At 62.1% G+C, this 56,929-nt stretch carries 51 protein-coding genes, 2 tRNA genes and 1 pseudogene (2 of these 54 running past the window's edge); 35 read left to right on the plus strand and 19 right to left on the minus strand.

Going from position 1 to position 56,929, the window contains the following annotated elements; all coding sequences use genetic code 11:
* On the minus strand, positions 1-993 hold the 5' portion of the coding sequence (locus DAES_RS06955) for an iron-containing alcohol dehydrogenase (protein ID WP_013514325.1). It extends 204 nt beyond the left edge of the window; 993 of the gene's 1,197 nt are visible here — the first part of the coding sequence; its start codon is at positions 991-993; the stop codon falls past the left edge of the window.
* Between the two features lie 26 nt (positions 994-1,019).
* Entirely contained in the window at positions 1,020-2,909 is a 1,890-nt protein-coding gene (locus DAES_RS06960; protein WP_013514326.1) for a cytochrome c biogenesis protein CcdA, read from the minus strand.
* Between the two features lie 98 nt (positions 2,910-3,007).
* On the opposite strand from DAES_RS06960, the gene DAES_RS06965 reads away from it, so the two are divergent.
* Positions 3,008-3,083: transfer RNA gene (locus tag DAES_RS06965), tRNA-Lys, on the plus strand.
* Between the two features lie 258 nt (positions 3,084-3,341).
* Here DAES_RS06965 and DAES_RS06970 read toward each other — a convergent pair.
* On the minus strand, positions 3,342-3,704 hold the full coding sequence (locus DAES_RS06970; RefSeq protein WP_013514327.1) for a hypothetical protein: 363 nt from the start codon (positions 3,702-3,704) through the stop codon (positions 3,342-3,344).
* Between the two features lie 189 nt (positions 3,705-3,893).
* Positions 3,894-7,400, minus strand: coding sequence for a pyruvate:ferredoxin (flavodoxin) oxidoreductase (gene nifJ / locus DAES_RS06975; protein WP_013514328.1), 3,507 nt, complete (start codon positions 7,398-7,400; stop codon positions 3,894-3,896).
* 302 nt (positions 7,401-7,702) lie between these two features.
* Here nifJ and DAES_RS06980 point away from each other — a divergent pair, with 302 nt between their 5' ends.
* The 4 genes and pseudogenes from DAES_RS06980 (at position 7,703) to DAES_RS17570 (ending at position 11,673) form a co-directional block, all read left to right on the plus strand.
* The gene (locus DAES_RS06980) at positions 7,703-9,895 is read left to right on the plus strand and encodes an MFS transporter (protein ID WP_236608479.1); all 2,193 of its coding nucleotides are present in this window, start codon (positions 7,703-7,705) and stop codon (positions 9,893-9,895) included.
* 69 nt (positions 9,896-9,964) lie between these two features.
* A pseudogene (locus DAES_RS06985) lies at positions 9,965-10,386 on the plus strand (RHS repeat domain-containing protein); the annotation flags it as partial.
* Between the two features lie 61 nt (positions 10,387-10,447).
* Positions 10,448-10,777 (plus strand): DUF5684 domain-containing protein, encoded by a 330-nt coding sequence (locus DAES_RS17565; protein WP_157864820.1) that lies wholly within the window; start codon positions 10,448-10,450, stop codon positions 10,775-10,777.
* 146 nt (positions 10,778-10,923) lie between these two features.
* Positions 10,924-11,673, plus strand: a complete 750-nt coding sequence (locus tag DAES_RS17570; protein WP_013514331.1) for a hypothetical protein — start codon at positions 10,924-10,926, stop codon at positions 11,671-11,673.
* Between the two features lie 143 nt (positions 11,674-11,816).
* Here DAES_RS17570 and DAES_RS06990 read toward each other — a convergent pair whose 3' ends face one another.
* From DAES_RS06990 to DAES_RS07025, 9 genes are all read right to left on the minus strand, one after another.
* A complete protein-coding gene (locus DAES_RS06990) occupies positions 11,817-13,199 on the minus strand; it encodes an MBL fold metallo-hydrolase (RefSeq protein ID WP_013514332.1) in 1,383 nt (460 codons plus the stop codon).
* 92 nt (positions 13,200-13,291) lie between these two features.
* Positions 13,292-14,332, minus strand: coding sequence for a hypothetical protein (locus DAES_RS06995; protein ID WP_013514333.1), 1,041 nt, complete (start codon positions 14,330-14,332; stop codon positions 13,292-13,294).
* Positions 14,333-14,364: 32 nt separating this feature from the next.
* Positions 14,365-16,020 (minus strand): Na/Pi cotransporter family protein, encoded by a 1,656-nt coding sequence (locus DAES_RS07000; RefSeq protein WP_013514334.1) that lies wholly within the window; start codon positions 16,018-16,020, stop codon positions 14,365-14,367.
* Between the two features lie 88 nt (positions 16,021-16,108).
* Complete coding sequence (locus tag DAES_RS07005) at positions 16,109-17,242, minus strand: ABC transporter permease (protein WP_013514335.1); 1,134 nt, start codon at positions 17,240-17,242, stop codon at positions 16,109-16,111.
* The gene (locus DAES_RS07010; RefSeq protein WP_013514336.1) at positions 17,239-18,183 is read right to left on the minus strand and encodes an ABC transporter ATP-binding protein; all 945 of its coding nucleotides are present in this window, start codon (positions 18,181-18,183) and stop codon (positions 17,239-17,241) included. Before DAES_RS07010 ends, DAES_RS07005 begins: the two co-directional genes overlap by 4 nt.
* A gap of 10 nt (positions 18,184-18,193) precedes the next feature.
* Positions 18,194-19,228 carry an HlyD family secretion protein gene (locus DAES_RS07015; protein WP_236608480.1) on the minus strand — a complete coding sequence of 345 codons (1,035 nt, stop codon included), beginning with the start codon at positions 19,226-19,228 and terminating at the stop codon, positions 18,194-18,196.
* A 72-nt stretch (positions 19,229-19,300) separates the two neighbouring features.
* A complete protein-coding gene (locus tag DAES_RS17575) occupies positions 19,301-19,450 on the minus strand; it encodes a hypothetical protein (protein ID WP_157864821.1) in 150 nt (49 codons plus the stop codon).
* 113 nt (positions 19,451-19,563) lie between these two features.
* Positions 19,564-20,904: a dihydrolipoyl dehydrogenase family protein gene (locus DAES_RS07020; protein ID WP_013514339.1), complete on the minus strand. Its 1,341-nt coding sequence runs from the start codon at positions 20,902-20,904 to the stop codon at positions 19,564-19,566.
* A gap of 286 nt (positions 20,905-21,190) precedes the next feature.
* Positions 21,191-21,266, minus strand: a tRNA-Asn gene (locus DAES_RS07025).
* A gap of 274 nt (positions 21,267-21,540) precedes the next feature.
* On the opposite strand from DAES_RS07025, the gene lysS reads away from it, so the two are divergent.
* From lysS to DAES_RS07085, 12 genes are all read left to right on the plus strand, one after another.
* Positions 21,541-23,049, plus strand: coding sequence for a lysine--tRNA ligase (gene lysS / locus DAES_RS07030; protein ID WP_013514340.1), 1,509 nt, complete (start codon positions 21,541-21,543; stop codon positions 23,047-23,049).
* A 32-nt stretch (positions 23,050-23,081) separates the two neighbouring features.
* Positions 23,082-24,311 (plus strand): lipoprotein-releasing ABC transporter permease subunit, encoded by a 1,230-nt coding sequence (locus DAES_RS07035; protein WP_013514341.1) that lies wholly within the window; start codon positions 23,082-23,084, stop codon positions 24,309-24,311.
* Positions 24,304-24,987: an ABC transporter ATP-binding protein gene (locus tag DAES_RS07040; RefSeq protein ID WP_013514342.1), complete on the plus strand. Its 684-nt coding sequence runs from the start codon at positions 24,304-24,306 to the stop codon at positions 24,985-24,987. Before DAES_RS07035 ends, DAES_RS07040 begins: the two co-directional genes overlap by 8 nt.
* Complete coding sequence (bamA, locus tag DAES_RS07045; protein ID WP_013514343.1) at positions 24,977-27,691, plus strand: outer membrane protein assembly factor BamA; 2,715 nt, start codon at positions 24,977-24,979, stop codon at positions 27,689-27,691. Before DAES_RS07040 ends, bamA begins: the two co-directional genes overlap by 11 nt.
* A 29-nt stretch (positions 27,692-27,720) precedes the next feature.
* Positions 27,721-28,242, plus strand: a complete 522-nt coding sequence (locus tag DAES_RS07050; RefSeq protein ID WP_013514344.1) for an OmpH family outer membrane protein — start codon at positions 27,721-27,723, stop codon at positions 28,240-28,242.
* 5 nt (positions 28,243-28,247) lie between these two features.
* Positions 28,248-29,294: a UDP-3-O-(3-hydroxymyristoyl)glucosamine N-acyltransferase gene (gene lpxD / locus DAES_RS07055; protein ID WP_013514345.1), complete on the plus strand. Its 1,047-nt coding sequence runs from the start codon at positions 28,248-28,250 to the stop codon at positions 29,292-29,294.
* Positions 29,287-29,745, plus strand: coding sequence for a 3-hydroxyacyl-ACP dehydratase FabZ (gene fabZ, locus DAES_RS07060; protein WP_013514346.1), 459 nt, complete (start codon positions 29,287-29,289; stop codon positions 29,743-29,745). The genes lpxD and fabZ overlap by 8 nt, the downstream gene beginning before the upstream one ends.
* Entirely contained in the window at positions 29,745-30,557 is an 813-nt protein-coding gene (gene lpxA / locus DAES_RS07065) for an acyl-ACP--UDP-N-acetylglucosamine O-acyltransferase (protein WP_013514347.1), read from the plus strand. Before fabZ ends, lpxA begins: the two co-directional genes overlap by 1 nt.
* Positions 30,558-30,567: 10 nt before the next feature.
* The gene (locus DAES_RS07070; RefSeq protein WP_013514348.1) at positions 30,568-31,401 is read left to right on the plus strand and encodes an LpxI family protein; all 834 of its coding nucleotides are present in this window, start codon (positions 30,568-30,570) and stop codon (positions 31,399-31,401) included.
* Between the two features lie 162 nt (positions 31,402-31,563).
* Entirely contained in the window at positions 31,564-32,466 is a 903-nt protein-coding gene (locus DAES_RS07075; protein ID WP_013514349.1) for a damage-control phosphatase ARMT1 family protein, read from the plus strand.
* On the plus strand, positions 32,463-35,618 hold the full coding sequence (locus DAES_RS07080; protein ID WP_013514350.1) for an AsmA family protein: 3,156 nt from the start codon (positions 32,463-32,465) through the stop codon (positions 35,616-35,618). Before DAES_RS07075 ends, DAES_RS07080 begins: the two co-directional genes overlap by 4 nt.
* Positions 35,619-35,696: 78 nt before the next feature.
* Complete coding sequence (locus DAES_RS07085) at positions 35,697-37,121, plus strand: YhjD/YihY/BrkB family envelope integrity protein (protein ID WP_013514351.1); 1,425 nt, start codon at positions 35,697-35,699, stop codon at positions 37,119-37,121.
* Here DAES_RS07085 and DAES_RS07090 read toward each other — a convergent pair.
* Genes DAES_RS07090 through nth form a run of 3 tightly spaced genes read right to left on the minus strand, consistent with a single transcriptional unit; the run spans position 37,118 to position 39,536 of the window.
* Entirely contained in the window at positions 37,118-37,774 is a 657-nt protein-coding gene (locus DAES_RS07090) for a YdcF family protein (protein WP_013514352.1), read from the minus strand. The two genes, DAES_RS07085 and DAES_RS07090, sit on opposite strands and share 4 nt — an antisense overlap.
* A 3-nt stretch (positions 37,775-37,777) precedes the next feature.
* Positions 37,778-38,896: a tRNA guanosine(34) transglycosylase Tgt gene (gene tgt, locus DAES_RS07095; RefSeq protein ID WP_013514353.1), complete on the minus strand. Its 1,119-nt coding sequence runs from the start codon at positions 38,894-38,896 to the stop codon at positions 37,778-37,780.
* 1 nt (position 38,897) lies between these two features.
* Complete coding sequence (gene nth, locus DAES_RS07100; RefSeq protein ID WP_013514354.1) at positions 38,898-39,536, minus strand: endonuclease III; 639 nt, start codon at positions 39,534-39,536, stop codon at positions 38,898-38,900.
* Between the two features lie 173 nt (positions 39,537-39,709).
* Between nth and cutA the strand changes: the two genes are divergently transcribed.
* The 12 genes from cutA to pal all read left to right on the plus strand — a co-directional run bounded on the left by cutA (position 39,710) and on the right by pal (position 49,615).
* On the plus strand, positions 39,710-40,033 hold the full coding sequence (cutA, locus tag DAES_RS07105) for a divalent-cation tolerance protein CutA (RefSeq protein WP_013514355.1): 324 nt from the start codon (positions 39,710-39,712) through the stop codon (positions 40,031-40,033).
* Between the two features lie 88 nt (positions 40,034-40,121).
* A complete protein-coding gene (locus DAES_RS07110; protein WP_013514356.1) occupies positions 40,122-41,057 on the plus strand; it encodes a carbohydrate kinase family protein in 936 nt (311 codons plus the stop codon).
* Between the two features lie 83 nt (positions 41,058-41,140).
* A complete protein-coding gene (locus tag DAES_RS07115) occupies positions 41,141-42,223 on the plus strand; it encodes an aminoglycoside phosphotransferase family protein (protein ID WP_013514357.1) in 1,083 nt (360 codons plus the stop codon).
* 5 nt (positions 42,224-42,228) lie between these two features.
* The gene (locus tag DAES_RS07120) at positions 42,229-42,813 is read left to right on the plus strand and encodes an adenylyl-sulfate kinase (RefSeq protein WP_013514358.1); all 585 of its coding nucleotides are present in this window, start codon (positions 42,229-42,231) and stop codon (positions 42,811-42,813) included.
* Positions 42,814-42,883: 70 nt separating this feature from the next.
* The gene (miaB, locus tag DAES_RS07125) at positions 42,884-44,242 is read left to right on the plus strand and encodes a tRNA (N6-isopentenyl adenosine(37)-C2)-methylthiotransferase MiaB (protein WP_013514359.1); all 1,359 of its coding nucleotides are present in this window, start codon (positions 42,884-42,886) and stop codon (positions 44,240-44,242) included.
* Positions 44,236-44,730: a bifunctional nuclease family protein gene (locus tag DAES_RS07130; RefSeq protein ID WP_013514360.1), complete on the plus strand. Its 495-nt coding sequence runs from the start codon at positions 44,236-44,238 to the stop codon at positions 44,728-44,730. The genes miaB and DAES_RS07130 overlap by 7 nt, the downstream gene beginning before the upstream one ends.
* Before the next feature lie 6 nt (positions 44,731-44,736).
* A complete protein-coding gene (locus tag DAES_RS07135; RefSeq protein WP_013514361.1) occupies positions 44,737-45,399 on the plus strand; it encodes a histidinol phosphate phosphatase domain-containing protein in 663 nt (220 codons plus the stop codon).
* A gap of 98 nt (positions 45,400-45,497) precedes the next feature.
* Positions 45,498-46,202 (plus strand): MotA/TolQ/ExbB proton channel family protein, encoded by a 705-nt coding sequence (locus DAES_RS07140; RefSeq protein WP_013514362.1) that lies wholly within the window; start codon positions 45,498-45,500, stop codon positions 46,200-46,202.
* 9 nt (positions 46,203-46,211) lie between these two features.
* Entirely contained in the window at positions 46,212-46,640 is a 429-nt protein-coding gene (gene tolR, locus DAES_RS07145) for a protein TolR (protein ID WP_013514363.1), read from the plus strand.
* 119 nt (positions 46,641-46,759) lie between these two features.
* Positions 46,760-47,614: a TonB family protein gene (locus tag DAES_RS07150; RefSeq protein ID WP_236608482.1), complete on the plus strand. Its 855-nt coding sequence runs from the start codon at positions 46,760-46,762 to the stop codon at positions 47,612-47,614.
* A 6-nt stretch (positions 47,615-47,620) separates the two neighbouring features.
* Entirely contained in the window at positions 47,621-48,943 is a 1,323-nt protein-coding gene (locus DAES_RS07155) for a PD40 domain-containing protein (RefSeq protein ID WP_013514365.1), read from the plus strand.
* A 120-nt stretch (positions 48,944-49,063) separates the two neighbouring features.
* On the plus strand, positions 49,064-49,615 hold the full coding sequence (gene pal, locus DAES_RS07160) for a peptidoglycan-associated lipoprotein Pal (RefSeq protein WP_013514366.1): 552 nt from the start codon (positions 49,064-49,066) through the stop codon (positions 49,613-49,615).
* 98 nt (positions 49,616-49,713) lie between these two features.
* On the opposite strand, the gene DAES_RS07165 is transcribed toward pal, so the two are convergent.
* The 3 genes from DAES_RS07165 to DAES_RS07175 all read right to left on the minus strand — a co-directional run bounded on the left by DAES_RS07165 (position 49,714) and on the right by DAES_RS07175 (position 51,428).
* Entirely contained in the window at positions 49,714-50,187 is a 474-nt protein-coding gene (locus DAES_RS07165; RefSeq protein ID WP_013514367.1) for a phosphatidylglycerophosphatase A family protein, read from the minus strand.
* Complete coding sequence (locus DAES_RS07170) at positions 50,184-50,735, minus strand: GNAT family N-acetyltransferase (protein WP_013514368.1); 552 nt, start codon at positions 50,733-50,735, stop codon at positions 50,184-50,186. The genes DAES_RS07165 and DAES_RS07170 overlap by 4 nt, the downstream gene beginning before the upstream one ends.
* A gap of 66 nt (positions 50,736-50,801) precedes the next feature.
* The gene (locus tag DAES_RS07175; protein WP_013514369.1) at positions 50,802-51,428 is read right to left on the minus strand and encodes a Maf family protein; all 627 of its coding nucleotides are present in this window, start codon (positions 51,426-51,428) and stop codon (positions 50,802-50,804) included.
* Between the two features lie 201 nt (positions 51,429-51,629).
* Between DAES_RS07175 and DAES_RS07180 the strand changes: the two genes are divergently transcribed.
* The 6 genes from DAES_RS07180 to DAES_RS07205 form a co-directional block, all read left to right on the plus strand.
* Entirely contained in the window at positions 51,630-52,364 is a 735-nt protein-coding gene (locus DAES_RS07180) for an OmpA/MotB family protein (RefSeq protein WP_013514370.1), read from the plus strand.
* A gap of 17 nt (positions 52,365-52,381) precedes the next feature.
* Positions 52,382-53,254 carry a motility protein A gene (locus DAES_RS07185; RefSeq protein WP_013514371.1) on the plus strand — a complete coding sequence of 291 codons (873 nt, stop codon included), beginning with the start codon at positions 52,382-52,384 and terminating at the stop codon, positions 53,252-53,254.
* Positions 53,255-53,514: 260 nt separating this feature from the next.
* Positions 53,515-54,465: a glucokinase gene (locus DAES_RS07190; protein ID WP_013514372.1), complete on the plus strand. Its 951-nt coding sequence runs from the start codon at positions 53,515-53,517 to the stop codon at positions 54,463-54,465.
* A 205-nt stretch (positions 54,466-54,670) separates the two neighbouring features.
* Positions 54,671-55,153, plus strand: coding sequence for a xanthine phosphoribosyltransferase (gpt, locus tag DAES_RS07195; protein WP_013514373.1), 483 nt, complete (start codon positions 54,671-54,673; stop codon positions 55,151-55,153).
* A 126-nt stretch (positions 55,154-55,279) separates the two neighbouring features.
* Positions 55,280-56,461 (plus strand): BMP family ABC transporter substrate-binding protein, encoded by a 1,182-nt coding sequence (locus DAES_RS07200; protein WP_013514374.1) that lies wholly within the window; start codon positions 55,280-55,282, stop codon positions 56,459-56,461.
* A 12-nt stretch (positions 56,462-56,473) separates the two neighbouring features.
* A protein-coding gene (locus DAES_RS07205) for an ABC transporter permease (protein ID WP_013514375.1) crosses the window boundary here: on the plus strand, positions 56,474-56,929 show its 5' portion. 615 nt of this gene lie beyond the right edge of the window; 456 of the gene's 1,071 nt are visible here — the first part of the coding sequence; its start codon is at positions 56,474-56,476; its stop codon lies beyond the right edge, outside the window.

Here is a 56,929-nt window from a genome sequence, read left to right on the forward strand (position 1 = left end):
GCCCGGCACGTCCTCGTCCAGATCCTCTTGCAGGGTGTCGCCCATGGCCAGGGCCAGATCACCCAGCCGGTCCTCGCCCGCAGCGGCCAGGAAGCCGAAATACGCCTTGGAGATCATGACCAGCCCGGCCCCGTGGGGCATGTCCGGGTGCAGGGCCGACAGGGCGTGCTCCAGCGAGTGCTGCGAGATGCAGCTGGAGTAGGATTCGCAGAGCCCGGCGGCGGAGCTGGCCCAGGCCATGACCGTGCGCGCCTCCAGGTTGTCGCCGTCGGCCACGGCCTCGGGCAGGGTGTGGGCGATGAGGTGGACGGCCTCCAGGGCCAGCATGTCGCTGGCAGGCTGGCGGCAGGTGGCCAGATACGCCTCGCAGGCGTGGAAAAAGGCGTCCATGCCCGTGTACGCGGTCTGTTTGGGCGGCAGGGAGACCATCAGCGCGGGGTCCACGATGGACAGGTGCGGAAAGGTGGAGTCGTTGCCCCAGCCGATCTTTTCGCCGGTGGCCGAGCCGGACTTGCTGACCACAAGCCACGGGTCCGCCTCGGTGCCGGTGCCTGCCGTGGTCGGGATGGCGACGATGGGCAGGGCCGGATGCTCCGGCGTCTGACCACCGCCCGTGCCTGACTGCATGTAGTCCCAAAGCTTGCCGGGGTTGCGGGCCATCAGCGCGATGGCCTTGGCTGCGTCGATGGACGATCCGCCGCCCAGTCCGACCACGAAATCAATGTCCTTTTCGCGGCAGATGGCCGCTGCCTCGTCCACGGCGTCGGATTCCGGATTGGGCCGGATTTTGTCGTAGATGATGGTCTGCACCCCCTGTTTGGAGAGCATCCCCTGGACGCGCGCGAGATAGCCGAGGCGGAGCATGACGCCTGACTCGCCGATGACCACCATGGCCTTTGTGCCGCGCGGCAGGTGGGCAGTGTCCGAGAGCTGGTCAAGGGTGCCCGGGCCGAAGATGAGGCGGGTGGGCATATAGTATTGGAAATTGAGCATGCAATTCTCCTGTTGGTTGCGTTCCGCTACTTCTCCCACGATCTCAATATGTTTTCAAGCTGAGATCGGGTGTAGAGGTCGCGCAGCACCAGTGGGGAGGTGTTTTCCTCGCCCGGCGTGAACAGGGCCGCCGTCGGGATGCTCATGCTGCCCAGGGCCTGGAGCAGGGCCTCGCCCTCCATGTTGCGTTCGGTCAGGTCCACCTTGATGAACGTGATGTTGTACGCCTCTTTCCACGCAGCCACGTTCTCCGGCGTCAGGACCGTGGCTTCGAGCACCTTGCAGGTGGGGCACCAGTCGGCGGTGAAGTTGACAAAAAGCCGCTCCTGGCCGATGCGGCTGGCGAGCTGCACCGGGTCAAAGGGTTCCCAGGCCGTGTCCGTCACCTGGGCCGGGGTGGTCCAGACGACCATGGCCACCAGCAGGGCGAGACAGCCTGTGCGCACGGTCCACCGCATGGCCGGGGCAGAGGGCCGGGTCTTGATCCAGAGCCAGCCGCCAAGGCCCAACGCCCAGAGCGGGGCCAGGATGCGCAGGACTCCGCTGCCAAGGGCGATGCCCACGAGGTAGAAGGCGGTGCCGATAAGAAAGAAGGCGATGGATTTCTCCACATAGGCGATCCAGGGACCGGAGCGCGGCAGGAAGCGCGAGAGGCGCGGATTCAGGGCCATGAGCAGGTAGGGCGAGGCCATGCCCAGCCCGATGGAGGCAAAGACCGTGGCGATGACCGCTGGCCCCTGCACCAGCGACCAGCTGAGCACGCCGCCCAGGAATGGCCCGCTGCACGGCGTGGCCAGCAGGGTGGTCAGGTTGCCGGTGAAGAACGCCTGCACGCGTGGGCTGGCGCTCTTGACCCCGAATTTCAGATCTATGATCGGCAGATGGAACAGGCCGAACAGGCTCAAGGACAGGACAAGGATGACCCCGGCCACGGCCAGCACCAGCCATTGATTCTGGAAGAGCGCGCCCCAAGCCTGGCCCGTGACGCCCAGCACTGCGGCCAGGAGCATGAAAAAGGCGATCACCCCCAGGGCGAAGAAGGCGTTGTGCTCCCGGAAGGCGCTGATCCTCTCGCTCTCTTTGTCGATGGACGAGGAATTGAGCAGGGCCGAGAGCTTGAGGCTGACCACGGGCAGGACGCACGGCATGATGTTGAGGATCAGCCCGGCCACAAGCCCCATCAGGATGGCCGAGACCAGGCCCGCCACCTCCAGGCCGGGTTGCAGGTAGACCGGGGTGAAGCTCCACTGGACAAGCTCCGTCGCATCGGCCCCGGCCTGCGGCGCGGGGGACAGGCCGACCGTGCCCGTGCCAGTATCTGGCGAGGGCGAGGCCATTTCAGTCGGGGGCGTGGCCGCCAGGGCCACGAGGGAGGGCCACCAGGGCTGCTCGTCGGCGCGCGGCAGGGCGGCGGTGTCCAGTCCTGGGTCGCCAAAGGCGAGGTTGCGCCGGAAGGGCACGCATTTGGTCGGGTGGCACAGGAGCAGGTCGAGCTGCATGACCGCCGGGAACGGCTCGCGGCTGGCTGTGGGAACACCGGCGAAGAGGCGGATGCCGCTGGGGTAGGCATTGACCATGACAGAAGGGTCAAAGGAATCGGGCTTGGCAACCCCTGCCGGGTAGATGGGGACGATGGGCAGGGTGTCTGCCGTGGCCCCGGACAGGCTGGTGGGCTTGCCCATGCCGCCAGGGTCATCGGCATAGGTGTACCAGTCAGGGTCCATGTCCAGGGTGATGGTCAGGACGTATTGCCAGTCCAGCCCGGCCTGCGCCCTGGCTGCGTCGGTCAGCGAATACGCCTCGACGGTGGTCCGGGCAGGGGGCTGGGACGGTGCTGCCTGGGCCGGGCAGACACATCCGGAGAGGAGCAGCGGGAGGACCAGAAACAAGGTGAGAAATGGCCTGGTTAGATGCATTTTCGTCCTGCTGGAAAAAATTGAGAATTAGTTGTTGACAAATCCTGGCCCGGCTTATAGTTATTCACTCCGTTGCGCGGGAACGCGCAGCCCGAAGTGGGTCACTAGCTCAACTGGCAGAGCAGCGGACTCTTAATCCGGAGGTTCAAGGTTCGATTCCTTGGTGACCCACCACTTCGATCACAAGGCCCGGCGCAAGCCGGGCTTTTTTTGTTTTCGCAGTTTGGGTTTTGTCTGCCGTGGTTTGGGAATTCAATGTGTTTCACCGTGTCAATATACCTGCCGGGGTACCTAGTGGCAAGGGCTTGCTTTGGATTTCGGCTCGACAGGCATGTGTCTGGATTCCATGCGAAAGGGCCGGAACGATCGCTCCGGCCCTGATGCGGCGCTTTCCCTGACCGGGCGCGCCATCGGCTGGGTTGCTTTTGTCTGCTAGCCGCCGAACCAGCCGGGGCTGATGACCTCAAGGGCCTTGGTGTAGTGGACCCGCATGTTTTCCAGCTTGCTGCCGATCATTTTCTCCTGCGCGCTGAGGCTTGTGGGGCAGGTCTGCTGCATTTGCTCGGCCACGGCCTCAAGCTCCCGCATGGTGGATTTGAGCAGATTGACCGTATCGGTCAAGTCGCCGCTCGGCTCGGCGGCCAGGATGTCGTAGAGCCGGGCCTTCCAGCTGTTGATTTCCATTTCGAGCCCCTTGCAGTAGTGGGCGACCGCCGCTTCCTTGCCAGCCTCGTCATAGCAGCCGTCTATCCCCATGCAGCTTGGGCACGGTCCAGGGTAATCCATGTTTGGCATCGGTTCCTCCAGGTTCGGGTTGTACTTTCCTCCACCCTATCCCATCCCGAAGGGAGGGGCAGTATAATCCGTCATGATCAGGTCGGCGCATCACACATTATAATGCCGGACGCGTTTTGCGCCCGGCGCGGAAACAAAAGGCGCCCGCAGTTTCCTGCGGACGCCTCGATTGTCTGTTTGGGCCGTGTGCTACTTTTCTTCGCAGCCGCCGTCAGCCATGAGCTTGAGGGCTTCGTAGCGTCTGGAGTAGTCTTTTTCGATCTCCGCCCTGAACTGCTTGGAGAATTCCGGGTAGAACCGCTCCAGCATGGCGTAGCGGTTCTCGCCGGAGAGGAACTCCTGGAGGGTGCCGTCCGGGGCCTTGGATTCGAGCAGGAAGGGGTTCTTGCCCTCGTCGGCCAGGAGCGGGTTGAAGCGGTAGAGCGGCCAGTAGCCGGAGTCAACAGCCAGCTTCTGCTCGAACTGGGTCTTGCCCATGCCCTTCTTGATGCCCTGGTTGATGCACGGGGCGTAGGCGATGATGAGCGACGGTCCCTTGTAGGCCTCGGCTTCCTTGACGGCCTTGAGGAACTGCTGCTTGTTGGCGCCCATGGCCACCGAGGCCACGTAGACGTAGCCGTAGGTCATGGCCATGCGCCCCAGGTCCTTCTTGCCCGTGGTCTTGCCCGAGGCCGCGAACTTGGCGATGGAGCCCAGCGGCGTGGCCTTGGACGACTGGCCGCCGGTGTTGGAGTACACCTCGGTATCCATGACCAGGATGTTGATGTCCTTGCCGGACGCGATGACGTGGTCGAGTCCGCCGTAGCCGATGTCGTAGGCCCAGCCATCGCCGCCAAAGACCCAGACCGACTTCTTGGTGAACAGGTCGGCCATTGAGGCGATCTCCTTGAGGAGCTGTTTCCTGGCACCCTTGAGGGCTTTCTTCAGCGCGTCGCCCGCCTCGCGCGACTGGTCGGGATCGTCGCGGCCTTCGAGCCACTGGTTCAGGGCGGTTTTGACCGCGCCGGTTTCGCTTTCCGCGGCCTGCTTGGCCAGTTCGATCAGGTGGGAGCGTCGCTGGTCGATGGCCATCTCGATGCCGAAGCCGAACTCGGCGGCGTCCTCGAACAGGGAGTTGCCCCAGGCCGGGCCGTAGCCGTCGCGGTTGACGCAGTACGGCGTGGTCGGCGCGCTCGCGCCCCAGATGGACGAGCAGCCCGTTGCGTTGGCAATGACCATGCGCTCGCCGAAGAGCTGGGTGATGACCTTGACGTAGGGCGTTTCGCCGCAGCCAGCGCACGCGCCGGAGAACTCCATGAGCGACTGGCGGAACTGGCTGCCCTTGACCGTGTCGCGGCCAAAGGCGTCCTTGTAGGCAATGGTCTGCGAGAAGTCGAAGTTGGGTGTCTGGACCGGAGTCTGGCTGACGATGGGCTGCATGACCAGCGCCTTTTCCTTGGCCGGGCAGACGTCGGCGCAGTTGCCGCAGCCCATGCAGTCGAGGGTGTTGATCTGGATGCGGAACTTCTGGCCCTTGACATCCTTGCCCACGGCGTCGAGCACTTCAAAGGTCTTGGGGGCCTTCTTCAGCTCGGCGGGGTCGGCCAGCACGGCGCGGATGGCCGAATGGGGGCAGACGAACGCGCACTGGTTGCACTGGATGCAGTTGTCCTTGAGCCATTCGGGCACGCTGATGGCCACGCCGCGCTTTTCGAACCGGCTGGTGGCCGAGGGCATGGTGCCGTCGTGCGAAAAGGCCGAGACAGGCACGGTGTCGCCTTTTTGGCCCAGCACCGGGCGCATGACACTGGTCACGTATTCCGGCTCGTCGCGTCTGGCCGGGGCGTCGTCCTTGAGCTTCTTCCACGAGGCGGGGACGGGTATCTCGACGATGGCGTCCACCGCGCTGTCCACGGCGGCATAGTTCATGTTGACGATCTTGTCGCCTTTTTTGCCGTATTCCTTCTTGATGCCGTCCTTGAGCAGAGCCACGGCCTTGGCAAAGGGTATCACATCCGCCAGTTTGAAGAAGGCGGTCTGCATGATCATGTTGATGCGCCCGCCGAGGCCCACCTTTTGCGCGATCTTGACCGCGTCCACGGTGTAGAATTTCAGCCCCTTCTGGGCGATGGTCCGGCGCATGGCAACGGGCAGGTGGTCGTCCATCTCCTTGGCCGTCCAGGGACAGTTGAGGACAAAGGTGCCGCCGTCCTTGATCCCTTCGAGGATGTCGTAGACGTTGACGTAGCTCGGGTTGTGGCAGGCGATGTAATCGGCGTCGGTGATCAGGTAGGTGGACTGGATGGGCTTCTTGCCAAAGCGCAGATGCGAGATGGTGATGCCGCCCGACTTCTTGGAATCATAGGCGAAATAGCCCTGGGCATAGAGTTTGGTGTTGTCGCCGATGATCTTGATGGCCTGCTTGTTGGCGCCCACCGTGCCGTCTGCGCCAAGGCCCCAGAACTTGCACTGCACCGTGCCCGCAGGCGTGGTGTCGATGACCTCGGCCACGGGCAGGGAGGTGTTGGTGACATCGTCGGTGATGCCCACGGTGAAGCCGTGCCTGGGCTTTGACAGGCTGTCGAAGACTGCCTTGACCATGGCCGGGGTGAGTTCCTTGGAGCCGAGGCCGTAGCGGCCACCGACGATCTTGGGCGCTTCCTTGCGGCCTGCGTAGGCGGCGCAAATGTCGAGGTAGAGCGGGTCGCCCAGCGCGCCGGGTTCCTTGGTCCGGTCGAGGACAGCGATCTTTTTGACGGTCTTGGGGATGACCGCGAGCATGTGCCTGACGGAAAAGGGCCGGAACAGCCGGACCTTGACCAGCCCGACCTTCCTGCCGCCGGCATTGAGGGAGTTGACCACTTCCTCAATGGCCTCGCAGCCGGAGCCCATGGCGATGATGATGCGGTCCGCCTTGGGGTGGCCCACATAGTCGAAGAGCTTGTACTTGCGTCCGGTCAGCTTGCCGACTTTCTTCATGGTCGCCTCGACGATGGCCGGGATGGCGTCGTGATAGGCGTTGGCCGCCTCGCGGCCCTGGAAATAGATGTCCGGGTTCTGGGCCGTGCCCCGGATGTTCGGGTGCTCCGGGTTCATGGACCGGGCGCGGAAGGCGGCCAGCTTGTCCTGGTTCAGCAACGGTTTCATGTCCTCGTAGTCGATGACCTCGATCTTCTGGATCTCGTGCGAGGTGCGGAAGCCGTCGAACACGCTCATGACCGGGAGCGACGCCTCGACAGCGGCCACGTGGGCCACCAGGGCGAGGTCCATGACCTCCTGGACCGAGTTGGAAAAGAGCATGGCGAATCCGGTCTGGCGGCAGGCCATGACGTCCTGGTGGTCGCCGAAGATGGACAGGGCGTGTGCGGCCACGGCCCGGGCCGAGACATGAAAGACGCCGGGCAGGAGCTCGCCGGAAATCTTGTACATGTTGGGGATCATGAGCAGCAGGCCCTGGGACGCGGTGAAGGTGCAGGTCAGCGCGCCGCCCGCGAGCGAGCCATGCACCGCGCCCGCCGCGCCCGCTTCGGATTGCATCTGCCGGATCTGCACCTTCTGGTCGAAGATGTTCTTGCGCCCCTGTGCGGCCCATTCATCGGCGATCTCGCCCATGGGCGTGGATGGCGTGATGGGGTAGATGGCCGCCGTCTCGGTCATGGCGTAGGCCACGTGCGCAGCGGCGGTGTTGCCGTCCATTGTCTTCATTTTCTTGGGCATGTTCTCTCTCCGAAGTTTTGTGTTGGACCGGTACCGGCACGGTGCGGGTTCATTGGGCGCAGGCCGGTGTCGCGACCGTCGGAACGGGAACCCGAAGCATATTTTTTCGCCTTTTCCGATGTGAGGGTCAAGCCCTTTCCATGCCGTTGCCCGGCCAAACATGACCGTTCACCAATTGGCAGCGGGAAATCGCGGTGAACGTCCGTCTCGGCCCCCTGGACGCCGTGACTGTTTCATTCCTTGCCAACAGGCCGTATTTGCGATCAAACTGCACCATCCTTTCCGCAAAGACGACGATGCCCATGGCCGAAAGCACGCATACCCGGCGCAGCAGCCCCCTGACCGCAGTTCTGGCGAGCGGATTTCTCGCCGCGCTCGGCGTCGGGCTGTTCTCCTTCACCCTGCCCCTGGTCAGCCTGGACGAGCGGGTGGGTGGGGCGTGGCTGGGCAGCGGGTTTGCCGGGTTCTTTCTTGTCCGGCTGCTGATCGCGCCCCTGGCCGGGTGGTGGGCCGACCGGGTCGGCGCGCGCCTGCCCCTGCTGCTCGCCTCGGCCCTTGGGGCGTGCGCCCCGCTGGCCCATTTCATCCATCCCGGCCTTGGCACCCTCTACGGTGTCCAGTTCATCCTCGGCATGGTTTCCGGGCTCTTCAGGCCCGTGGGCATGGCCGCCCTTGGCGGCACCGTGAACCGTGAGCGGCTCTCCCATTGGTTCGCCGTGCACGCGCTGCTGTTCAACGTGGCCATGTTCATTGGCCCGCTGGCCGGGGGCGCGCTCTACCTGGGCAGGCGCATGGAGCCTGTCCTGCTCGGCCTTGGCGCCTGTATGCTCCTGGCCTTTCTCGTCGTGCTCCTGTTCCTGCCGGGCAAGGCCGGGGCGGGGACCGTGGCCGAGGCGGCGGCCAGCCCCGGTCCGCGACCCAGTCTGCGCCCGAGTCTGGCCGACTGGCTGGGCGTACTCCTGGCCGTGGCTGGCAGGACGCTCGGCGTCGGTCTGGTTGCGACCTTCTATCCCATCTATCTTTCCGCGATTCTGGGGCGCAACGGTCTGGCGGTGGGCCTGCTCTTTTCCATCCCCAGCCTGGCCGTCTGCCTGGGACTGCCCGTGGCCGTCCGGGTCTTTCGCGATGTTCCCCATGGCGTGCTCACGGTCTGGGGCATGTCGGTCAGCGCGGCAGCCCTGTTCGCCATCGGGGCCAGTTCCGAACCGTGGCAGCTGGCGGTGTTTGGCGCGGCCATGGGGCTTGGCACTGCCGTGTCCGTGCCCGCGTCCATGTCCCTGGCATCGAGCCTGTCCCCCAGGCAGGGGCAGGTGTTTGGCGCGGCCCACGTGGCTTCGGGCGTGGGGTTTGTGCTCGGCCCGCTGCTCGGCGGGGTGGTGGTGCAGCAGACCCATCAGGTGGGGATGGTCTTTCAGATGGCGGCGGTCATCGGCGGGCTGTGCTGCACGCCGCTGCTGGCCCGCATGCTCATGGAAAGACTGCATTACGGGCGTGCGGTGGCTCTGTCGGTTGCCGGGCTGTGCGCCCTACTGCTGGCAGGCGCTGGCGGGGTGATGGTCGATGCGCAGATGCGGGCTGCCGGCCCGTCGCAATCGGGCCTCTACCGGCACACGGATGTGGCCATGGGCACGGTGGTCAACCTGACGCTGGCCACGGACAGTCGCAAGGCGGCGGACGATGCCGCCCGGCGGTGCATCGGCCTGATGCGCGAGTTGCAGGCGGACTATGACCATCGCAACCCGACGGGCTCGGTGGGCCGGATCAACCGGGCGGCGGGCAAGGGGTGGGTCGAGCCAACCCCGCGTGCCCATGCCCTCATCCGCCGGGCCGTGGAGCATGGCCGGGTCAGCAACGGGGTGTTTGATCCCACCATCGGAGCGCTGACCACCTCGCCCATGTACTATATGATGGACGAGTCCCTGGCCCGGTCCATGAAAGGGCTGGTGGACTATCGGCTCGTGAATTTCGAGGAGGGGACAGGTCGGGTCCGGCTGGAGCGCCAGGGCATGGCCCTTGACCTGGGCGGCATTGCCAAGGGGACGATCATCGATGCCGCTGTCAGGCTGCTGCGCACACTGGGCGTCGAGGCGGGCATTGTCGAGGCGGGCGGCGATTTCTACGCCTTTGGCGACCGCGACTGGAGCGTGGGCATCCGCCATCCCCGCGCGGACACGGTCCACCGGACGGTCACGGTGCGCGAAAGGGCGGTCTGCGGCTCCGGCGACTATCAGCAGTTCGTCATGCTGGAGCGCGATGGCCGGACCACGCTCAAGCACCACATCATCGACCCGGCGGACATGGAGCCAGCCCAATCCTCCACCGGGGTGACGGTCATCGCCCTGAGCGCGGAGCTGGCCGACGCCCTGGCCACCACCCTGTTCATCATGGGGCCGGACCAGGGCGCGCGCTTCGTGCGTGCGCAGTATCCCGGCGCGTCGGCCCTGTGGTTCGGCCCGGACCTCACAGTGACCGAGATGGCGGGATTCCCCGAATAACCAAGCGCCTCGGTTTGGACTATCTTCATCCCCTGTCAACCTTCCCTTTTGCCCTTGCAAGACCCCTTTTTCGCCTACCGCAACGGCCAACGCACGCCCCATGCCATGCAACGCGACGACGGGCAAGGCTTCACCCTGCACTGTGACCAGATCGGCTCCCTGCGCGCTGTTGCCGACCAGGGCGGCAACGTGATACAGGAAACCCGGTACGATCCCTTTGGTGGCATCATCGAGTCCACCAACCGGGCCCTGCGCATCCCCCTCGGCTTCGCAGGCGGCCTGCACGACCGGGATCTCGGCTTCGTCCGTTTCGGCTGGCGGGCCAAATCCGTAGGTTCGCGGATTTGGGCGTTGCGGTCTTCCGCAACGCCCCGAAAGGGTGAGGGCCAGGGACGGCCCGAATCACTGGTCGCTGGACCGCCCCGACCCTTTGGGCGATGCGGACTGGTATTGGTGTTGCCTTAAATGACCCCGTGAACGGGGTTGTCCCGCTGAGTTTTTGGTCGGATAATTGGTGTTTTTTCCGGTTTAGGCATAACTTGTGGAGCAGGTATGGATGTACTTGAAAGCCTAGTCCCTTGGGGAGTAATGATTGTTTTCCTCATGTTTCTTTTTGGTCTTTGTAAGACGTATGAAAAAGCTGGCTATGAAGCATATGATATGTTTTTACCATTTAGATACATGGATTTATCTGGATTGCCAAAGATTGCATTTTTGGTATTGTTGTTGCCATTCATAAATATTATTTTTTTTATTTATGTGTCGTATAAAGTTGGTATTCGCTTCGGCATGAGTAATAGAATGTCAGCTCTTCTGTCTATGCTTCCATTCATTCTATTCTTAATAACTGGTTTTTCAAAAAAATACCAATATATGGCGTAAGAGAAGAGTATGATGCTTTTTAAATATGATAAGTCTACAGAGGCTGATAGGCGCAGGAATCGTTTTCGTACCTGTTTTCGCTTAGTATGGTGTTATCACTGGTGCGGTGGTTTTGGAATTTGTTGAGTGGGTAGGGGAGGGGAGAAGTGAAAGTTGTAAGGCAAAAGAATTTACTTATGGACCAATCCAGGGGTTTCTTGAAAGTATTTTCTGTATCAATTTTTTTGGTAGCGTTTTGCAGCGTTTCAATTGCTCGCAGTGATATAGATGTTAATCTTTTTTTGAACGACGCATTTAAGTATAGCCGCATAGTCTCAAAATGGGAAACCGGAATAAGGTATGGGGTGATTGGTTTGAATGATTCTGAGCTAAGGATTTTTGGTGAAGTTTGTTCTGATTTTGCCAAGGCTGCCGATGTCTCAATTGGCAAAGAAGAGATTGATGTAAATGCACTTTTTGTATTTTCGTCAGATATTAAGAAGGATTTGGCCAGAAACAACATTTACTTACTATTTCGACAAGATAATGAACTCTACGAAAGCTATCTTGATAGAATCGGCAGTCATTTGTCAAATGATATCATCGCAAAAGCGGTAATTGAGAAAAGCTCAATAATCAATTTTTCCGTAGTTGTTGATAAAAATCTTATTCCAGAAAATATTTACGGGCACTACTCAAAACTTGTTATGATGATGCTATTCGGTGTATTAAACCAAAGTGGTGTCGTATCAAGCTCTGCATTGAATTATGATGTTACAAATTATTCCAGTGTTTCTGATTTTGATAAAAAATTTGTTGGTATTTATTATGGCAGTGACATTAAGCATGGGATGAGTGTTCAAAATGCGATTGAAGTAATTCGTAAGAACTTTTCTCAAAGCGGAAATGTGAGATAAAAACAAAGACAGTTGGTCCACGCATTCTATGTTCTATCCTGTTCGTTGCATTGGCTACTCAATTGACGATGGTGCCAAGGAAATTCCGTGTGCCGGTTTGCGCATTGTTTGTGCGTGTCGCCACTTGTCTTCGAGCCACCCACCTACTTCTCCACAGCGTACCCGGCGCGGTCCCAGGCGGTGAAGCCGCCGGCCAGGGCTCGGACGTCCCAGAAGCCGTGGCGCTGGAGGTAGGAGGCCGCGATGTTGGAGCGGTAGCCCGAGGCGCAGTAGAGGATGTGGTGCTCGTCCTCGTTCAGGTCGAAACGCCCCGCAAGGATGTCGCTTAAGGGAACGTGCCGCGCGCCGGGGATCCGGCCCTGGGCCAGTTCGCCGGGGGTGCGCACGTCCACGAGGCTCAGGGGTTTGCCCTGCTCCAGTTGGCTCTGGACCTCCTGGGCCGAGTCGATGGACAGCCTGTCCACCGGGCGGCCACTGTAGACCCATGCTGAAATCCCGCCCTTGAGGTAGCCGTGGATGGTGTCGTAGCCTATGCGGTGCAGCTCGGTGCGCATCCGCTCGTAGTCGTCGCTCGAATCCACCACCAGCAGCAGGTCCGCCTCGGGCTCGACCACCATGCCCACCCAGTTGGCCAGGGATGGCTCGAACCCGATGTTGAGCGAGCCGGGGATGTGGTATCCGGCAAAGGAGGCGGTGTTGCGCACGTCGATGACCACGGCCCCGGCGAGCATCTTCTGCTCGAAGCGGTCCGGCTCCATGGCCAGATCGATGGGGCAGCGCTCCAGCAGGGTGGCCCCGGCGGCGTTGGTGGCGATGATGTGGCTGAAGCTCTTGGGTCGCGCAGGAAAGCTCTGGCTCATGGCCAGGCGGAAGGACTCGAAGTTGTCAAAGGTGAGCATGGGGTTGTGCCGCCGCTCAAAGCCGAGGGTGGAGTTGGGCTTGGAACTCATGCCGCGCCCGCACAGGGAGCCAGCCCCGTGGGCCGGGAAGACCTCCAGGTGGTCCGGATACTTGGCCAGCTTGACGTAGAGCGAGTTGTAGAGGTTGGAGACCTGCTCGTCGAGCCTGGCCCCGCCCACAAGGTCGGGCCTGCCGATGTCGCCCACAAACAGGACATCGCCGGTGAGGATGAGCCACGGCTCCTCGCCCCGGCTGAAATCGGTCACCAGCAGGGACAGGGCGTCGGGCGTGTGGCCCGGCGTGTGCAGCACCTCAAGCCCTGCGTTGCCGATCGTGAGCTTGCGGCCTTCCTTGAGGGGGGTGAATTTGAACCTGACCGGCGAGGTCTCGAACATCATGATCTCGCAGCCGGTGAGCGATTTCAGCTCATGGGCGCCGGAAACATGATCCGCATGGACATGGGTGTCGATGACACCGGTGATGCGCATGCCCTCCTCGCGGGAGATGTCCAGGTAGTCCTGCACATCCCGTTTGGGGTCCACCACGACCATCTCTCGCGCTGCCGGGCAACCGATGACATAGGAGAAGCACCCAAGGCCAGGGGTGAGTATCTGTTTGAAATACATGGTGGCTCCTTGTGGTAGAAATAACTACTTTCACAAATAGTGTAGGCACAAAGAGTGGGTTGCGCAACTCCTTGGCGCAAAAAAAGTTTGAGCTATTCGAGTTGCGCCGACCGGTCGCGCATCCGTTTGGCCAGATCGTCCAGGGCATCGGCAGCCTCGGCAAAGGCGGCGGTCCGCTTGTCCGGGTCGGTGAGTACGCGGCGGTACGACCACTGGGCCAGATAGAAGAGGTCGGAGTCGGGGCAGCCAGGGCAGGCGTCGCGCATGCGGGTGATGATGGACTCCCTGACCTGTTCGCGCTGGAGGATGGCCTGCTTGAGGCGCTGGCCGGTCTCGGCTGTGTCGCGGCCCGTGTCGATGGACTGCTGCAATTGCAGATTGGCCCGCTCCACGGCCTTGGCCGCGCCGAGATATTTGCCCGCCAGTTCGGTGATGGCCGGGTCGGTGTTGACGGCTCTGAGCGCGCTGGCCGTCTGCTCCGTCCGCTGGGCCACGAGGCGCAGCATGATAGCTGTCTCGGCCTTGGTCAGGGTGCGTTCCTCGATCGTATCGCCCACCGTATAGGTGCGTTCGTCCAGGGTGGCAGAGTCCACGAGGTGGGCCATGAGGACCGGCGCGTACAGCTCGTGCAGCATCCTGATCATGCCCGGCGTGAACACGTAGTCGAGGACAGCCCGGCGCGATGCGCCCAGGTCGTCGCCGGACACGGAAAAGCCCGACAGCTCCTGGCCGAAGAGGAGGTTGAGGGATTTGATGGTGATGGTCGTGGCCGGTGCGCCCCGGCTGCCCACGGGCTGGAATCCGGCCAGCAGGGAGTCGGTCAGGGTCTCGACAAAGGTCAGGGTGACGGTCCCGTCCTCGCGGATTTCAATGGCCTGTCTGGGCATGTCCGGTGCCGGTTCCTCCGCAGGAGTGGCGTTGCGCGCCATGGCGTCTATGGCCGAATAGTCGGGTGTCGGGCTTTGGCCCGTGTTGACCCAGGCCGGGGCAGTGGCGTTTTTGTCCGAAGGGGTCGCGACCTCCTGGCGGACAGCCGGTCCCTCGGATGCGGACCGGGACAGGATGAGATAGGCTCCGGCGGCCAAGGCCACGGCGCAGCCGAACAATATGGCGGCTTTCTGGCGTTGATGCAATGTGGGCCTCCTTTTGCTGCCAGGCTAGCAGCTTACTCGTGCGTTTTCCAGGTGTAATCGTTGGCTTCGTTGGCATCGGCGCAGGTGATTACGCTCTCGCGCAGGGCTGCCCAGGTCAGGGTGCCCTTGCCCGCCTGCTCGCACATGCTGCGCATGCCGGAATAGTAGTCGAGCAGTTGCACCATCCGGTTGAGTTCCAGCCGTCCTTGCGCCCCAAGGCGCAGGAGTTCGTCCTTGAGTTCGTGGTAGGTGTCCTGAAGGTGGTCCAGCGATCGTTTCAGCCCGGCAAATTCCGGCGCGCAGGGCGTGTGGGCCACGTTGAGGATATCGCGCACCTCGCGGCGCATGACCCGTGCGGCGCGGAGCCCGCTGCCCGGAATCTGGTGATCGAGCAGGATGTGATCGTGAGAAATTTTCTCCATGATCTTCGAAGTTTTGTCGAAGTATTGGACAACCCTGAGCACCTTGGGCAACCGGGCGCTCACGGCCAGGGGCAGGTCGGCGTTGCCCAGTTTTTCGCAAAACCGTCTGATGGCCTCAATGAGAGAATCCAGGGTGGTCTTGTCCCGGATGAAATCCTTGTGGCGGAACTTGGAGGCCAGCCCCTTCTGGGCCATGAGCCGGGTCATTTCGCCCAGGCGTCCAAGCTCCATGAACAGTGCCTCTATGGCCATGGTCGGGGCCTTGAGCACATTGTCGTCCAGGTAGACGGGTCGTCCCTGCTCGCTGTCGTCGTGTCCGATGCGCCTGTCCAGAAAGGCCACCAGCCGGGGCGTCAGCGGCAGGAAGATGAGCACGCCCAGCAGATTGAACCCGGTGTGGAACAGGGCGAGGATGGTGGCGGTCCAGGCGATGGGGTCGGCGGACAGGGCCCTGACCCCCATGATCAGGAGCGGGATGAGGAATACGGCCACGAACCCTGTGCCCAGGTTGAAGAGGATGTGGGCGGCGGCGACCTTTTTGGCGTTGCTGGTGGCCCCGATGGCAGAGAACATGGCCGTGGAGGTGGTGCCGATGTTGGTGCCCACCACTCCGGCAGCCGCGCTTTCGAGCGGGATCAGGCCCGACATGGCAGCGGTGATGATCAGTGCCATGGCCGCGCTCGAACTCTGCATGAGCAGGGTGAGCGTGGCTCCCACGGCCACGAAGATCAGAATGTCCGCAGTGGAGCCGAGGTGCAGGGAGGACAGGTCCAAGTCCCTGCCCACGCTCAGAAAAGACGACTGCAACACCTCGATGCCGAGAAAAAAGATGCCGAAACCGGTCAGGGCGTCGCCCAGGTGCTTGCGCCGTGTTTTCCTGTTGGTCAGTCCCATGAACGCGCCGATGCCGATCATGGGCAGGGCCAGGGCCTTGACCTCGACGCTCACGCCCACGGCGGCCACGATCCAGCCTGTGACCGTGGTGCCGATGTTGGTGCCGAAGATGACACCCACGGACTGGCCCAGGGTCATGAGCCCCGCGTTGACAAAGCCGATGACCGCCACGGTGACCGCGCTCGACGACTGGACCAGGGCGGTGATCATGAAGCCGGAGAAGAGGCCGTGCAGCGGAGTCCGGGTCCATGTGCCGAGGATGGTGCGCAGGGCGGGGCCGGCGGCGTTGCGCAGCCCCTTGGTCATCAGTCCCATGCCGATCAGGAACAGGCCGATGCCGCCGATCAGGCCGGCCAGCAGCGAGAGGGTCATGGAGCTGGCTGCCCCCTGTGAAGTTTCATCATGACCTGAAGATTAACAAGTTGAAATGATGAAGTAAACAACATTCGCTTGTGCGGGGTCAGTCCAGGGTCCGGCGGTACCGCTTGAGGCCCAGGGCCACGACCACCAGCCAGAAGAGCAGGATGGGCCAGACCGCGTGCAGTGACTCGGCCAGCCCGTTGCCCTTGAGCAGGATGCCCCTGATCAGGCGCAGGTAGTGGGTCAGCGGCAGGATCGAGCCCACGGCCTGTGCCCACTGCGGCATGCCCCGGAAGGGAAACATGAACCCGGACAGGAGCAGGGACGGCAGGAAGAAGAATATGGACATCTGCACGGCCTGGAGCTGATTGCGGGCCACGGTGGAGATGGTCACGCCCACGGACAGGTTGGCTCCGATGAAGACGATGGACAGGGCAAAGACCAGGGGCACGCTGCCATGCATGGGCACGCCGAACAGGAAGCGGGCGGCCACGGTGATGAGTGCCATCTGGATGTAGCCCACCAGGATGTAGGGAACGATCTTGCCGAGCATCACCTCAAGGGGTTTGATGGGCGTGGAGAGCAGGTGCTCCATGGTCCCCCGCTCAGCCTCGCGGGTGATGGCCAGGGAGGTGATCATGACCAGGGTCAGGGTCAGGATGACCCCCATCAGGCCCGGCACGATGTTGTACTGGGTTTCGGCCTCGGGGTTGTAGTCGTTGTGGATGCGGATATCGACCGGGGATTCCCCTTGATTGAGCCGGGCGTTCGGCCCGGTCAGCTCCTTGGCCAGGGCGCGCCGGACGATCTCCGGAAAGGCAGAGGCCGCGTTGCCCGTGGCTGTCGGGTCGGTGGCGTCCGCTTCGAGCAGCAGCACCGGCCTGTCGCCGCGCAGGAGGTCGCGTCCGAAGTTCTCCGGGATGGTCAGGCAGAACTGGACCCGTCCCTCGCGCAGCAGCCTGACGGCGTCATCGCGCGAGGCCGGGTGCTCGGTCACCTCGAAGAAGGTGCTTGTCTGCATGCCTGCGGTCACGGCCCGCGAGAAGCGGCTGTTGTCGCCGGAGAGGACTGCCGTGGGCAGATGGCGCGGGTCGGAGTTGATTGCGTAGCCAAAAAGGATGAGCTGAATGATGGGAATGCCGATCATCATGGCGAAGGTCAGTCTGTCCCTGCGCATCTGCACGAACTCCTTGCCGACCATGGCCGCGAACCGATTGAAGGAAAAGCGGCTCATGTCCGACCCTGCCCGCTGCGCTGCATGAGGTCTATGAAGACCTCCTCCAGGCTGGTCCCGATGTGCGACCAGTGGTAGGGGGCGGTCTGGAACGGCATCATGGACCGCTGCGCCAGTTCGGGCGTGCGGGTGCTGACGTGCAGGGTGTTGCCGAAGGCCACCACCTGGTCGACCCCCTCCAGAGGTTTGAGCCGCTGCGAGAGGGCGTGCAGGTCGGCTTCCCGGCCTGCGGCGGGATCGGCTGCCACACTCCAGGTGGTCAGCCCGGAGTCGGCCACCAGTTCGCCGACAGTGCCTGAGGCGAGCAGGTCGCCGTAGGCGATGTAGGCGAGGCGGTGGCACCGTTCGGCCTCGTCCATGTAGTGGGTGCTGATGAGGGCGGTGATGCCCTGGGCCGCGAGGATGTGGACCTGGTCCCAGAAGTCGCGCCGCGCGCCGGGGTCCACCCCCGCCGTGGGCTCGTCGAGCAGCAGCAGCCTGGGCGAGTGCAGGGTGCTCACGCCCAGGGAGAGGCGCTGCTTCCAGCCGCCGGACAGGTTTCCGGCCAGATGGTGCTCGAACCGGCCAAGTGCCATCCGGTCAATACACTCCGAGACCACGCGCGCCGGGGCTTCGAGGTCGAAGACCCTGGCCGCGAAATCAAGGTTCTCGCGCACGGTCAGGTCCTCGTAGAGGCTGAACCGCTGGGTCATGTAGCCCACGTGGGGCTTGATCCGGTCGGCCTGGGTCAGGATGTCGTGGCCCAGGCAGGTGCCGCTGCCCGAATCCGGGCGCAGCAGCCCGCAGAGCATGCGGATGGACGTGGTCTTGCCCGAGCCGTTGGGGCCGAGGAACCCGTATATCTCGCCCCGGCCTATCTCCATGTCCAGCCCGTTGACAACGACCTTCCCGGCAAAGGACTTGGTCAGCCCCCGGACCTGTATGACGGTTTCATGGGTCATGGCGGGGTCGCTAGCGGGGCAGGGCCGGGATGGTCACGTCCACGGGCTGGCCCGGATGCAGGGACGGCGCATCGGCCAGGGCCGGTCTGGCCCGGATCATGAACACCAGTTTGGCGCGGCTCTGGCTCGAATAGATCACGGGCGGGGTGTATTCCGCGCTGGGGGAGATGAAGGTGATGGTGGCGGCCACCGGCTGGGGCGCGCCGTCAAAGGTGACCTGGACCTCCTGGGCCGGCGCAAGCGAGCCGACTACGGCCTCGGGCACGAAGAACCGGATTTCGATGTTTTCCGGTGGGAGCAGGGAGACCAAGGGCTGTCCGGTAGCCACCCATTCGCCCACCCGGAAGAAGGTGTCGAAGATCAGCCCGTCAGCGGGCGCGACCCGTGTCTTCTGCCCCAGGTTCCACAGGGCCTGATCGAGCGCGGCCTGAGCCTGGCGCACCTCGGCCTCGGCCACCAGCACCTGACCGCTGCGTGCGCCCAGCCGCGCCGTTTCCAGCTCGGCGTTGATCTCGCGGACCCGGTGGGTGGTCTGGTCAAAGTCGTTTTTGGCCTGGTCCAGCTCCTCCTGGGATATGGTCTGTTCGCGGATGAGCTTGACCCGGCGGTCGTATTCGATCCTGGCCAGGGTGGCCGCGGCCCTGGCCTGTCTGAGCCGGGCCTTGATGGCTGCGATCTCGGACGGGCGCTGTCCGGTTTCCTGGTCGGCTAGGCTGTCCTGGGCGCGTTGCAGTCCGTGCCGGGCATCGTCCACGCTCGCCTGCTCGTACTCGTGTTCCAGGACAAAGAGGGGGTCGCCCTGGCGCACCTGCTGGCCGCGGACCACGGAGAGCGCGTCGAGGGTTCCGCCAAGCGGGGAGGCAATGTTGACGAATTCCCCTTCCACATAGCCCTGGAATCTGTTGGCCGGATTCTCGGAACAGGCGGCCAGGATCATGGCCAGGCCAAGGGTCAGGAGAATGGTCTGGACCATCGGGATGATCGCGGGTGCGAGTCTTGGCGCGAGTGTTGCGCCGGGAGGTGTCTGGCGTCCGGTATTGGTCATCTGTGACCAATAATACGCCAGCATAAGGCAAAAGACAACGGACGGGAGAGGGGCGGCGTAGCCCGGGCGGGATCAGCTGAAGTAGCGGTTCTTGTCCTCGCGTTCCTTGGCCGTGTCAAAGTCGATGTTGATGATCGGGCGATCGGCGGCCCTGGTTTTGAGCCGGCGCGAGATCAGGATGAAGGCAATGAGTCCGCTGCCGCAGAGAATGAGGGTGGTCATGGCAAATGTATTCATAGGGGGGAACGTTTATCCGAATCCTCAGGGTGTATCAAGGGAATTCGCTTCTCGCGGCCCGTCGTGCAGACAGCCCCACCGGCGGACACTTTGGAGAGTCATAACATATATTTCAACTCATAGCCGCAGGTGGGATAGGCCCAGACTGTCTCCTTGACCCTGGACAGGGGAATCTCCTGCCGGATGACGAGGGCGAAGAGATTGATTATCTCCTCGGCATTGTGTCCGAGGATGTGCGCGCCGAGGATGCGGTCGCCCGGCTCGTCGATGAGGATCCGGGCCTTGCCGAATCTCTCGTTGAGCCGTTTCCACGAGAAGGAACCGGCCAGATCGGTTTCCCGGACCGTGAAGTCCAGGCCCAGCTGTTTGGCGTCGGATTCCAGCAGTCCGGCCCCTGCCAGGGGCGGCAGGGTGAAGCAGACGCCGGGAATGCCCGTGTAATCGACCTGGGCAGAATTGGGATGCAGGATGTTGGCCGCTGCCACCTGTCCCTGGATGGTGGCCACCGGGGTCAGGGCCGGACCTTGGTCGGCAACGTCGCCTACGGCGTAGATGTCGGGATTGGACACGCTCTGCATCCGGCTGTTGACCGCGATGCCGTCCTGACCGTATTCAACGCCTGCCGCGTCGAGGCCGAGCCCGTCGATGGCTGCCGTGCGTCCGGTGCAATTGAAGGCCATGTCGGCTTTAAGGGCTGTCTCGCCACGTTCGCCGCAGATAATGCGGTATCCGGAGGCTGTCTGCTCGACTCCCTGGACAGGGGCGTTCAGCCGGACATCGATCCCGGCGGCCCGCGAGGCTTCGACCAGTTCCTGGGTCAGCACGGGGTCGAATTGACGCAGGACGCGGTCGCTGCGGTTGAGGAGCGTCACCTCGGCCCCGGCCTGACGGGCGATATGCGCGAATTCAAAGGCGATGAATCCGCCCCCGATGAAGATGATCCGGCGCGGCAACGTCTTGAGGGAGAGAAAATCGTCGCTGACCGGCATCCCTTCGCCGCCGGGGACCGGCAGGGGGCTCGGCTTTTGGCCCACGCACAGGCAGATGTGCGGTGCGCTGAATGATTCGCCGTCAACAGCCACCTCGTGAGGGCCGACGAGTCTGGCCGAACCTATCCGGGTGTCGATGCCCTTGTCCCCATAGGCCTTGCGCGCCTTGGCCGGGACCGGGTCCACAAAGGATTGTTTGAAGCGCATCAGGTCCGCCCAGTCCACCGAGACGCGACCGGAAAGGCCGCTGCCGAGCATGGCCGAGGCCGCGCGGACTGCCTCCGCGCCGCTCATGAGCGCTTTCTTGGGGTTGCAGCCGCTCAACGGGCAGACGCCGCCAAAGGCTCTGGCCTCGATCAGCATCACCCGCCTGCCCGCTTCGGCAAGAGGCGCGGCCACCGCGCCGCCCGCCGGACCGCCTCCCACCACTATCACGTCGTATTTCTTCATGCTTCCCTCGTGTGTCTGATTGGTCTACTATTAAGCATACATGAAATAAGCCGGGAAATCACGGCCAACCGAAAATTGTCGGCAGATAGTTGCGGGACCGCAAGGTCGCATTGGAGCCAGATCGGAGGATTGAAGTGCATGGATCGGACGACGGAAATGGCGCAAACCGGCCCGGACAATGCCCGACTGAGCACTGGTCGCGACCAGGACTCTCGCACCGATGCGGGCCGGGCCGCAAAAGGAAAAAGCTGATACGGAGGTTATCCATATCAGCTCTTGATTTCCTTGGCTCCCCAGCACGGACTTGAACCGCGAACCTAGTGATTAACAGTCACCCGCTCTGCCAATTGAGCTACTGGGGAACATTTAGCCTTGAAGCGAAAGAGTGTTTAAACAAATCACATGGCACGGTCAAGGGAAAAAAAGTGTTTCCCAGAAATTTCCGGCCATGATTAAGTTGGGGTTAACAGGTTCATTTTCTTGACGGGAAGCGATATTTGGCTTACGCATTCAACGTCTCTTGTTTTTTTCTAGACTTTGCAGGGGACAGGGAAAGTAAAATTGGCACACGATAAGCAAATCAATAAGAAAATCAAGCTGGCAACCAAGTCCGTCCATGCCGACAGGTTTTTGCCGATGCTTTTGGCCCTTGATTCAAGGGATGAATTGAACTCGGTCATCAAGACTCGCGTCGAAAAGGCGTGTCAGCTTCTGGACGAGAAAGTCCACCTCTATCCCAACGATTTCAAGCGCGACACGGATGTCGAAGCACTCCTGGCCGCGTACTCCGAGGAGGACGGCGAGACACTTGAGGCGGCGGATCACGATTTTGCCCTGGCGGGTCGGGTTGTCTCGTACCGTTCTTTTGGCAAGGTCACTTTCTTCCACCTTCAGGGCCGCGGCGGCAGAATCCAGGTCTACGCCGCCAGGGACGACCTCGGGAGCGAGGACTACCAGCTGTTCAAGAAGACCGATATCGGCGACATCGTGGGCATTCGCGGTTCGCTCTTTCGGACCAAGACCGGCGAGTTGACCGTCAAGACCAGGGGATTCAAGCTGATCACCAAGTCCCTGCGTCCCCTGCCCGAGAAGTATCACGGCCTCAAGGACGTGGAGACCCGCTACCGGCAGCGCTACGTGGACCTCATAGTCACGCCGAGGACCAGGGAGATATTCACCATCCGCACGGCTGTGGTGCGCGAACTGCGCAACTTTCTCGACGAGAAGGGATTCATGGAGGTGGAAACCCCCATGATGCAGGCCATTCCCGGCGGGGCCACGGCCAAGCCCTTTGAGACGCACCACAACGCCTTGGACATGAAGCTCTATATGCGCATCGCGCCCGAGCTGTATCTCAAGCGGCTCCTGGTCGGCGGGTTCGACCGGGTCTACGAGATCAACCGGAATTTTCGCAACGAGGGCATCTCCACCCAGCACAACCCGGAATTCACCATGCTGGAATTCTACTGGGCCTACGCCAACTTTACCGATCTTATGGACCTGACCGAGGAGATGTTCTCCCGCGTGGCCGAAAAGGTCACCGGGTCTTCGGTGGTGCCCTACCAGGGCGAGATGATCGACCTTTCGGTGGGCGCGTGGACGCGGCTGCCGTTCCACGAATCCCTTGAGAAGATCGGCGGCATTCCCCGAGAGGTCTACAGCGATTACGAGCAGTGCAAGGCGCTGGTCAGGGGGCGTGGCGAGAAGGTCGTCGAGGGCGACAAGCTGGGCAAGCTCCAGGCCAAGCTCTTTGACATCCTGGTGGAGCCGAAGCTGATTCAGCCTCATTTCATCTATCATTATCCCACGGACATTTCGCCTTTGTCCCGGCGCAACGAGGAGAACCCCGACATCACGGACCGCTTCGAGCTGTTCATGACCGGTCGGGAGATGGCCAACGCCTTTTCCGAACTCAACGACCCCGTGGACCAGCGGGGCCGGTTCGAGGAGCAGGTCAAGGAGAAGGAGGCCGGCGACGAGGAGGCGCATTTCATGGATGAGGATTATGTCCGCGCCCTGGAATATGGCATGCCGCCGGCGGCAGGGCAGGGGGTCGGCATCGACCGCCTCGTCATGCTGCTGACCGACAGCGCGTCCATACGCGAGGTCATCCTGTTTCCGCTTCTGCGGCCGGAGGTCGGGTAAGGCCCCATGCGTCATACGACACGAGTGAGCCTATGAGATTTGAGACGTTTGTCGCATTGAGATATCTGTTCGCCCTGCGCAGGCAGGCGTTCATTTCTGTCATCTCGCTTTTTGCGGTCTTCGGCGTGGCCATCGGGGTCGGTGCCCTGATCGTGGTCATTGGCGTCATGAACGGCTTTTCTACCGATCTTCGGAACAAGATCCTCGGCGTCAACGCGCACATCCTGGTCACCTCCCTGCGCGGGGGCATCAAGGATTACAGGAATCTGGCCGATGAGGCTACACAGGTTCCCGGCGTCATCGGCGTGACGCCTTTCATCTATTCCGAGGTGATACTGTCCACCCGCAGCGGGGTCAAAGGCGTGGTGCTGCGGGGGATAGATCCGACCACTTCCGATTCCGTGCTGAGCCTGTCCAAGGACATGATCAGCGGCGGCCTGGCGAATCTCGATGCCAATGTTGACAAGCCGGGCATCATCATCGGTTCCGAGCTGGCCAACCGGCTCGGTCTGGCCCAGGGGTCAGAGGTGAATCTGCTGTCGCCATCCGGTCGTGCGGGTTCCGCTGGGTTCACGCCCAAGATCAGGCCCTTTCTGGTGGCCGGAATCTTCAGGACCGGGATGTTCGAGTACGATTCGTCCCTGGGGTATGTGACCATCCCTGCGGCCCGGCAACTGCTCGGTTTCAAAGAGGATGTAGTGTCAGGACTTGAGATAAGCGTCAACGACGTGTACAATGTCGAGCACATTTCAGAGCTGCTGCGGGAGCGGGTGGGATCGTTCACGGTCTACGTGCGCCACTGGCAGGAGATGAACGCCAACCTTTTTGCCGCGCTGGAGCTTGAGAAGACGGCCATGTTCATCATTCTGGCCATGATCGTGCTTGTCGGCTCGTTCAGCATCGTCACCACCCTGGTCATGCTCGTCATACAAAAGACCAAGGATATTGCGGTGCTCATGTCCATCGGTGCCGATGTTTCGAGTATCCGGCGCATCTTCATGCTCCAGGGGACGTTCATCGGGTTGGCTGGCACGGTCTTCGGCTTCCTGATCGGCGTGCCGGTGAGCCTGCTGCTCAAGAAGTACCAGTTCATCAAGCTGCCGAGCAACGTGTACCCGGTGGACTACCTGCCGGTACGCCTTGAGGCCATCGACCTTTTGTCCATCGGAGGTGCCGCATTTTTGTTGTGTTTTTTGGCGACCATATACCCCGCGCGACGGGCTGCGGCCCTGAATCCGAGCGATGCCTTGCGTTATGAGTAAAGAGACGATATACCGCTTGGTTGCCGTGGACAAGGAATTCCAAGGTCCTTCGGAGACGGTGCGCGTGCTGCGCAATGTCGATCTGGCCATCGGCAGGGGGGAATCCCTGGCCGTGCTCGGTTCGTCCGGGTCTGGCAAGACCACGCTCCTCCACCTGCTCGGCACGTTGGACACCGCGACCTCGGGCAAGATTTTTTTGAACGATGTGGATTTGAGCACCCTCGGCGGCAGGCAGCGGGCGCGGCTCAGGAACCGGGAGATAGGCTTCGTGTTTCAGTTCCATCACCTGCTCCCGGAGTTCACCACCTTGGAGAATGTCGCCATGCCCGCCTTTATCGCGGGCATGGGACGCGGCGAGGGCGTCAGGCTGGCCAGAGAGGCCCTTGAGATGGTGGGCCTCACGCATCGGCAGGATCACAAGGTGACGACCCTTTCGGGAGGGGAGCGCCAGCGGGCTGCAATAGCCAGGGCTATTCTGCTCCGGCCCAAGGTGTTGCTGGCGGACGAGCCGACAGGCAACCTCGACGAGGAAAACGGTTCAAAAATCGGAGAACTGCTCGTTTCTCTGAACAATGAACTGGGTATGACGTTTGTCGTCGTGACGCACAATCCGACCTTGGCCGGGATGATGCACAGGCGGATGGAATTGCGTTCAGGAGAATTGTATGCTCATTAGATGCGTTGGCAGACTGGCGACTTTGGCCCTTGTAACGCTTTTGCTCACCATGGCGGGGGTGACCCACGCCCAGGCGAGCGAAGCCAAGGATGTGAAGGTTGCGGTGCTGCCCTTTGTCATCAACGCAGGCGACGATTTTTCCTATCTTAAAGACAGCCTTCCTGAATTGTTATCGGACCGCCTCCGGGATGCCGGGTTCGAGGTCGTGGATGGTGCCGAGGTCAGGCGGCTCATCGACGAGAAACGGATAACCACGGTCAACGGCGCCTCGGCGCGAGAGATTGCACTGCTTTCCGGGGCCGGTTTCGCGGTCTATGGGACCATGAACCAGATCGGCGTGGATCTCACCCTGGACGCGCGTCTTGTCGACGCCTACGGCACGGGCGAGGGAAAGCGCATGGCCGTGACCAAGGAGGGGCTGATCAACCTGCTGCCCGCAGTGGATGAACTGGTCGGGCGCATGAAGATGGACCTGCTCAAGCTCGAAGTGGTGGCCGAGGTCGATGTTGAAGGCACCAAGGTTCTGGACAAGGACGTGGTGCTCATGCGCATGACGCTCCAGAAAGGCGACATGCTGACCGCCAAGGCGGCCAATACGGCACTCAAGAATATTTATGATCTCGGCTATTTCGACGATGTGCAGGTCAGGATTGACGAGGTGCCTGACGGCAAGAAGGTGACCTTTGTCGTGGTCGAGAAACCCCGCATCCAGGCCCTTGGCGTCCGCGGTTCCGATGCCATTGATGCCGAGGATATCCTTGAGGCCATTTCCACCAAGAAAGGCGGCGTGGTCAACCCCAAGGTCTTGTCCGACGATATCCGCGTGATCCGCGAGATGTATCGCAAGGACGGCTACTACAAGGCCAAGGTCACTCACGAGATCGAGGATACCGGCTCTGGTGTGGCCCGGTTGACCTTCGTGGTGGAGGAAGGCCCCAAGCTCTATATCACCAACGTGGTCATTGACGGCGCGCAGCAGCTCGACCCGGACGACATCAAGGAAGTCCTGGCCCTCAAGGAACGCGGCATGCTCTCCTGGATCACCAATACCGGCGTGCTCAAGGAGGAACTCCTTGACCGTGACGCTTCGGCCATCGAGGCCTTCTACAACAGCAAGGGATTCATCGAGGTCCGGGTCGGCAGGCCCGAGGTGGAGATCAAGGACGACGGCATCAGCGTCATCTACCAAGTCTGGGAAGGGGCCCGCTACAAGATGGGCGAGACCATCTTCAAGGGCGATCTCATCGACGATCCGGCAAAGCTCATGGAGATTACCGCCGTGGGCAAGCTCAAGGAGAAGGACGAGTATTTCGACCGCTCGCTGCTCAAGGCGGACGTCGATTCCCTGACCAACCATTACAATAATTATGGCTATGCCTACGCCGACGTGAAGGTGAACCTCAAGGACGATGCCGAAAACAAGATCGTCGATGTTGTCTACACCATAGCCAAACACCAGCGGGTGCATATCCGTCGGGTGCTGCTCGAAGGCAACGCGGTCACCCGCGACAACGTCATCCTGCGCGAGATGCGGCTGGCCGACGGCGACATGTTCGACGGCGACAAGCTCAAGCGGTCTCACACTCGGCTCAACAACCTCGGATATTTTGAGAAGGTGGACATTTCCCCGGTGCCCACAGGCAATCCGGAGGAAATGGATCTTGTGGTCAAGGTCAAGGACAAGCCCACGGGCCAGATCGGTGGCGGCATAGGCTATTCCACCTATGACAGCGTGTACCTTGCGGCCAATGTGTCCGAATCGAATCTCTTCGGCAAGGGGTATCTGCTCGCCCTCAATGGTGCGTTCAGCGGGCGCAAGACCGCCTACACGCTGACGTTTCGCAATCCGCATCTCAATGACTCCGAGGTCGGCTTCACCGCCGAGGCGCACAAGCGCGACGAGGACTTCAACGACTTCACCAAACGTTCGGTCGGCGGCATAGCGAGTTTCGACTATCCTGTGGGCGAATATACCTCGGTGTCCTGGGACTACACGGCAGAATACTATCAGTTGATAAACATTGCTAACGACGCGTCTTCAACGGTTAAGGATGACGCGGGTTCGCATTTCCTCAGTCAGGTGGCTGGTTCCATTACTCGGGACACTCTTGACAACAACATGAATCCCACGGAAGGCACCGTGTCCTCGCTGGCGCTTCTCTACGGCGGCGGTCCCATGGGGGGAACCGATGACTTCGTCAAATACATCGGTTCATTCCAGTGGTATACGCCGGCGGTCGAAGAGGTTGTCTTCCACTCCAAGTTCTGGGGCGGGTTCCTGCACAAGAACTTGGGCGGTTCCAAGGTGCCGACTGATCAGCGGTTCGAGCTTGGCGGCGTTGGTTCGGTCCGCGGATATTCCTCCTACTCCATCACTCCGCTCGATGGTTCGGATTCGTCCGAGGGCGGCACCAAGGCGTTCTACATGAACCTGGAACTCAAGCGCCAGTTAAGCAAGGAGTATGGCATCTCCTCACTTGTCTTCTTTGACGCGGGCAATTCGTGGAAGGAGAGCGAGATGATGTTCTCTTCGCCATCACGCAAGGGTACGGCACCCTCGCTCGGCCTCTACAAGAGTGTCGGCACCGGACTCAACTGGTACTCGCCCATGGGCCCGGTCGGATTTGTATACGGGTATGGACTTGACAGGATCGGGACAACTGGACGGCACAAGATTGAAATGCTAATGGGGCAACAATTCTAGACAGGGTATGATTGCAAGGAGCTGTTGATATGAAAAAGGTATTGTTTCTGGCTGTTGTTTTTGTCTTTCTGTTCCAGGCCGTGGCGTTTGCTGAAACCAAGATTGGAGTGTTCAGCATGCAGGCGGTGATGGTCAACTGCGACTACGGCAAGGCCGTGGCCGCCAAGCTCAAGGCGCAGTTCGAGCCCATGGAGAAGAACCTGGAGAAGGAAGCCCAGGAAATTCAGAAGCTCGAAGAGTCCCTGCGCAACCAGGATCTGGCTCTGAAGCTGGATGCCAAGCAGGACAAGCAGCGTGAATTCCGGCGCATCACCCGTGACTATCAGGACAGCGTGGCGGCATACCGCCAGAAGCGTCAGGTCACCCAGCAGGAGCTTGGGCAGCCCGTGATCGAGAAGATCGTCAAGGTCATGGCCGAGTACGCCAAGGTCAACAAATACACCGTGATTTTCGAGCTGGGCAGCAGTGGTGTCTCCTACGTGGCCGAAGGCATCGACATCACCGACAACCTCGTGGAAGAACTTAACAAGCTGAAGAAAGCCGGTAAATAGTCACAATGAAGATCAAGTTGTCGGCACTTGCCGAAAAACTTGGACTTGACCACACTGGGGACGACATGGAGATTTCCGGGGTGAACACCCTGGAGAAGGCCGGGCCTGAAGACCTCTCCTTTCTCGTCAATCCCAAATACGCGCAACTGCTGGATACGACCCGGGCCGGATGTGTTCTCACTTCCGGCCCGTATGCCGACAGGGTCGGGCGCGCGCTGGTCAGTTCCAATGTCTATATGGACTTGGCCAAGGTGGTGAACATCTTTGCCAAGCCCCAGGGATGCCTGCAGGGTGTCAGCGAATTAGCCTACGTCCACCCCGAGGCCAGGGTCGATGATACGGCCACGGTCTATCCGTTCGCATTCATCGGCGCGCGGGCAGTGGTCGGCGCGAGAAGCGTCGTTTTTCCCGGCTGCTATGTGGGCGAGGACAGCGCTATCGGCGCTGATTGTCTTTTGTACCCCAATGCCGTGGTCATGGGCTCGGTGACCATCGGCGACAAGGTCATCCTTCAGCCCGGAGCGGTGCTTGGCGGTGATGGTTTCGGTTTCGCCCAGACACCGTTCGGGCATATGAAGATCCCCCAGATCGGCACTGTGATCGTGGAGGAGAGCGTGGAGATCGGCTCCAACACGGCCATCGACAGGGCCGCCCTGGACACCACGCGCATCGGGCGGGGAACAAAGATCGACAACCTCGTGCAGATCGGCCACAACGTGCAGGTGGGCGAGCACTGTCTGATCATCGGGCAGGTTGGCATCGGCGGCAGCACCAAGGTCGGCAACAACGTGGTCCTGGCCGGCCAGGTAGGGGTCGCGGACAATGCCGAGATCGGCGACGGGGCCATGATAGCCGCCCAAAGCGGACTTGCCGGCAAGATCGAGCCTGGCAGCAGGCTGGCAGGCACTCCGGTCATGCCAGCAGGCACCTTTTTGAAGGCGGCTGGTTCCTGCATGCCAAGGCTGCCCGAACTTTTCAGGCGCGTGAAGGCACTTGAAAAGGAACTCAACGCGGTCAAGGCCGCAGCGAATGGTGGAAACGACGATGAGTAACGAATACCTGCTGGATATCAGACAGATCATGGATATGCTGCCCCATCGCTACCCGTTCCTGCTCGTTGACAGGGTCGTGGAGTTCGAGCCGGGGGTCAGGCTCAAGGCCTACAAGAATGTCAGCATGAACGAGGCGTTTTTTCAGGGACATTTCCCCGGCCTGCCGGTCATGCCGGGCGTACTCATCCTTGAGGCCCTGGCCCAGGCCGGTGGCGTCTTTGTCATGAGTACCATTCAGGAGTCCCTGGAGGACAAGGTCTTTCTCTTCACCGGGTTGAACAAGGTCAAGTTCCGCAAGCCGGTGGTTCCAGGTGACAGGCTCATCCTCAAGGTGGCCTATGACAGACATAAAATGAATATCTGGCGCATGCACGGCATCGCCGAGGTCGACGGCCAGGTCGTGGCTCAGGGAGAGTTTTCGGCTGCCGTCGCCAATAAAGGGGACATGTAGTGGCAACTGAAATCCATTCCTCCGCCGTCATTGATCCGTCCGCCGAACTGGGTGTCGATGTCCGGATCGGGCCGTTTGTCGTGGTCGGCGCAGAGGCAAAGATAGGCGACAACACGCTGCTTGAGTCCCATGTGGTGATCAAATCCTTCACCGAAATGGGAGCGGGGAACCATGTTCACCCCCATGCGGTCATCGGCGGCGAACCGCAGCATACCGCCTACCAGGGCGAGAAGACCTACACCCGGATCGGTGACAACAACAAAATCCGCGAGTGCGTCACCATCCATCGCGGCACGGTCCAGGGCGAAGGGGAGACCCACATCGGGTCCAACTGCATGTTCATGGCCTATTCCCACATCGCCCATGACTGCACCGTGGGCGACAATGTCATCCTGGCCAACGCGGTCAACTTGGCCGGGCATGTAGCGGTCGGTCGCAACGTGATCATCAGCGGCATGTCTGCCGTGCAGCAGTTCATCCGCATCGGCGAATACGCTTTTTTGGGCGGTGCCAGCGGCTACAAGCTTGATGTGCCTCCCTTCATGCTCGCCCACGGCGTGCGCGGCATGCTTTTTGGTCCCAACCTCATCGGGCTCAAGCGCAACGGTTTTGATTCCGATGCCTGCAAGGGGTTGAAAAAGGCCTACAAGATCATCTTCCGTTCCGGGCTGACCCGCGAGCAAGGGCTGGAGCGGGTGGAAAGTGAGATCGTCGGCATCCCCCAGGTGGACCGGCTGGTCGCCTTCATCCGCGAAAGCAAGAACGGCGTGACCCCGGACCATAAGCAGCGCAACTGCCACGAAGAGTCCTGAGCCGCCCATCATGAGCGAGCCTGTCACCACCATCGGTCTGATAGCGGGGGGCCGCCAGTTTCCGATATTGGTGGCCCGCGGCGTCAAGGCGCACGGGTATCGGTTGGTGGTGGCCGGGTTCACCGGCCACACCAACATGGACGTGGTGCCCTATGCCGACGTGTGGCAGGAGCTCAAGCTCGGCAAGCTCGGCAGGCTCATCGCCTTTTTCCGCGAGAACGGGGTGGATCGGGTGATCATGGCCGGGACTATCGACAAGCCCAAGGTCATGGACATCCGTCATCTGGACATGCGCGCCGTGAAACTGCTCTTTCGCCAGAAAAACAAAGGGGATTCGGCCATCCTCGGCTCCCTGGCCGAGGAGTTCGAGCGCGAGGGAATGCCTGTGGTCCCGGCTCACGATTACCTGCCGGAGCTGCTCTCGCCCCTTGGCGTCATGACCCGGCGCGAGCCGGACGAACGTGAGCGGGAGGACCTGCGCTACGGCTGGAAGATCGCCAAGGAGCTTGGCCGCATGGACATTGGCCAGTGTGTGGTCCTGCGCGAGGGGATCATCTCCGCCGTGGAGGCCCTGGAAGGCACCGATGCGGCCATTGCCAGGGGGTGCGGGCTGGGCGGTCCCGGCTGCGTGGTGATCAAGGTCTTCAAGCCCGGCCAGCAGGAGCAGGTCGACCTGCCCAGTCTCGGTCTGGACACGGTCCGGGCCATGATCGACGGCAAGGCCACCTGCCTGGGCGTCGAGGCGGGCAGGAGTTTGTTTTTCGACAGGGACGAAGCCCTGGCCCTGGCCGACAGAGCGGGCATGGCCATTGTCGGGCTGGCTACTGATCAGGTCGAGCCCTGAGCGATCGGGGCGCCGGGATTTCCCCAGACACACCCTCCTTGCTAAGGCGTGGGCTTTATGCCATCATTTCGCCGAAGTATCTGTTTTTTTCTCAGGTCTTCCCCCGCGTGTCGCCAGGCTCGCGGGGAGGTTTTTCATGATCGCAGAACCGGGATCGGCACGATGAATACCGCAACAGCCTGCCTGCCGTGCTTCAAGAAAATGATCCGTCGCGAAGCTCGGCTCGCCTGCCCTGGCGACGAGCCTCTCCAGGCTCGTATTGTCGAGAGCTGGGAGCGGTGCCTGTCTGAACTTGATCTGCGCGTGCCCCCACCCGTCATAGCCCGGCATCTTGTGGACACCGTGGCCGCCGTGAGCGGCAGCCGGGCCGATCACTACGCCGAAGACAAGCGGCAGGCCAATGATGCTGTCCTGCGGCTTCTGCCCGGCCTGCGCACCCGCATCATGGCCGAACAGGACACTTTGGGCGACCCTCTGGCCCTGGCCCTGGAACTGTCGGTGATCGGCAACTACATCGACCGCGGCGTTGAGCTCGACGTGGATTGGGAGGCGGAGCTGGCTGATGTCGCCAGAACCCTCTCCCCTGATGTTTTGACCCGGTTCAAGGCTCATGCCCGGTCCGGAGCGCGGGTGGTCGTGCTTGGCGACAACGCGGGCGAGATCGCCCTGGACACGCTCCTTGTCGAGGTGTTGCTCAGGCGTGGTTGCGAGGTCGTCTACGCCGTGCGCTCGCGCCCGATTCTCAACGACGCGATCATGGCGGACGCGGCGTATGTCGGCATGACCCGATTGTGCCAAGTGGTGGAGAGCGGGGTGGACACGCCGGGAACAGTTCTGGACCGGTGCGCACCCGAATTCAGACAGCGCCTTGACCAGGCGGACGTGATCCTCTCCAAGGGGCAGGGCAACTATGAGTCCCTGCAAGGCGAATTGGCGGGCGCTTACTGCGCCTTCAAGGTCAAGTGCCAGCGACTGGTGGCCGAGACCGGGCTGGGCCTGGGGGATTCGGCCTTCATCGTGACCACGACGCCGCCGGTTCGCCCGGACAAAGGCGTGCAGCCATGATCAGGCGTGTCGGCGTGTTCCTGTTCGAAGTCCTGGTGGCATGCGTGCTCGCCGTCACGGCAGGGTTGTTCTGGGCGTCCCATTATGTGGATTCCGAGGGATTCAGGCTCCGGCTCACTGCCTTGGCGGAAGAGATGGTCGGTAGGCCCGTGACTTTGAACGGCGAGGTGGATATCGCCCTGTATCCCATGCCGTCCCTTGAGATTTCCGGTCTGGCCGTGGCCGACGACCCCGAGTTCGGGAGCGCGCCGCTGGCTGAGATCGACACTCTTTACGTGAGTGTCAGGCTGTTGCCGCTCTTTTCGGGGCGGGTCGAGATCCCCTCTCTGCTCGTGCACGGGATGCGGGCGCATGTCGTGCGCTCCAAGCTGGGTGCGATCAACTGGGCGATGCTCCTGGATACGGAGCGGACGCGGGATTTCAGTTCCGTTGACAGCGCGTTCGGGATCGAGACGGTGTTCATCGACGAGGTGGAAGTGGTCGAGGCGTCGGTCACCTACACTGACAGGAAGGACGGGGTGCAATTTGCCCTGAGCGGCATCACCCTGCGGACCGGCGGCGTGCATGCCGGACAGCGTGTGCCGTTTGTGGTCAGCAGTTCCTTTTCCTGGGATGACGGCGGGATCAAGTCCCAGCTTATCCTCAAGGGCATGATCCAGGCGGATGAGGACTGGTCCGGCTTCACTCTTAAGGACGCCAGCGTGTCTGGTACCGTGGGTGGCCGCTTTTTGCCGCGTGGCGCATCGCCGGGAGAGATGGTTGCCCGGCTGGTGGTGGATATGGATAAGGGAACGGTCGGCCTAGACGGGCTGCGCATACGTTTTCTGGGCATGTTGGCCGAGGGATCGCTCCAGAGCGGCGACCTGGGCAGCGCGCCCGGCGTCACGGGGCGCATCGAGGTGCAGCCGTTCGTTCCGGCCACCGTCATCAGCCGGTATTATCCGAATATCCCGGTCGCCAAGGTGGACGGGCTGCGCCGCGCCGCGTTCGCCGCGTCCCTGGCCATCGACGGCAAGGGCGTCAGCCTCACCGACATGACCGCGACCCTGGACGATCTCACCCTGCGCGGCCATGCGGGGCTGAAGGGGTTTGACGCGCACCGGTACGAGTTCGACCTGCACGGCGATACCCTGGATCTCGACCGCTACCTGCCGCTTGTCATGACGGACGAGCCTTTTGTCTGGGCCGATTTCCACCTCCCCGTTTTCCGGGCGATGCGGGGCAAGGGGAGTGTTCAGATGAACCATCTGACGCTTCTTGGAACCCGGTACTCCAACGCCCACCTCGCCCTGGATGCGGATGCCGGGCCTGTCCAACTCGAAGGGGCGGCCACGGACCCAAGCGGCCTCAAGCTCGGCGGCAAGGCCCGGATCGTTCTCGGCCATGACCCTGCCACGCAGCACCCGACCTTGGCTCTGCGCGGCGAGTTGGAAGCCCGGTCGCCCGCTTCGGGTTTTGCGGCGATCAATGCCACTGCGCTTCGCCTGACGGGTCAGGGAGTGTGCTCGGCCCAGGTGGAGACCCCGGTCATGGTCTGCCCGCCCGCTGTCCGCTCCATTGGCATCCTGCGGGCTGCCTCGGCCAAAGGCGCGCTTCGTTTCGGCAAGGGGAGCGGGAGCTTCAGGCATGGCGACGGGAAGACCCGCGCCTTTGCTTTTTCGCAGATCGAAGCGACCCTGGCCGCCAAACCTCTGGCTGGCGGCAAGGGGGACAATTTCGGTTTCACAGTGACAGCCGGGATGAAAGGCCGGGGCGTCAAGCCCGGCGAGACCCTCTCGCTGACTGCTTCTGGGCCGTTTTTCACCGGAGCGGATTTGCCCTATGCGCAATCCGCCGGTCTGGCCGTGGCCGGGCAGCTCTCCGGGCCGTTCTATTTTGGCCGTCACGACGTTGTTTCGCTGAACACCGCCCTTGCCTTTGACACCCGGTCGCATACCCTGGCCCTGTCCGGCGGCGTCCTGAACACGCTGAATACGGACATCCGGGGCGACATCCGCGTCACGGACCTGGACAAGCGGTTCAAGGCGACCGGGACCCTGTCCATCACTGAGGCGAATCCGAGCCGGATCATCCGTCTGCTCAGCGACAAGACCATCGCCACCAGAGATCCCAACGCCCTTCAAAAGGCCAGTCTTTCGACCAGGTTCACCATTCAGGAGGACGGCTTCACTCTGGACGACGTGAACGCCGAACTCGACGGCATGAAGATCAAGGCCAATGTCATCGGAGCCGCTCCCCTGAGCGATCCCATGCTCTCCTTTGCCTTCACCGCTGGCGCGCTGGACATCGACCGGTATTTGCCCCCGCCGCAGACCGATGAGGAGCGGCGGTCCGGGAAGACGGCCAAGGCTCCGCCCGTGGACCTGCCCCTGACCTTTCTGCGCGCCCTGCGCTTAAGCGGCAAGGGGTGGTTCGAGGAGTTCAAGCTCGGCAAGGTCAAGGCGCGCCCGTTTTCGGGTCAGATTTCGGCGGACAAGGGGATTATCCGTGTCCACGAAGCCAAAGGCACTCTCCATGAGGGCACCCTTGAGGGCCAGATTTCCGGGCAGGTGGGCAAGGATTCGCTTTTCACGCAACTTCGGCTTCAGGTCCGGCAGATGCAGGCCGGGCTGCTGATGGTGGACTTGGCGGGCAGGGATTATGTGCGCGGGGACACGGACGTGGACATCGACCTCAAGAGTTCGGGGCGGACCGACGACGACATCCTGGCCAATCTCAACGGGACCGCACGGGTGCTGATTCGTGACGGGTCGTTCAAGTTCACCGGGTACGACGCCAAGCCGACGACCACGAGCGATCGCCGCGCGGGGCAGGTGGTTGACGATCCGAGGACGCGGAGGACGGTCTTCAGCAGGGCAATCAACGAGTTTGTCGTGGACAAGGGGGTCTTCACCATCACCGATTTCAGGATCGAGGCGCCTCCAGCCCTTCAGAGCCATGGGTCGGGCAATTTCAGCCTGCCTGACAACACCATCAATCTGGCGGTACGCAACGATTTCGTGGCCGTGCCGAGCTTGACCATAGAGATCGTGGGTAAGCTCTCGGACCCGGAGGTCAGGGTTCCCAAGGGCAAGATCCTCAACGACACGGTCCGGAATATCCTGAGCCTGCCGGAAAAATCCTTCAACTTCCTGCGCGATCTCTTTCGATGATCCGGTGCGGGTTGCCACCATGCGCCATAAGCATGTAGGGTCGCACCATGCCGGATACAACCACCACACGGAGCGGGAATGACCAGGGAAGACATTGAACGTAGGGCCAGGGATCTGAAGCGGCATTTTTCCGAGGGCATCTGGATGCGCAACGTGTCCGAAACCCCCCTTGTGGTCCGCCTGTGGCGTTCGGTTTCCCGGCTCTTCTATCTGGTGGTTTTCGGCTTTGCCAAAGACCAGTGCATCATCCGCGCTGCCGCGCTGACCTTTACCACCATTCTCTCCATCGTCCCGTTCCTGGCCGTGGCCTTTTCCATTTCCAAGGGGTTCGGCCTTCAGAACACCGAGTTCATCCGCACCCTGGTTCTCAAGTTGACCACCGGGCGGGAGGAGGTGGCCGACAAAATCATCGAGTATATCGACCGGACCAATGTCCAGGCCCTGGGCTGGGTCGGTGTGGCCACGCTGCTCTTCACCGTGCTCTCGCTGGTGGGCACCATCGAGAAGGCCTTCAACACCATCTGGGGCGTGACCAAGGGCCGCTCGGCGTGGCGCAAGGTGACGGATTTCTTCCCGGTCATCGTCATCTGCCCGATGGTGTTGCTCATCGCGTCGAGCTTCAACCTGAGCCTGCAACAGCAGGAGATCGTCACCGGGCTGCTCAGTGTCAAGGCCATCGGGTTGCTGGAGGCGGCCTTTCTCAAGGCCACGCCGTATATCCTCATCTCCATGGCCTTTGCCTTCATGTACGCATTCATTCCCCATACCAAGGTGCGCCTGACCTCGGCGGTCCTGGGCGGCGTGGTGGGCGGCGTCCTGTGGCAGATGGCGCAGTGGCTCTATATCCACTGGCAGATCGGCGCGGCCAAGTACAACGCCATCTACGGCAGTTTTGCCCAGCTGCCGCTGCTGCTCATGTGGATCTACATCAGCTGGCTCGTGGTGCTGCTCGGCTGCGAGGTGAGCTACGCCTGGCAAAACCTCAACACCTTCGTCAAACAGCGGTATTTCGGTCAGGCCACGCCCTTTGAGCGGCAGAAGATAGCGGTGCTGATGATGAGCCTGCTGGCCAGACGGTTTCGGGACGGCAGGCCGCTGCCCTCGGTGGAGGAGATATCCGACGGCCTGATGGCCCCGGCTTCGCTCGTTTCGGATCTTTTCAGGCTGCTCCAGAAGGCCGGGTACACGGTGCTCACCGACGATCAGGATCACGAGGTGTACGCGCCCGCCCGGGCCCTGGATGAGATTCGGGTTCTTGATGTGGTCCGGGTCGTGAACATGGACGCCGACAACCGGGTGTTTCGCGAGTTTGCTGAGAAATTCACCTTTATCGAAGACCTGTTCCGGCAGCTTGGCCGGGACGCCCTGACCAGCCCGGCCAACCTGACCCTGCTCGAATGCGCTGCAGAGTATCCCGATATCATTTCAGGCGATCAGTCTGGCGACAGGTCGGGCAAGGCGGGGCAGATCGCAACTCCAACCGGGGCCGAGGTCATCGGTTAGATTCCTGGTTCGCTGTCCGTTGATCTGAAGACGCCGCCCAGCATGTAGTGGGCCGTCTTGGCGAATTCCAGGACCAGATTCTGGGCCGCGTACTGGTCCTTCCACCAGTCTGTGCCGAACCCGCCCTCGTCCGTGGCCACCATGGTGATCTCGCAATGGGGCAGGATGTCCTCGAAGATCATCTTGGCCCGGCGCGCGTGGGTGGGCGAGGTCACCAGCAGGAGGCGCGCGGGTTTCCCCTTGAGGTATTCCCTGAGCGCTTCGGCCTCTTCCACGGTGCTGACGTGGCCGTAACCGAAGCTGCCCGCCACCGATGCCTGCGCCCCGAGGACTGTGAGCAGGCGCATGTGGTACTCATCGCGGTCAAGGTTCGGAAACCCTATCTCCCAGCGCAGGCGGTCCAGGCCGGTGACCGGCAGCTCGACGGAATTGCTCAGCAGGATGACCGGGGCGAATCCCTGGTGGTATAGCTCCGCCGCCTTGATCAGCCTGCCCGAATCCCCGGCCAGGGGGATGATGTAGTCCGCCTGCCTGGGCGCGTCGTTGACCCGCATCCAGTATCCCGCGCCGATCAGCAGGGCGATGCCCACGGCCAGCCCGATGAGGGTTGCGGCCCCGACGAGCCTGAGGAATGCGTCGAGCACACGTCGCATGGGCTACTCCGTGGCGTAAGCGGCCTGGTACCGCTGTTTGAGGTCTGTGAAGGTGCCGTTTTCGATGGCCGCGCGCACCTGCTGCATCAGGTCGAGGTAGAAGTGCAGGTTGTGGTAGGTGTTGAGCCGGTACGAGAGCAGTTCCTTGGCCATGTACAGGTGGCGCAGATACGCCTTGGTGAAGTTGCGGCAGGTGTAGCAGCCGCACTCGGGATCAAGCGGGGTGTCGTCCTCGGCGAACTCGGCCCGCTTGATGTTGACCTTGCCCTTGGAGGTGTACAGGGTGCCGTTCCTGGCGTTGCGCGAGGGCAGCACGCAGTCGAACATGTCCACCCCGGCGGACACGCCTTCGAGCAGGTCGAGCGGGGTGCCCACGCCCATGAGATAGCGCGGCTTGTCGGCGGGCATTATGGGGGTAATGTGGTGCAGGATGTCGTACATTTCCTCCGTGGACTCGCCCACGGACAGGCCGCCGATGGCCAACCCCTCGAAATCGATGGATCTCAACTGCTCCAGGCTCCTCTCGCGCAGATCCTTGAAGAAGCCGCCCTGGACGATGCCGAACATGATCTGGCCGTTGGTCCCGCGCGGGTGATGGTCGCGGCAGCGCTGCGCCCAGCGGGTGGTCATTTCCAGGGATTTCTCGGTGTATTGCCTGTCCGCGCCAAAGCCCACGCACTCGTCGAGCACCATCATGATGTCCGAGCCGAGGTTCTTCTGGATGTCGATGGCCTTTTCCGGCGAGAAAAAATGCTTGGACCCGTCGATGTAGGAGCGGAACTCCACGCCTTCTTCAGAGAGCTTGCGGATGGATTGCAGGCTGAAGACCTGGAACCCGCCGCTGTCGGTCAGGATGGGCCGCTTCCAGTTGGCAAAGGCGTGCAGGCCGCCGCGTCGCGCCACCAACTCGTCGCCAGGCCGCAGGTAGAGGTGATAGGTGTTGCCCAGGATGATCTGGGCGTCCATTTCCTCAAGGTCCAGCGGGCTTAAGCTCTTGACCGTGCCCTGGGTGCCCACGGGCATGAAGATGGGCGTCTGTATCTCGCCGTGGGCCGTGGTCAGGGTGGCCCGGCGGGCCTGGCCGTCGGTGGTGTGCACCGTGAACTGTCCGGGGATGCTCATTTTATTTTCCAACTCCGTTTTTGGGGCAGATGTCATTGAGTTCGCAGGAGGCGCATTTGGGGGTGCGGGCCGGGCAGACCTCGCGGCCAAAATAGACCAGGAAGTGGTTGATCTCACCCCAGGCCGCGCGCGGGTAGAGGGGCATGAGGTCTTTTTCGATGCGCACCGGGTCAGTGTTTGCGGTCAGGCCCATGCGGAAGGAGAGCCGTTTGACGTGCGTGTCCACGGCAATGCCCTCGTGGACATTGAAGGCGTTGGACAGCACGATGTTGGCCGTCTTGCGGGCCACGCCGCCCAGAGTGATCAGGTCGGCCATGGTCCGGGGCACCTCGCCGCCGTACACGTCCACGACGCGGCGGGCAGCGGCCTTGAGGTTCTTCGCCTTGTTTCTGAAGAACCCGGTGGAGCGGACGACCGTCTCCAGTTGGGCCACGTCGGCCTCGGCCAGGGAGGCGATGTCGGGCCAGCGTTCAAAGAGCACGGGCGTGACCTTGTTGACCCGCTCGTCCGTACACTGGGCGGCCAGCACCGTGGCCACCAGCAGCTCCCAGGCGTTGGTCCAGTCAAGGGCTGGTGCCGGGGCCGGGTAGCGGCCCTTGAGCCGGGCGTGAATCTCGCGGGCGCGGTCCTTCGTGTTCATGCGGTCTCCATGGTCATTGACGGTCACTGGTTAGCATCACTCCGTCCAGGGCTCAAGCCTCATCTGACGCCGATTGTCTTTGCGCCCGGCGCTGAAAGCTGTATCATTCCCCCATCAATGAAAGGGGCCGGGCGCATCCGTGGCGTCCCCCTGCAACCGGCAAGGAGGCCCGGATGGCGGAATCGTTCGTCTACATCACCTGCGCCACGGCGCAGGAGGCGGAAAACATCGGCATGGTCCTGGTGGAGCGCAGACTGGCCGCGTGCGTCAACATCCTGTGCGGCATGCGCTCGCTCTACTGGTGGGAAGGCAAGGTCGAGCAGGCCCAGGAGGCCGTGCTCATCGCCAAGACCCGCACCGAACTGGTGGACGAGCTGACCGGGGCGGTCAGGGCCATGCACGGGTACGAGGTGCCGTGTGTGGCGGCCATGCCCATCGAGGGCGGCAATCCCGACTTTCTCGACTGGATTCGCCGCGAGACGCGGCAAGCCGGGTGATCAGCGCGGGACAGGAAAGGCCGTTGACACGTATGGACCGCTGCCTTTACTGTCGCCGTCATCGAAACACCCGTCTTCAGGAGGAAGAATGCAGATCTATATTTCCGGGTCTCTCGCCTTTGACCGCATCATGACCTTTCCCGACAAGTTCTCCAATCATATCCTGCCCGACAAGATACACATCCTCAACGTCTGCTTCCTGGTGGATGGCCTGGACGAGAAATTCGGTGGCACGGGCGGCAACATCGCCTACAGCCTGTCGCTTCTGGGCGAGAAGCCGGTCCTCCTGAGCCAGGTGGGCAAGGATTTTTCCTTGTACGACGCGTGGTTGCAGGAGCACGGCATTGGCGTCGCGGGCATCCGCACCGTGGAGCAGGAATTCACTGCCGGGGCGTACATCACCACGGACCAGTCCGACAATCAGATCACCGGCTTCAACCCCGGAGCCATGAAGTATCCCTGCCAGTTCGACATGACCATCATTGATCCGGACGACGCCCTGGGCATCATCTCCCCCGGCAACCTCGGCGACATGATGGATCACCCCCGCTACTACCGGGCCAATTCCATTCCCTTCATCTTTGATCCGGGCCAGCAGATTCCCGCCTTCACCGGCGCACAACTGGCCGAGGCCCTTGGTGGCGCGGAAATCCTGATCACCAACGACTACGAGCTTGAGATGATCATGAAATCCACAGGCCTGACCAAGGGTGAAATCGTGGACCGCGTGGCCTACCTGATCACCACCCTGGGGGAGAAGGGGTCGGTGGTCAACAGCAAGGGCGAGGAGACCCCTGTGGCCGCCGTGCCCGTGAGCGTGGTGGCCGATCCCACCGGGGCGGGCGACGCCTTTCGCGCCGGGCTGCTCAAGGGGCTGGCCATGGAAAAGACCGTGGTCGAGGCGGCCCGGCTCGGCTCTGTGTGCGCGGCCTACGCCGTGGAGTGCAAAGGCACCCAGGAACACCGCTTCACCCTTGAGGAATTCACCAAACGCTACGAGGCGAGCTTCGGCCCATTGGAATAGGTCGGCGCTGCCTCGGCAACGACTCGGCCAGGACTCGGCAAGAGCTGGGCAGGAGCTGGGCAGGAGCTAAGCAAGGAGGCGTCATGATCCGGTTGGAAACCGACAATATCGAGGCCTATCTGCGGCGTGCCTTCGGCGACGACGCCCGGCTGCTGGCCGCGGGCGACATCGGCAGCCTGGATGCGCAGGGCATGAAGGGATTCGGCTACGGCAAGCCCCTGCTGATCCGCTTTTCCGTGGGCGGCGAGGTCCGCGAGGCCGTGCTCTCGATCATGAAGGGTGACAAGTACGGCCACCAGTTCTACTGGGACCGGGCGGCCATCCTCATGTTCCAGCACGAGACCTCGGCGCGCATGGAGCGCCATGTCCGCCCGCTGGGGCTCGGCTATGTGGACGGCGACGATGCCCTGATCCCGGTGGACCGGCCCAAGGAATTCTTCATCGTCAACGAGAAGTTGGAAGGGTACGACTATTTTATGGACCTGGAGCGCATCCGGTCCGGCGACTTCCGCGACTCGGACCTCGATACCGCCCGCGAGTTCGCCCGCTGGCTGGCCAGGGTGCATTCGCACAAGCTCGACAACACGCCGCTCTACCATCGGCGCATCCGCAACCTGATCGGGTCGAGCGAGTGCATTCTGGGCATGATCGACGAGGCCTTCCCGCATCCCTATCCGGCTTTTGGCGACGACCGGTTCATGGCCCTGGAGAAGCGGCTGGTGGACTGGCGGTGGAAGCTGCGGGGGTACGCCCACCGGCTCAGCGCGGTCCACGGCGACTTCCACCCCTGGAACGTGCTGGTCACGGACCAGGGAGAGTTCTCGGTGCTTGACCGCAGCCGGGGCGAGTGGGGCGAGCCTGGGGGCGACCTGGCCACCATGGCCGTCAACTACCTGTTGTGGAGCCTCTATGGACATGACCGGCTGGCCGGCCCTTTCGAGCGGCTCTACCGCGCCTATTTTGGGGAATACCTGGAGCGGACCGGCGATCGTGAAGTCCTGAAGGTCATGGCCCCGTTCTTTGTCTTCCGCGCCCTGGTCATCGCCTCGCCCGAGTGGTACCCGGACCATCCGGCCAGTGTGCGGCGTGGGCTCTTCAACCTCATGGTCAACGTGCTTGAGGACGATGTGTTCGATTGGGAAAACATCAACAAGTACATGGAGTGACCGGCGTGGAGTCGGGCGCGCAGGGCTTTGCCATCTGGTTCGTGGGCCTGCCGGGTAGTGGCAAGAGCTCGCTGGCCCGGGGCGTGGCCGAGCATCTGCGCGGTCGCGGGGTTGAGGTGGTCCTGCTCCAGATGGACAAACGGCGGAAAAGCTATTTTCCCGAGCCGACGTACACGGCGCAGGAGCGCGAGGCGGCCTACGCCATGTTCGTGGACGAGGCCGTGGATCTGGTCGGGCAGGGGCATAACGTGCTCATGGACGGCTCGGCTTACAAGGTCTCCATGCGCGCCCTGGCCCGGAGCCGCATCGCCCGGTTCGCCGAGGTCTTTGTGCAGTGCGACCTGGATGAGGCCATCCGGCGCGAGGCCGGGCGGCCCAAGGGGCTGGTGATCGCCGACCTCTACCGCAAGGCGCTGCGGCGCAAGCGCACGGGTGAGCCGTGCGAGGGACTTGGCGAGGTCATTGGCGTGGATGTTCCCTTTGAGGCGGACCCCGGCGCGGAACTGATCATCGACAACACCTGCCTGGCCAGGGAAGAGACCCTGGGAAAGGTTCTGCACTTTCTGGACACCTGGCTCGCCGATGCTTAAAGACCTGTCAGGCGCGACGCGATCCCCATAACCTGCAATTGCCCGGTTGGCCGGTCAGGATTCTGTTTTCATGAAATTCCACATCACCACCTTCGGCTGCCAGATGAACGTCCACGATTCGCAGTGGCTGGCCCGCGCCCTGGAGAGCCGGGGCTGGCAGGAGGCGGGCGAGGACGAGGCTCTGGTCTATATCTTCAACACCTGTAGCGTCCGAGACAAGCCCGAGCAGAAGGTGTACAGTGAGCTTGGCCGCATCGCGGCCCATCTTGGGCGCGACGACCGGGTTTTTGCCGTGGTGGGCGGGTGCGTGGCCCAGCAGATAGGCCGGGGGTTCTTCGAGCGGTTCCCTTTTGTCCGGCTTGTCTTCGGCTCTGACGGCATCGTGGGTGCGCCCAATGCCCTGGAGCGCTTGGTGGCCGGGGACGACGAGCGGGTGGCCCTGCTCGATTTCATGCCCGTGTACGAGGAGCGTGAGACCCCTGGGGAGCAGACGGCAAACCGTACCCGGCAGGCGTTCGTCACCATCATGCAGGGGTGCGACAATTTTTGCGCTTACTGCATAGTGCCCTATACCCGCGGGCGGCAGAAGTCGCGCCATCCGGACGCGGTGGTGGATGAATGCCGCGCCCTGGTTGCCTCCGGGGTGCGCGAGATCACCCTGCTCGGGCAGAACGTCAACAGCTTCGGCCTGGACAAGGGCGGGGCGGGCGTCAGCTTCGCCCAGTTGCTCAGGCGCGTGGCCGGGCTTGACGGTCTGGACCGGCTGCGCTTCACCACCTCGCACCCCAAGGACATCGCGCCTGAAGTCATTGCGGCCTTCGGCGAGTTCGACATGCTGTGTCCGTCGCTGCACCTGCCCCTGCAATCCGGCTCCGATGCGATGCTCAAGGCCATGCGCCGCCGGTACACGCTGGACCACTACATGCGCACTGTCGAGGCCCTGAGGCGGGCGCGGCCCGGCATCGCCCTGACCACGGATCTCATCGTGGGCTTTCCCGGCGAGACCGAGGCGGATTTTCAGGCCACCCTCGACGTCATGGAGGCCGTGGGGTATGATTCGAGCTTTTCCTTCAAGTATTCCGACAGGCCTGGCGTGGCCGCTGTGAACATGGAGCCGAAAGTTGATCCCCAAGTGGCTGCGGACCGCTTGATGCGCTTGCAGACTCTGCAAAATAGTATTACTAGAAAATGTCTAAAAATGCTTGAGGGTGTCGAAACGGACGTGTTTGTCGAGGGGCTGAGCCGTATTCAGGACCCAGGGGCCACCTCCTCCACCGCCACTTCCTGGAAGGGCCGCGATCCGGCAGGGCGCATCGTCAATGTCCCCACGGACGTGCGCGAGGGGCTGGTCGGCCTGCTCATGCCTGTCCGGATCACACAGGCCAAGAAGCATTCGCTCATGGGCGAAAGGATCGGAACGCCGTGGTAAAGGTCGATATCTTTGGACTTGCCCTGGATGAAACCAGCAAGGCCCCCATACTGGTGCTCAAGGAGGCCGGGGGGGAGCGCGTGCTGCCCATCTGGATCGGGGCCATGGAGGCCATGGCCATTTCCGTGGCCATCAACGCGGTTCCATTTCCCCGGCCCATGACCCACGATCTGCTGCTGAGCGCCATCGGCAACCTTGGCGGCCAGGTGGCCCAGGTGGAGGTGACGGACATCCGGGAGGGCACCTTCTATGCCGAGATCATCGTTGCCCAGGGCAATGAGACCCGCCGGGTGGACAGCAGGCCGTCCGACGCCATTGCCCTGGCCGTGCGCGCCAAGTGCCCGATCCTGGTGGCCGAGCGGGTGCTTGCCGAGGGCGGCGGCCCCATGCAGCAGGGCGCAAAGCGGGTCATCAAGACGGATGATGCCGACAAGTGGGCAGAAGAGCTTGAGAAATTTTCGGAAGATGAAACAAAATACAAGATGTAGGCGCCCATGATCGATCTGCACACGCACACGATTTTCAGCGACGGCGAGCTTATCCCGGCAGAGCTGGTCCGCAGGGCCGAGGTCATCGGCTACAAGGCCATCTGCATGACCGACCACGCCGACGAGAGCACCCTGTATTTCACGGTCGAGAACATCCTGCGTTTCGTGAAGCAGCACGGGCATTTCTACGATCTCAACGTCCTGGCTGGGGTCGAGCTGACCCATATTCCCCCGGCGCTCATCGGCGAGATGGTGGCCAAGGCGCGCGAGGCCGGGGCGCAGGTGGTGGTCATGCACGGCGAGACGCCGGTGGAGCCCGTGGCCGCCGGGACCAATCTGGCCGCCATCGAGGCCGGGGTGGATATCCTGGCCCATCCCGGACTGATCACCGAGCAGGAAGTCAAGCTGGCCGTCGAGAAGGGCGTGGCCCTTGAGATCACCACGCGCGGCGGCCACAGCTACACCAACGGCCACGTGGCCGCCATGGCGCGCAGGTTCGGCGCCAAGCTGGTGGTCAACAACGACGCACATGCGCCAAGAGACCTCATTTCAAAGGATTTGCGCAGGACTGTCGCGTTGGGCGCGGGGCTGACCCCGGACGAATACCGGCAGACGGAAGCCAACGCCTGGGCGATCGTGCACCGATGCATGAAGCAGGGCGGGAACTGATGATTCTAGGCAGTTGATGACGAGGGCAGTGGGCCTGGATGGCCGGTCTCCCGCAACGGGGCAGGCCATCAGTCACAACAAACATTTAAGGGTGAAACATGAATATGCTTCCTGACAGCGATCTTTTCACGCTTCTGGCGGGGGCGACCCTGGCGGTGAAGATGGTGCTGCTCTTCCTGGCCGCCATGTCCCTGTGGAGCTGGACCATCATTTTCTACAAGTTCTTCACCATCGGCGAGGCCCGCAAGAAGGTCATGCTCGGCTACGAGGCCTTCACCTCTGCCGGCGATCTTTCGTCGGGCCTCAAGGCGCTGGGAGCCAAGGAGCAGTCGCCGCTCTCCAGGGTCAGCACCCTGGCGGTCAAGGAGTTCCGCCTGCTCGAAAAGGCGGACGTCAATCGCGAGCGCAAGCGGCTGCTGGTCAAGGACACCCTGCGCCGGGTGCTCAAGCAGGGCATCTCAAAGGAGATGCGCATCCTGACCCGCAACCTGCCCTTCCTGGCCACCTGTGCCAACGCGGCCCCGTTCATCGGCCTGTTTGGCACGGTCTGGGGCATCATGCACTCGTTCCACTCCATCGGCCTGGCCCAGTCCGCCGCCCTGGCCACCGTGGCCCCCGGCATCTCCGAGGCGCTCATAGCCACGGCCATCGGTCTGCTGGTGGCCATTCCGGCGACCATTTTCTACAACTATTTCCTGGGCAAGCTCAACGAGGTGGAGAGCGGGATGATCGACTTTGCCGGAGCGTTCCTCAACCGGGCCGAACGTGAGATCACCTGGGCCTCCAAGGGCGAGAAAAACTAGGAGGCCGTCATGGCTATCAAGACGGGCGGCGGATTCCTCAATGAAATCAACGTCACGCCCTTTGTCGACGTGATGCTCGTGCTGTTGATCATCTTCATGGTCACGGCACCGCTGATGACCCAGGGCGTGGAGGTGGACCTGCCCACCACGCGCACGGTCAAGAACCTGCCCCAGGACTCGGAGCATCTGGTGCTGTCCATCCGGGGCGACGGCATCATGTTCCTGGACGAGTATCAGGTGGCCGAGGAAGATCTGGAAGGTCACCTGACGCGTCTGGTGGCTGGGCAGAAGAAGCAGCTCTTCCTGCGCGCTGATGCCGCTGTGCCTTACGGCACCGTGGTTCGGGTCATGGGCGAGATCAAGGCTGCGGGCATAGACCGCCTCGGCATCGTGGCCGAAGAGACGCGGGATCTGAACAAACAGGGCCAAAAAAAGTAGCCACCGGGCAATATCCCACTATGCGGCAAAGTTTCTGGTTCACACTTTCTTTTGTGCTCCATGCCTCGTTTTTGGCCTTTGCCCTGTTCTGGGCGGGCGGCCAGAGTGTGCGGGTGAACATGGACCGGCCTGTGTACAGCGTTGATCTTGTCACGCTCGCCCCGCCGCCCGGCCTTGCGCCCGTGGTCGAGGCGTCCGGCAAGCCCGAGGCTGCGACGGCCGAGGCTCCTGTGCCCGTGGTCGAGGCCGCGTCAGGGCCGGTGGCCGAGATCAAGCCGGTCCCGGTGGTCGAGGCCAAACCGGAGCCGAAACCCGAGCCCAAGCCGGAGCCCAAGCCGGAGCCCAAGCCGGAGCCGGAAGTCAAGGACATCAGTCCGAAAAAGGTCGAGAAGCAGCCCATCAAGAAAGAGGAGCCGCCCAAGCCAAAACCGGCACCCAAGCCGGAACCAAAGCCTGAGCCCAAGCCTGAACCGAAAAAGACCACCGAGCAGATGCTGGCCGAGGGGCTGGCCGCTGCCAAGGCAGAGACCAAGGCCAAGGCGGGCGCGCAGGAAAAGCAGAAGAGCGCGGCCATAGCCAGCGAGCTCGCCGCCCTCAAGAAGCGCGAGGGTGACCAGGTCTACGCCCACGGCGGCCAGCGCGGCGGGCAGGAGGGCGGTATCGAGGGCGGGGTGGTCGGCGGCACGGGCTCCGGACTCTCGGAAGTCTACGCGCTCATCGTGGGCACGGCCATCAAGAAGCATTGGCGGTATCCGAGTTTTGCGGGCGAGTCGAACATGGTCGCCACCATCGAAATCCTTCTCGACCAGGAGGGCAGGATTCTCTCTTCGCAGGTCATCCAGTCGTCGAACAATCCTGAATTCGACAGCTCGGCCCTTCGGGCCATAAAGGAAACGGAATCCGTCGAGCGGCCCCGGACTGAAAGGGACCGCACGCTCCGAATCAACTTCAACAGCCAGGAACTCTCAGAGTAGATCGCAATGAAAAGAACTTTGACGTTTTGCGCCTCAGTTGCCGTCGCAGTCGTTGTCACGGTCTTCGTGGCGACCACGGCCCTTGCATCGGGACCGCTCACCGTGGACATCCACGGGCCGGGACAACGCATGGTCAACATCATTCTCCTTCCGCCCAAGGGGCTTGGTGGCAGCCAACTGCCGACAGCCCAGGCCAAGGCGTTCGAGGAGCTGGTGGTCAACAACCTCAACTACATCCCGTTCCTGAAGCTGATTCCCACCTCCGAGCTCCTGGGTGGCGACCCGAGCCGCGGCGTGGGCGGCGGCGACATCGATTTCAAGCCCATGCAGATGGCCCGCATCGACCTGTGCATGACCACGGGCTGGAACGGGCGATACCTGGAGGCCAGGGTCTTTGAAACCTTTGGTGGCCGCCGGGTGGTGGGCAAGTCCTACAACGACGTGGGCGAGATAACCCTGGCCCAGGCGGCAGACCGTTTCTGCTCGGCCTTTCTTGAGGCCCTGACCGGCAAGAAGGGATTCTTTGATTCGCCCGTCGCCTTTGTCCGGCAGGATGGCAAGGCCAAGGAAATATACACGGTTTTGCCTCAGGGGCGCGAACTCAAGCGCATCACCAATCTCGGCGGCTACAACCTGAGCCCCTCCTGGTCTGCGGACGGCTCCAAGATCATCTTCACGCATATCGCCAGCACTCGGCACGAGTTGGGTGTCTACGACAGCAAGACCCAGAAGATCACCCTGTATTCCCAGGGGCTTGGGCAAACGATCATCAGCCCGGTCTTTGGCCCTGGCGACAAGCCCATCGTGGCGCTCAATGTCAACGGGGCAACGGACATCCAGGAACTTGACGCCTCCTTCAAGCCGCAACGCGTGCTGGCGCGCAGCCCGTATATCGACGTGTCCCCGAGCTTTGACCGCACCGGCACCAAGATGGCCTTTACCTCGGGCCGGGCGGGCAACCCGCATGTTTATCTCATGGACATGAAATCCGGCGAGGTGCGTCGGGTGACCATGACCGGGAAGTATAACACCCATCCGTGCCTGAGCCCGGATGGCCGTTACATAGCCTACACCAACCGGACCGGAAGCGGACATAGGATTTTCCTGCACGATCTTGCGACGGGACGTGAGAAACAGTTGACGTTCGGGCCTGGAAACGACGAATATCCGGCATTCGATCCGGATGGGTATTTTGTGGCCTTTGCCTCCAACCGGTCGGGGGGGTTCAAGCTCTACCTGACCACGCGGCATGGCGATACCCCGCGGGTCATATCCACCGGTCCGGGTCAGGCCTTTGCCCCGGCGTGGGATACGGCATTGCAGTGGTAATGTGTCTGGGTTTGGGTTGATTTTTAGTGGCAAAAGGGTACACTTTAGTATTGGTGCCCCTTTTTTCCGGGCAGTGTAAACATTAATGGCCGGGAAACGGCCCTACCTCAAGGAGTGGGCATGACATCGAGATGGTATTTTTCTGTATTGATTCTGTTGGTTCTGGCGCTTGGCGTCGGAGCCGGGTGTGCCAAGAAAAAAACGACCACCACCCCTCCCGGTGCCCAGGTCGAGGTCACCGACGAAAGCCAGTGGAAGTCTTCGTCCTCTGACTCCTCCATGGACGAAGCCACGCTTGCTTCCGAGGCCGAACGCCGCGCCAAGACCGAGGCCGTGACCGAGCTGACCAGCGTGACCATCAACTTTGCCTTTGACTCCTACGAACTGAACTCCGAGGCGCGCTCGATCCTGGCTCTCAAGGCCAACATCATGCGTCGCTACACCGATGTCAGGGTCGTTGTCGAAGGCCATTGCGACGAGCGTGGCACCGAGGAATACAACCTGGCTCTGGGCGAGCGGCGCGCACGCGCGGCCTATGAGCATCTGGTCATCCTCGGCGTTGATCCCGGTCGCATGAGCATCGTCAGTTTTGGCGAGGAGAAGCCCCTTGATTCCGCCCACAACGAAACCGCCTGGGCCAAGAACCGCCGGGCCGAGTTCGTTGTCCGCTAATCGGGCGTATCCACGGAACACCCACGCCGCTCCCGAAAGGGGGCGGCGTTTTCTTTTGGGGCCCCTGGCGGGGAAAACGGGAGGCGTTCGGACCTGTGCTAGAGAATCAACGCGATCAGGTGCAGGCAGAGCAGGGCGTACAGCCCGGCCACGCCGTCGTCGGCCATGACGCCAAGGCCACCGGCAAAGGCGGTCTCGGCCCACCTGACGGGCCAGGGCTTGAGGATGTCAAAAATCCGGAAGAGGACAAAGGCCAGACCCAGATACCAGATGGGCATGGACGCGAAAAAGAGCAGGGTCAGCCACTGGCCGAACAATTCGTCGATGATCACACAGCCGGGGTCTTTGCGGTCCAGAGTCCGCTCGGCCACGCCGCAGGCCCAGGTGCCGACAGCAAAGACGACCACGAGCACGGCTACCCGACCCCATAGAGGCAGGGGCAGGAACAACCACGGCGCGGCGATCACCGCAGCCAGCGAACCCCAGGTGCCCGGCGCCTTTGGAAAATGGCCGATGGGGCCAAGGGTGGCCAGGGCCGTGCCCAGGATGTCCAGGGGGGATTTGCCTTTCATGGTCTTTTCCTCGCTTCCGTGTCTCTGTTCGGGCTGATCCGTTTGTACAAGAATACGGTTCCGTGCAGTGTCCCGTCCGGGCTGGCGGCATAATCGGGAATGCTCCCGGCCCTTTTCCAGCCAAGGTGTTCATACAAGGCTTCGGCCTTGCTTCCCGCATGGGTATCCAGCACCAGAAGTGTCCGTCCCAGGGAGAGGGCATGCGTTTGCGCAGCATGCATCAACTCTGTCGCAATGCCCTGACCCCTGTGGCTGCGCAACACAAAGAGCTTTTGTATCTCGGCGCGATGCAGTCCGTTCTCCCTGGCGCAGGGCGCAAGCTGGACCGAGCCGACTATGGAACTCTCATCTTCGGCAATGAACAGCGCAAGGCCCGACGGCAGGGCGTCCGCCACCGTGCGCCAGTATTCCCCGGCCTTTTCCATGGATAACGGAGACAGAAAGCCCACCGAAGCCCCGCCTTCAACCGAGTCCACAAGCAGGTCGCACAACTCGCGAAATTGTCCGGCAGTGAGGGCCGTGATCTGCCGCACATTGATCATGTTCATTCACTCTCAACTTTGTCGGGAAATATCTTTGACTAAATAAATTCGATGCCTCGCAATCGCAGCAGATCAGGATGCAGCAATCCCTCCGGGGACAACCACTCCCGACTCCAGCAGCGTTTTCAGCACCCGGGCCACCGGCAACCCGACCACATTCGTATAGGAACCCCTGATGGCCGTGACCAGGAAGGTGCCCACGCCCTGGATGGCGTAGGCTCCGGCCTTGTCCGTGGGTTCGCCTGTGGCGATGTAGGCGCGCAGTTCGGTTTCGGTCGAGGTGCGCATGTCCACGTCCGTGGTTGCGGTGCGGGTGACGGTGTCGTGACCGGGCAGCACCAGACAGAAGGCAGTGATCACCTGATGGGTCTGGCCGGACAGGGCCGTGAGCATGGCCAGGGCCTGGGCGGCGTCGGACGGCTTGCCCATGATCCTGTCGCCGAGCACCACGATGGTGTCTGCGCCGAGCACGATTCGGTCCGGGAACCGGGCAGCCACTTCCGCAGTCTTCATTTCCGCCATGCGCGCCGCATAGTCTGTCGGGAGTTCGCCGGGCAGCGGGGCGGGCTCCTCGGCCCGGCTGGGCGCAACCTCGAAGTCAAGGCCGAGATCGGCCAGGAGCTCGCGCCTGCGGGGCGAACCAGAGGCCAGGACAATGGGGACAAGGGAGGTGAACGGGCCGGGTGTTTTCTGTGTCATGATGCGCTCGTAATTGGCCCATATCCGCTGGCGAGTCAATGCTGGCAGAGCCCAGGTGAGCCGGGCGACGGTTTTTTGCCGCTTCGGGTGTAACGGTTGTGCTGGCCGCGCCGATTATTATTATAGTTGCGATAAAACAAGCGGTTATACTCGTGGCGTGCTTTTTGCTTGACCGCGTGTGCGTAAGACGCAGGAGCCAGCATGCGAGACATGGAACAAAATTTCACCAGGGGATTTTCCTCATTTGAGCAGATCGAGGGACCGCCGGTCGCCTCGGGCGCGAATGCCTGGGCCGTGCCCTGGGCCGACCTGATGATGGTCATGTTCGTGCTGTTCGTGGTCCTGTTCATCTATTCCAGCACCCATCAGGACGTGAAGGTCCTGTTCAGCCAGCAGAGCGCGGACGAGGCCCAGGCGGCCAGCGCGCTCGATCCGCTCATCGGGCTCATCGGCCAGCTGTCCAGCCGGGCCGGTGCCAACGGCTCCCAGGAGACGGTCCGGGTGGCCGACAATCAGGTCCTGTTCCGCTCGCGCACGGACGGCGTGACCGTGGTCCGCGAAGGTCAGGGCCGCATCCGCGTCACCCTGCGCGGCGATCTGTTTTTTGCCGTGAACGAGGCGGGCCTTGCCCCAGAATCGGGGCAATACCTGAGCGAGATCGCCGAGGTGGTCCGCCTGAGCGTCGGCACGGTCCATGTCATCGGGTACGCGTCTGAAGATGAGGGCGGGAACGAGGCCGGGACTAGGCAGGGCTTTGCCCTGTCCACGGGCCGGGCCACCGAGGTGGCGGACCAGCTCATGACCCGGTTCAAGGTGGACCCCAGGCGCGTGGTCATCACGGGCAGGGGCAGGCTGCATCCGGAGCTTCCCGGTACGACTCCGGCCAATCAGGCCATGAACCGGCGCGTCGAAATCGTCATCACCAACGAACTCTGAACAGGTCCGAGGCTGCAATGAACAAAAAGAATCTCATCGGCGTGGTGCTCAGTCTGCTGCTCTTCGTAGGCAGCTTCCTGCTGACAGGCGCGGCCTCGGCCTATTGGAATCTGGCCGCCTTCCTGGTGGTCGTCTCCGGCCTGACCGCGGCCATGCTCGTCAGTTATCCGACAGCCCACATCAGGAATGCCTTCAGGGTGGCCAGGAACGCCTATGCCAACGGGCACGCCACTTCCGAGGAGATCGTCAACACCCTGCTTGACCTTTCAGTCAAGAGCAAGGTGGACGGCGTCCTCTCCCTTGAGCGCAGCGAGCATCGCGAAATCAGCTCGTTTTTGCAAAACGGTCTGATCCTGCTGGTGGACAATTACAAGGAAGAGGAGATCCGCGAGGCACTCAATTCCGAAATGGCCTTCTTCAACCTGCGCCGCCAGCAGAGCGAGCGGTTCTTCCAGACCATGGCGCGCATGGCCCCGGCCTTTGGCGTGGCGGGCAGCGTCATCGGCCTGATTGGCCTGCTCATGGGCATCAACGACACGGCGGTCATCCTCAAGAATATCCCCGTGGCCTTCATCTCGACCCTCTACGGGCTGGTCTTAAGCAATCTCGTTTTCTCACCCATTGCTGAGAACATCAACTATTCCACGCGGGTGGAGCTTCTGAATCAGAAGCTGGTCCTGGAGGGCATCGTGGCCATCAGCAAGGAGCAGAACTCCTACAAGCTGGAGCGCAAGCTGGCCTCGTTCCTCAGCCCCAGCGAGCGCGAGGGCAAGACCGAGACCCTGCGCCGCATCACCCGCAAGTACGTCCAGAAGCGCAACCAACCCGTTGATATTGAAGACATGGCTGGCAGCGAGTCACTTCTGACGGAGTCCACGGAAGCCGCCTAGGCGTCCCTGATCAATTCGCGAAAAGGAGCCTTGCGGCTCCTCAGGCTGCTGACAAAGGTCCGATTGCGTCGTTGCTTCAAAAAAGGCAAACCCTCGCGTATTGCATATACGCGTCGGCCTTGCCTTTTTTTCGCGCCTAGCACTCGAACCTTTCTCAACAGCCTGTCAGAGCGGACTTTGTCAATACTCTGAGGAGCCTTGCGGCTCCTTTTTTTTGCCCTGGTTTGTGGTATCGTGCCGAATCAGGGAGGGCACTACACATGGCGATAATCCTGGCCGCCGACATCGGCGGCACCAACAGCCGGTTCGCACTCTTCGACACCGCAGGCGGCGCACTGGTCATGGAGCGCTCCCTCTGGCTGAAGACTCACGAGGCCGCGTCCTTTGCCGATCTGCTCGATCAGGTCCGGGCCAGCGGGTTCCCCCTGTCCGGCGTCATCGACGCTGCGGTGCTGGCCGTGGCCGGGGCGGTGCATGGCGGGGTCCAATGCCGCCTGCCCAACGCGCCCTGGGGCGTGGACCTGCGCGAGGTGGACCTGGGGACCCCCACAGCGTGTCTGATCAATGATTTCGCGGCCCAGGCCTATGCCTGCCGCACCACCGCCGTTGCCGAGGCGCAGGTCATCCAGGCCGGGGAGCCGGAGCCGGGAGCTGTGGTCGGGGTTATCGGCGCGGGCACCGGGCTGGGGCACTCGGCTCTGATCCCTGACGGCGACCGGTGGGTTGCGCTCTCGTCCGAGGCCGGACACATGAGCTTCCCGTTCACCGGCCCGGAAGAAGCCGTGTACGAGGAGTTCAACCGCACGGCCTCCGGGCGCAACTGGGCCGAGGGCGACACGGTGGTCACGGGGCTGGGGCTGCGTCTCGTCCATCAGCATCTCACGGGCGAGAATCTGTCGCCCGACGTGATTTCCGCCAGGATTACAGTGGAGAGCCCGACCACACAGTGGTTTGCCCGCTTCTACGGCAGGGCGTGCCGCAACTGGGCCATGGCCCTGATGGCGCGCGGCGGGCTGTTTATCGCGGGTGGCGTGGCCGCCAGGAACCCCATGCTCGTCACTGCACCGGAGTTCCTGGACGAGTTCCACAACTCGCATGTTCACGGCGAGTACCTGCGCTCCGTGCCGATCCGGCTCAACGCCAACCAGGAGAGCGGTCTCTACGGCGCTGCCTTTCACGGCGCGCAACTCCTGCACGGGGGGAAGGAATGAGTGCATACCCCTCAGCCGCTGGTCTGTCCTGGCCCTTGTGGACTGGAGGAGTCTTTCGGCCATCCATCCCGAATACACAGAGATATTTGATTTTGTTTCGGTAGAGCATGGTTGGCCTGCGCTCTTGATTAATCGGTCGAACAAGGGTAAATGCACGGTTCTTCCGTACGCCCCTTTCGGGGAAAAGCCAGGAGAAAGCAACGTCATGGGTGACAAAAACAGCTACCAGAAGATGTATCCCGTTTCCTGGGAACAGTTGCAGCGCGACTGTCGTGCCCTTTCCTGGAGACTGATGGAAAAGGGACCCTGGAAGGGCATCATCGCCATCACCCGCGGCGGGCTCGTGCCCGCGGCCATCATCGCCCGCGAGCTCGACATCCGCCTCATCGACACCATCTGCCTCTCCAGCTACGACTGGAAGGAGCAGGGCCAGGCCGCCATCCTCAAGCCCCTGCAGAACGACGGCGAAGGGTGGCTGCTCATCGACGATCTGGTGGACACGGGCAAGACCGCACAGATCGCCCGCGACATGGTGCCCAAGGCCCATTTTGCCACGGTCTATGCCAAGCCTGCTGGCCGTCCCATGGTCGAGACCTACATCACCGAAGTCAGTCAGGATACCTGGATATTGTTCCCGTGGGATGCCGGGGCGCAGTTTGTCGAACCCATCATCCAGGCATCTGAATAGACAGGTGCCAAAATAAATAGTCAGTTTTAACAAGTTGATGGAGCCTGCGGCTTTGGCGCGGGTGTTGCTCAAAAATGCACACTGGGATATTGGCTGTTGATAAAAACGCACATGGAGAGGTCCACAATGAAAAAAATGATGAAACTGCTTGCCGTATCAGCCGCCTCGCTGGTGCTGATGCTGTCCCTGTTTGCCTGCGCCGAGTCTCCGGAAGAGAAAAAGGCCGAAGAGCCTGCGGCGGCCCAGCCTGAGGCTGTGGCCGAAACCGCTCCCGAAGCAGCTCCCACCGAGGGTGCTGCCCCGGCTGAGGCCAAGACCGTCAAGGCCGGGTTTGTCTACGTCTCCCCGGTCGGCGACGCGGGTTACTCCTATGCCCATGACCTTGGCCGCAAGGCAGTGGAAGAGCTGGATTTCGCCACCACCTCCTTTGTCGAGTCCGTGCCTGAAGGCGCTGATTCCGAGCGCGTCATCCGCAACATGGCCCGCAAGGAGTTCGACATCATCTTCACCACCAGCTTCGGCTACATGGACCCGACCATCAAGGTGGCCAAGGAATTTCCCAACCTGCGTTTCATGCACTGCTCCGGCTTCAAGAAGGCCGAGAACGTCAACAACTACTTTGGCCGCATCTATCAGGCGCGCTACCTGACCGGTCTGGTGGCCGGTGCCATGACCAAGTCCAACAAGCTTGGCTACGTGGCCGCCTTCCCCATTCCCGAGGTCATTCGCGGCATCAACGCCTTCACCATCGGCGTGCGTCAGGTCAATCCCGAGGCCGAGGTGCGCGTGGTCTGGACCAAGACCTGGTACGACCCGGCCCTTGAGAAGGACGCCGCCAAGAGCCTGCTTGATGCCGGTTGCGACGTGATCGCCCAGCATCAGGACTCCCCGGCCCCGCAGGAGGCCGCGCAGGAGGCGGGTGCCTACTCCGTGGGCTACAACTCAGACATGTCCTCGTTCGCGCCCAAGGCGCACCTGACCTCGGCCATCTGGAACTGGGCCCCCATGTACGTCAAGACCGTGGAGCAGGTGCGCGACGGTTCCTGGCAGGGCGACCAGTCCATGTGGTGGTCCATGCAGGACGGCGTGGTGGACATCGCGCCCATGGGTCCGATGGTTCCCGAGGATGTCAAGGCCAGCGTCATGGCCAAGCGCGACGAGATGGTCGACGGAACCGACACCGTGTTCGCCGGTCCCATCAAGAACCAGAACGGCGAGGTCGTTGTGGCCGAGGGCACCGTCATGGCTGACGGCGACCTGCTGGGCATGACCTGGTTCGTGGAAGGTGTTGTCGGATCGGCCGAGTAAAGACTCGGACAGATGGCACTGAAGATCAGAAAACGAGATGAACCCTGGAAGTGGGGCGCCCTGGTCATTTTCCTGGGCGCCCTGCTCTTTTCGCTGGGTGTGAGCGCGCTGCTCCTGGCGGGGCAGGGCAAGGACGCGCTGCACGGGATGAACATCCTGTGGCAGGGCAGTTTCGGCAACCTGTGGGCCCTTGAGGGCGCGCTGCTCAAGGCGATTCCGCTCTTTCTTTGTTCGCTTGGCGTGGCCGTGGCCTTTCGGATGCAGATTTGGAACATCGGCGCCGAGGGGCAGTTCGCCCTGGGTGCCATCGGGGCCACCTGGATGGCGCTGAGCTTTCCTGATCTGCCATGGTACGGGCTGATGCCGCTCATGTTCGCCATGGCCTTCATCCTGGGCGGGGCCTGGGCCTTCATCCCGGCGGTGCTCAGGCTCAAGCTGCGCGTCAACGAGATCATCTCGACCCTGATG

This window comes from Pseudodesulfovibrio aespoeensis Aspo-2 (genome assembly GCF_000176915.2).
Lineage (GTDB): Bacteria > Desulfobacterota > Desulfovibrionia > Desulfovibrionales > Desulfovibrionaceae > Pseudodesulfovibrio > Pseudodesulfovibrio aespoeensis.

Coding starts and splice junctions, on each gene's coding strand:
- DAES_RS06960 (WP_013514326.1), bottom strand. CDS start 2,909: ATGCATCTAACCAGGCCATTTCTCACCTTGTTTCTGGTCCTCCCGCTG.
- DAES_RS06970 (WP_013514327.1), bottom strand. CDS start 3,704: ATGCCAAACATGGATTACCCTGGACCGTGCCCAAGCTGCATGGGGATA.
- nifJ (WP_013514328.1), bottom strand. CDS start 7,400: ATGCCCAAGAAAATGAAGACAATGGACGGCAACACCGCCGCTGCGCAC.
- DAES_RS06980 (WP_236608479.1), top strand. CDS start 7,703: ATGGCCGAAAGCACGCATACCCGGCGCAGCAGCCCCCTGACCGCAGTT.
- DAES_RS17565 (WP_157864820.1), top strand. CDS start 10,448: ATGGATGTACTTGAAAGCCTAGTCCCTTGGGGAGTAATGATTGTTTTC.
- DAES_RS06990 (WP_013514332.1), bottom strand. CDS start 13,199: ATGTATTTCAAACAGATACTCACCCCTGGCCTTGGGTGCTTCTCCTAT.
- DAES_RS07000 (WP_013514334.1), bottom strand. CDS start 16,020: ATGACCCTCTCGCTGCTGGCCGGCCTGATCGGCGGCATCGGCCTGTTC.
- DAES_RS07005 (WP_013514335.1), bottom strand. CDS start 17,242: ATGAGCCGCTTTTCCTTCAATCGGTTCGCGGCCATGGTCGGCAAGGAG.
- DAES_RS07010 (WP_013514336.1), bottom strand. CDS start 18,183: ATGACCCATGAAACCGTCATACAGGTCCGGGGGCTGACCAAGTCCTTT.
- DAES_RS07015 (WP_236608480.1), bottom strand. CDS start 19,228: ATGACCAATACCGGACGCCAGACACCTCCCGGCGCAACACTCGCGCCA.
- DAES_RS17575 (WP_157864821.1), bottom strand. CDS start 19,450: ATGACCACCCTCATTCTCTGCGGCAGCGGACTCATTGCCTTCATCCTG.
- DAES_RS07020 (WP_013514339.1), bottom strand. CDS start 20,904: ATGAAGAAATACGACGTGATAGTGGTGGGAGGCGGTCCGGCGGGCGGC.
- lysS (WP_013514340.1), top strand. CDS start 21,541: ATGCTTTTGGCCCTTGATTCAAGGGATGAATTGAACTCGGTCATCAAG.
- DAES_RS07035 (WP_013514341.1), top strand. CDS start 23,082: ATGAGATTTGAGACGTTTGTCGCATTGAGATATCTGTTCGCCCTGCGC.
- DAES_RS07040 (WP_013514342.1), top strand. CDS start 24,304: ATGAGTAAAGAGACGATATACCGCTTGGTTGCCGTGGACAAGGAATTC.
- bamA (WP_013514343.1), top strand. CDS start 24,977: ATGCTCATTAGATGCGTTGGCAGACTGGCGACTTTGGCCCTTGTAACG.
- DAES_RS07050 (WP_013514344.1), top strand. CDS start 27,721: ATGAAAAAGGTATTGTTTCTGGCTGTTGTTTTTGTCTTTCTGTTCCAG.
- lpxD (WP_013514345.1), top strand. CDS start 28,248: ATGAAGATCAAGTTGTCGGCACTTGCCGAAAAACTTGGACTTGACCAC.
- fabZ (WP_013514346.1), top strand. CDS start 29,287: ATGAGTAACGAATACCTGCTGGATATCAGACAGATCATGGATATGCTG.
- DAES_RS07070 (WP_013514348.1), top strand. CDS start 30,568: ATGAGCGAGCCTGTCACCACCATCGGTCTGATAGCGGGGGGCCGCCAG.
- DAES_RS07075 (WP_013514349.1), top strand. CDS start 31,564: ATGAATACCGCAACAGCCTGCCTGCCGTGCTTCAAGAAAATGATCCGT.
- DAES_RS07080 (WP_013514350.1), top strand. CDS start 32,463: ATGATCAGGCGTGTCGGCGTGTTCCTGTTCGAAGTCCTGGTGGCATGC.
- DAES_RS07085 (WP_013514351.1), top strand. CDS start 35,697: ATGACCAGGGAAGACATTGAACGTAGGGCCAGGGATCTGAAGCGGCAT.
- DAES_RS07090 (WP_013514352.1), bottom strand. CDS start 37,774: ATGCGACGTGTGCTCGACGCATTCCTCAGGCTCGTCGGGGCCGCAACC.
- tgt (WP_013514353.1), bottom strand. CDS start 38,896: ATGAGCATCCCCGGACAGTTCACGGTGCACACCACCGACGGCCAGGCC.
- nth (WP_013514354.1), bottom strand. CDS start 39,536: ATGAACACGAAGGACCGCGCCCGCGAGATTCACGCCCGGCTCAAGGGC.
- cutA (WP_013514355.1), top strand. CDS start 39,710: ATGGCGGAATCGTTCGTCTACATCACCTGCGCCACGGCGCAGGAGGCG.
- DAES_RS07110 (WP_013514356.1), top strand. CDS start 40,122: ATGCAGATCTATATTTCCGGGTCTCTCGCCTTTGACCGCATCATGACC.
- DAES_RS07115 (WP_013514357.1), top strand. CDS start 41,141: ATGATCCGGTTGGAAACCGACAATATCGAGGCCTATCTGCGGCGTGCC.
- miaB (WP_013514359.1), top strand. CDS start 42,884: ATGAAATTCCACATCACCACCTTCGGCTGCCAGATGAACGTCCACGAT.
- DAES_RS07135 (WP_013514361.1), top strand. CDS start 44,737: ATGATCGATCTGCACACGCACACGATTTTCAGCGACGGCGAGCTTATC.
- DAES_RS07140 (WP_013514362.1), top strand. CDS start 45,498: ATGAATATGCTTCCTGACAGCGATCTTTTCACGCTTCTGGCGGGGGCG.
- tolR (WP_013514363.1), top strand. CDS start 46,212: ATGGCTATCAAGACGGGCGGCGGATTCCTCAATGAAATCAACGTCACG.
- DAES_RS07150 (WP_236608482.1), top strand. CDS start 46,760: ATGGACCGGCCTGTGTACAGCGTTGATCTTGTCACGCTCGCCCCGCCG.
- DAES_RS07155 (WP_013514365.1), top strand. CDS start 47,621: ATGAAAAGAACTTTGACGTTTTGCGCCTCAGTTGCCGTCGCAGTCGTT.
- pal (WP_013514366.1), top strand. CDS start 49,064: ATGACATCGAGATGGTATTTTTCTGTATTGATTCTGTTGGTTCTGGCG.
- DAES_RS07165 (WP_013514367.1), bottom strand. CDS start 50,187: ATGAAAGGCAAATCCCCCCTGGACATCCTGGGCACGGCCCTGGCCACC.
- DAES_RS07170 (WP_013514368.1), bottom strand. CDS start 50,735: ATGAACATGATCAATGTGCGGCAGATCACGGCCCTCACTGCCGGACAA.
- DAES_RS07175 (WP_013514369.1), bottom strand. CDS start 51,428: ATGACACAGAAAACACCCGGCCCGTTCACCTCCCTTGTCCCCATTGTC.
- DAES_RS07180 (WP_013514370.1), top strand. CDS start 51,630: ATGCGAGACATGGAACAAAATTTCACCAGGGGATTTTCCTCATTTGAG.
- DAES_RS07185 (WP_013514371.1), top strand. CDS start 52,382: ATGAACAAAAAGAATCTCATCGGCGTGGTGCTCAGTCTGCTGCTCTTC.
- DAES_RS07190 (WP_013514372.1), top strand. CDS start 53,515: ATGGCGATAATCCTGGCCGCCGACATCGGCGGCACCAACAGCCGGTTC.
- gpt (WP_013514373.1), top strand. CDS start 54,671: ATGGGTGACAAAAACAGCTACCAGAAGATGTATCCCGTTTCCTGGGAA.
- DAES_RS07200 (WP_013514374.1), top strand. CDS start 55,280: ATGAAAAAAATGATGAAACTGCTTGCCGTATCAGCCGCCTCGCTGGTG.